General features: G+C 59.5%; 48 protein-coding genes and 1 pseudogene (2 of these 49 cut by a window edge). 29 read left to right on the forward strand and 20 right to left on the reverse strand.

Translation table 11 applies throughout. The features are described from left to right. Window positions 1-99: the start of a LysR substrate-binding domain-containing protein gene (locus KGB03_RS12740; RefSeq protein WP_008150030.1), read on the reverse strand. The gene continues 819 nt to the left of window position 1, outside the view; the window shows 99 of its 918 coding nt (coding positions 1-99); its start codon is at window positions 97-99; its stop codon lies beyond the left edge, outside the window. 180 nt (window positions 100-279) lie between these two features. On the opposite strand from KGB03_RS12740, the gene aspA reads away from it, so the two are divergent. The 7 genes from aspA to KGB03_RS12775 all read left to right on the forward strand — a co-directional run bounded on the left by aspA (window position 280) and on the right by KGB03_RS12775 (window position 13,177). Next, window positions 280-1,704: an aspartate ammonia-lyase gene (gene aspA / locus KGB03_RS12745; protein ID WP_111448231.1), complete on the forward strand. Its 1,425-nt coding sequence runs from the start codon at window positions 280-282 to the stop codon at window positions 1,702-1,704. A 524-nt stretch (window positions 1,705-2,228) separates the two neighbouring features. Then, complete coding sequence (locus tag KGB03_RS12750) at window positions 2,229-3,680, forward strand: alanine/glycine:cation symporter family protein (protein ID WP_223527208.1); 1,452 nt, start codon at window positions 2,229-2,231, stop codon at window positions 3,678-3,680. A gap of 131 nt (window positions 3,681-3,811) precedes the next feature. Beyond that, the gene (locus tag KGB03_RS12755; protein WP_111448229.1) at window positions 3,812-4,816 is read left to right on the forward strand and encodes an asparaginase; all 1,005 of its coding nucleotides are present in this window, start codon (window positions 3,812-3,814) and stop codon (window positions 4,814-4,816) included. A gap of 175 nt (window positions 4,817-4,991) precedes the next feature. Then, window positions 4,992-5,984, forward strand: coding sequence for an AraC family transcriptional regulator (locus KGB03_RS12760; RefSeq protein WP_223527209.1), 993 nt, complete (start codon window positions 4,992-4,994; stop codon window positions 5,982-5,984). A 262-nt stretch (window positions 5,985-6,246) separates the two neighbouring features. Continuing rightward, window positions 6,247-7,278, forward strand: a complete 1,032-nt coding sequence (locus KGB03_RS12765) for a histone deacetylase family protein (protein WP_111448227.1) — start codon at window positions 6,247-6,249, stop codon at window positions 7,276-7,278. Between the two features lie 12 nt (window positions 7,279-7,290). After that, window positions 7,291-8,391: a polyamine ABC transporter substrate-binding protein gene (locus tag KGB03_RS12770; RefSeq protein WP_111448226.1), complete on the forward strand. Its 1,101-nt coding sequence runs from the start codon at window positions 7,291-7,293 to the stop codon at window positions 8,389-8,391. Between the two features lie 160 nt (window positions 8,392-8,551). Continuing rightward, on the forward strand, window positions 8,552-13,177 hold the full coding sequence (locus KGB03_RS12775) for a dermonecrotic toxin domain-containing protein (protein WP_223527210.1): 4,626 nt from the start codon (window positions 8,552-8,554) through the stop codon (window positions 13,175-13,177). Window positions 13,178-13,299: 122 nt separating this feature from the next. Here KGB03_RS12775 and KGB03_RS12780 read toward each other — a convergent pair whose 3' ends face one another. Then, a complete protein-coding gene (locus KGB03_RS12780; protein ID WP_218536553.1) occupies window positions 13,300-14,850 on the reverse strand; it encodes a PLP-dependent aminotransferase family protein in 1,551 nt (516 codons plus the stop codon). Between the two features lie 90 nt (window positions 14,851-14,940). On the opposite strand from KGB03_RS12780, the gene KGB03_RS12785 reads away from it, so the two are divergent. Genes KGB03_RS12785 through KGB03_RS12795 form a run of 3 tightly spaced genes read left to right on the forward strand, consistent with a single transcriptional unit; the run spans window position 14,941 to window position 16,709 of the window. Further along, the gene (locus tag KGB03_RS12785; protein WP_223527211.1) at window positions 14,941-15,564 is read left to right on the forward strand and encodes an FMN-binding negative transcriptional regulator; all 624 of its coding nucleotides are present in this window, start codon (window positions 14,941-14,943) and stop codon (window positions 15,562-15,564) included. A 9-nt stretch (window positions 15,565-15,573) separates the two neighbouring features. Further along, entirely contained in the window at window positions 15,574-16,020 is a 447-nt protein-coding gene (locus KGB03_RS12790) for a GNAT family N-acetyltransferase (protein WP_223527212.1), read from the forward strand. 17 nt (window positions 16,021-16,037) lie between these two features. Continuing rightward, window positions 16,038-16,709, forward strand: a complete 672-nt coding sequence (locus KGB03_RS12795) for a GNAT family N-acetyltransferase (RefSeq protein ID WP_223527213.1) — start codon at window positions 16,038-16,040, stop codon at window positions 16,707-16,709. A 117-nt stretch (window positions 16,710-16,826) separates the two neighbouring features. Here the strand turns inward: KGB03_RS12795 and KGB03_RS12800 are convergent, their stop codons facing one another. Then, window positions 16,827-17,726 carry a homocysteine S-methyltransferase family protein gene (locus KGB03_RS12800; RefSeq protein WP_223527214.1) on the reverse strand — a complete coding sequence of 300 codons (900 nt, stop codon included), beginning with the start codon at window positions 17,724-17,726 and terminating at the stop codon, window positions 16,827-16,829. Between the two features lie 112 nt (window positions 17,727-17,838). On the opposite strand from KGB03_RS12800, the gene KGB03_RS12805 reads away from it, so the two are divergent. The 3 genes from KGB03_RS12805 to KGB03_RS12815 all read left to right on the forward strand — a co-directional run bounded on the left by KGB03_RS12805 (window position 17,839) and on the right by KGB03_RS12815 (window position 21,968). Next, entirely contained in the window at window positions 17,839-18,660 is an 822-nt protein-coding gene (locus tag KGB03_RS12805; RefSeq protein ID WP_192408818.1) for an ABC transporter substrate-binding protein, read from the forward strand. Next, on the forward strand, window positions 18,657-19,493 hold the full coding sequence (locus KGB03_RS12810; RefSeq protein WP_111448219.1) for an amino acid ABC transporter permease: 837 nt from the start codon (window positions 18,657-18,659) through the stop codon (window positions 19,491-19,493). Before KGB03_RS12805 ends, KGB03_RS12810 begins: the two co-directional genes overlap by 4 nt. 222 nt (window positions 19,494-19,715) lie before the next feature. Continuing rightward, on the forward strand, window positions 19,716-21,968 hold the full coding sequence (locus KGB03_RS12815; protein ID WP_223527215.1) for an autotransporter domain-containing protein: 2,253 nt from the start codon (window positions 19,716-19,718) through the stop codon (window positions 21,966-21,968). Between the two features lie 77 nt (window positions 21,969-22,045). Here the strand turns inward: KGB03_RS12815 and oadA are convergent, their stop codons facing one another. Both oadA and KGB03_RS12825 read right to left on the reverse strand, forming a co-directional pair. Then, entirely contained in the window at window positions 22,046-23,854 is a 1,809-nt protein-coding gene (gene oadA / locus KGB03_RS12820; protein ID WP_192408814.1) for a sodium-extruding oxaloacetate decarboxylase subunit alpha, read from the reverse strand. An 11-nt stretch (window positions 23,855-23,865) separates the two neighbouring features. Continuing rightward, window positions 23,866-25,281 (reverse strand): acetyl-CoA carboxylase biotin carboxylase subunit, encoded by a 1,416-nt coding sequence (locus KGB03_RS12825; RefSeq protein ID WP_223527216.1) that lies wholly within the window; start codon window positions 25,279-25,281, stop codon window positions 23,866-23,868. A gap of 190 nt (window positions 25,282-25,471) precedes the next feature. On the opposite strand from KGB03_RS12825, the gene KGB03_RS12830 reads away from it, so the two are divergent. After that, window positions 25,472-26,434 (forward strand): LysR family transcriptional regulator, encoded by a 963-nt coding sequence (locus KGB03_RS12830; RefSeq protein ID WP_008007793.1) that lies wholly within the window; start codon window positions 25,472-25,474, stop codon window positions 26,432-26,434. Here KGB03_RS12830 and KGB03_RS12835 read toward each other — a convergent pair. The 3 genes from KGB03_RS12835 to KGB03_RS12845 form a co-directional block, all read right to left on the reverse strand. Continuing rightward, window positions 26,376-26,585 (reverse strand): PA3496 family putative envelope integrity protein, encoded by a 210-nt coding sequence (locus KGB03_RS12835; RefSeq protein WP_008156646.1) that lies wholly within the window; start codon window positions 26,583-26,585, stop codon window positions 26,376-26,378. The genes KGB03_RS12830 and KGB03_RS12835 overlap by 59 nt on opposite strands. Before the next feature lie 240 nt (window positions 26,586-26,825). Next, window positions 26,826-27,692 carry a transcriptional regulator HexR gene (hexR, locus tag KGB03_RS12840; RefSeq protein ID WP_008156648.1) on the reverse strand — a complete coding sequence of 289 codons (867 nt, stop codon included), beginning with the start codon at window positions 27,690-27,692 and terminating at the stop codon, window positions 26,826-26,828. 135 nt (window positions 27,693-27,827) lie between these two features. Continuing rightward, window positions 27,828-30,701, reverse strand: a complete 2,874-nt coding sequence (locus KGB03_RS12845) for an EAL domain-containing protein (RefSeq protein WP_223527217.1) — start codon at window positions 30,699-30,701, stop codon at window positions 27,828-27,830. A gap of 257 nt (window positions 30,702-30,958) precedes the next feature. Between KGB03_RS12845 and uvrD the strand changes: the two genes are divergently transcribed. From uvrD to KGB03_RS12860, 3 genes are all read left to right on the forward strand, one after another. Further along, complete coding sequence (uvrD, locus tag KGB03_RS12850; protein WP_056738578.1) at window positions 30,959-33,142, forward strand: DNA helicase II; 2,184 nt, start codon at window positions 30,959-30,961, stop codon at window positions 33,140-33,142. A 306-nt stretch (window positions 33,143-33,448) separates the two neighbouring features. Further along, window positions 33,449-34,321, forward strand: coding sequence for a Tim44 domain-containing protein (locus tag KGB03_RS12855; RefSeq protein ID WP_111448213.1), 873 nt, complete (start codon window positions 33,449-33,451; stop codon window positions 34,319-34,321). Window positions 34,322-34,457: 136 nt separating this feature from the next. After that, window positions 34,458-34,865 (forward strand): SMI1/KNR4 family protein, encoded by a 408-nt coding sequence (locus KGB03_RS12860; protein WP_008156656.1) that lies wholly within the window; start codon window positions 34,458-34,460, stop codon window positions 34,863-34,865. Between the two features lie 21 nt (window positions 34,866-34,886). On the opposite strand, the gene KGB03_RS12865 is transcribed toward KGB03_RS12860, so the two are convergent. Further along, the gene (locus tag KGB03_RS12865) at window positions 34,887-36,650 is read right to left on the reverse strand and encodes a cation:proton antiporter (RefSeq protein WP_223527218.1); all 1,764 of its coding nucleotides are present in this window, start codon (window positions 36,648-36,650) and stop codon (window positions 34,887-34,889) included. A 250-nt stretch (window positions 36,651-36,900) separates the two neighbouring features. Between KGB03_RS12865 and KGB03_RS12870 the strand changes: the two genes are divergently transcribed. Beyond that, window positions 36,901-37,383: an acyl-CoA thioesterase gene (locus KGB03_RS12870; protein ID WP_074872148.1), complete on the forward strand. Its 483-nt coding sequence runs from the start codon at window positions 36,901-36,903 to the stop codon at window positions 37,381-37,383. 103 nt (window positions 37,384-37,486) lie between these two features. Here KGB03_RS12870 and pdxY read toward each other — a convergent pair whose 3' ends face one another. After that, the gene (gene pdxY / locus KGB03_RS12875; RefSeq protein WP_008156662.1) at window positions 37,487-38,359 is read right to left on the reverse strand and encodes a pyridoxal kinase PdxY; all 873 of its coding nucleotides are present in this window, start codon (window positions 38,357-38,359) and stop codon (window positions 37,487-37,489) included. Between the two features lie 120 nt (window positions 38,360-38,479). On the opposite strand from pdxY, the gene KGB03_RS12880 reads away from it, so the two are divergent. Next, window positions 38,480-38,893 (forward strand): DUF3301 domain-containing protein, encoded by a 414-nt coding sequence (locus KGB03_RS12880; protein ID WP_223527265.1) that lies wholly within the window; start codon window positions 38,480-38,482, stop codon window positions 38,891-38,893. Window position 38,894: 1 nt separating this feature from the next. Here the strand turns inward: KGB03_RS12880 and KGB03_RS12885 are convergent, their stop codons facing one another. After that, on the reverse strand, window positions 38,895-39,866 hold the full coding sequence (locus KGB03_RS12885; RefSeq protein ID WP_223527219.1) for a CobW family GTP-binding protein: 972 nt from the start codon (window positions 39,864-39,866) through the stop codon (window positions 38,895-38,897). Between the two features lie 26 nt (window positions 39,867-39,892). On the opposite strand from KGB03_RS12885, the gene KGB03_RS12890 reads away from it, so the two are divergent. Continuing rightward, window positions 39,893-40,249 (forward strand): hypothetical protein, encoded by a 357-nt coding sequence (locus KGB03_RS12890; protein WP_008156668.1) that lies wholly within the window; start codon window positions 39,893-39,895, stop codon window positions 40,247-40,249. 4 nt (window positions 40,250-40,253) lie between these two features. On the opposite strand, the gene KGB03_RS12895 is transcribed toward KGB03_RS12890, so the two are convergent. Both KGB03_RS12895 and zigA read right to left on the reverse strand, forming a co-directional pair. After that, window positions 40,254-40,904, reverse strand: a complete 651-nt coding sequence (locus tag KGB03_RS12895; RefSeq protein WP_223527220.1) for a DUF1826 domain-containing protein — start codon at window positions 40,902-40,904, stop codon at window positions 40,254-40,256. Beyond that, window positions 40,904-42,112, reverse strand: a complete 1,209-nt coding sequence (gene zigA / locus KGB03_RS12900; RefSeq protein ID WP_223527221.1) for a zinc metallochaperone GTPase ZigA — start codon at window positions 42,110-42,112, stop codon at window positions 40,904-40,906. The genes KGB03_RS12895 and zigA overlap by 1 nt, the downstream gene beginning before the upstream one ends. 143 nt (window positions 42,113-42,255) lie before the next feature. Here zigA and KGB03_RS12905 point away from each other — a divergent pair, with 143 nt between their 5' ends. Then, a complete protein-coding gene (locus KGB03_RS12905; protein WP_218536541.1) occupies window positions 42,256-42,633 on the forward strand; it encodes a glutamine synthetase in 378 nt (125 codons plus the stop codon). Here the strand turns inward: KGB03_RS12905 and KGB03_RS12910 are convergent. Continuing rightward, a pseudogene (locus KGB03_RS12910) lies at window positions 42,630-43,256 on the reverse strand (N-acetylmuramoyl-L-alanine amidase). The gene KGB03_RS12905 and the pseudogene KGB03_RS12910 overlap by 4 nt on opposite strands. Before the next feature lie 86 nt (window positions 43,257-43,342). On the opposite strand from KGB03_RS12910, the gene folE2 reads away from it, so the two are divergent. Genes folE2 through KGB03_RS12945 form a run of 7 tightly spaced genes read left to right on the forward strand, consistent with a single transcriptional unit; the run spans window position 43,343 to window position 49,453 of the window. Continuing rightward, a complete protein-coding gene (gene folE2, locus KGB03_RS12915; RefSeq protein WP_223527222.1) occupies window positions 43,343-44,239 on the forward strand; it encodes a GTP cyclohydrolase FolE2 in 897 nt (298 codons plus the stop codon). Next, complete coding sequence (locus tag KGB03_RS12920) at window positions 44,236-44,904, forward strand: metal ABC transporter ATP-binding protein (RefSeq protein WP_218536539.1); 669 nt, start codon at window positions 44,236-44,238, stop codon at window positions 44,902-44,904. The genes folE2 and KGB03_RS12920 overlap by 4 nt, the downstream gene beginning before the upstream one ends. Further along, complete coding sequence (locus KGB03_RS12925) at window positions 44,904-45,770, forward strand: metal ABC transporter permease (protein WP_218536538.1); 867 nt, start codon at window positions 44,904-44,906, stop codon at window positions 45,768-45,770. The genes KGB03_RS12920 and KGB03_RS12925 overlap by 1 nt, the downstream gene beginning before the upstream one ends. 11 nt (window positions 45,771-45,781) lie before the next feature. Next, window positions 45,782-46,657 carry a metal ABC transporter substrate-binding protein gene (locus tag KGB03_RS12930; protein WP_218536537.1) on the forward strand — a complete coding sequence of 292 codons (876 nt, stop codon included), beginning with the start codon at window positions 45,782-45,784 and terminating at the stop codon, window positions 46,655-46,657. Continuing rightward, complete coding sequence (locus tag KGB03_RS12935) at window positions 46,654-47,214, forward strand: DapH/DapD/GlmU-related protein (RefSeq protein WP_046044954.1); 561 nt, start codon at window positions 46,654-46,656, stop codon at window positions 47,212-47,214. Before KGB03_RS12930 ends, KGB03_RS12935 begins: the two co-directional genes overlap by 4 nt. Window positions 47,215-47,216: 2 nt before the next feature. Continuing rightward, window positions 47,217-48,554 (forward strand): dihydroorotase, encoded by a 1,338-nt coding sequence (locus KGB03_RS12940; protein WP_223527223.1) that lies wholly within the window; start codon window positions 47,217-47,219, stop codon window positions 48,552-48,554. Between the two features lie 17 nt (window positions 48,555-48,571). Then, window positions 48,572-49,453: a His/Gly/Thr/Pro-type tRNA ligase C-terminal domain-containing protein gene (locus KGB03_RS12945; RefSeq protein WP_218536535.1), complete on the forward strand. Its 882-nt coding sequence runs from the start codon at window positions 48,572-48,574 to the stop codon at window positions 49,451-49,453. Window positions 49,454-49,476: 23 nt separating this feature from the next. Here the strand turns inward: KGB03_RS12945 and KGB03_RS12950 are convergent, their stop codons facing one another. Then, complete coding sequence (locus KGB03_RS12950) at window positions 49,477-49,998, reverse strand: DUF3617 domain-containing protein (protein WP_008156692.1); 522 nt, start codon at window positions 49,996-49,998, stop codon at window positions 49,477-49,479. 131 nt (window positions 49,999-50,129) lie between these two features. Here KGB03_RS12950 and cls point away from each other — a divergent pair, with 131 nt between their 5' ends. Beyond that, complete coding sequence (cls, locus tag KGB03_RS12955) at window positions 50,130-51,569, forward strand: cardiolipin synthase (protein WP_223527224.1); 1,440 nt, start codon at window positions 50,130-50,132, stop codon at window positions 51,567-51,569. Here the strand turns inward: cls and cfaB are convergent. The 5 genes from cfaB to hflK (KGB03_RS12980) all read right to left on the reverse strand — a co-directional run. Further along, complete coding sequence (gene cfaB, locus KGB03_RS12960) at window positions 51,566-52,753, reverse strand: C17 cyclopropane fatty acid synthase CfaB (RefSeq protein ID WP_218536534.1); 1,188 nt, start codon at window positions 52,751-52,753, stop codon at window positions 51,566-51,568. The genes cls and cfaB overlap by 4 nt on opposite strands. Window positions 52,754-52,979: 226 nt before the next feature. Next, entirely contained in the window at window positions 52,980-54,890 is a 1,911-nt protein-coding gene (locus KGB03_RS12965) for a cation-translocating P-type ATPase (RefSeq protein WP_223527225.1), read from the reverse strand. Next, window positions 54,887-55,945, reverse strand: coding sequence for a protease modulator HflK (gene hflK, locus KGB03_RS12970; protein WP_008156700.1), 1,059 nt, complete (start codon window positions 55,943-55,945; stop codon window positions 54,887-54,889). The genes KGB03_RS12965 and hflK (KGB03_RS12970) overlap by 4 nt, the downstream gene beginning before the upstream one ends. Then, on the reverse strand, window positions 55,942-56,976 hold the full coding sequence (hflC, locus tag KGB03_RS12975; protein ID WP_008156702.1) for a protease modulator HflC: 1,035 nt from the start codon (window positions 56,974-56,976) through the stop codon (window positions 55,942-55,944). The genes hflK (KGB03_RS12970) and hflC overlap by 4 nt, the downstream gene beginning before the upstream one ends. Continuing rightward, a protein-coding gene (gene hflK / locus KGB03_RS12980) for a protease modulator HflK (protein ID WP_223527266.1) crosses the window boundary here: on the reverse strand, window positions 56,973-57,671 show its 3' end. Its footprint extends 1,260 nt past the window's final position; the window shows 699 of its 1,959 coding nt (coding positions 1,261-1,959); its start codon lies beyond the right edge, outside the window — the gene reads right to left on this strand; its stop codon occupies window positions 56,973-56,975. Before hflK (KGB03_RS12980) ends, hflC begins: the two co-directional genes overlap by 4 nt.

Raw genomic sequence — 57,671 nt, forward strand, 5'->3', positions numbered from 1 at the left:
TGCCGGCTGAGTCACGAAGCGCCGTTCGGCAGCCTGGGAGAAACTGCGGGTGGCGGCCAGGGCACTAAAGTCCTCAAGCCACTTACTTTCAAGGTTCATCACGGCCTCCCGGACACGCACCAATTTAGGTCACACGCTCGCCGCAGACACGGCGTCACATGGGCATTATGCCGAATGTGCATAGGCTAGTGTTTAACAGCATTGGCCCAAAATTCTCCACAAGCCTAGCATTTGCAGTGTTCCGGCACAGACCGGGTCCATATCGAGATGATTTCTATCATGTCCTCCGCTGCATCTTTCCGCACAGAAAAAGACCTGCTTGGCGTACTCGAAGTACCTGCTCAAGCGTATTACGGCATCCAGACCCTGCGAGCGGTGAACAACTTCCGTCTCTCCGGCGTTCCGATTTCGCATTATCCGAAGCTGGTTGTCGGCCTGGCGATGGTTAAACAAGCCGCCGCTGACGCCAACCGCGAGCTGGGTCACCTGAGCGAAGCCAAGCACGCTGCCATCAGCGAAGCCTGTGCACGTTTGATCCGCGGCGATTTCCACGAAGAGTTCGTCGTGGACATGATTCAAGGCGGCGCTGGCACTTCAACCAACATGAATGCCAACGAAGTCATCGCCAACATCGCGCTGGAGGCCATGGGTCACCAGAAGGGCGAATACCAATATCTGCACCCGAACAACGACGTGAACATGGCGCAGTCGACCAACGACGCCTACCCGACCGCGATCCGTCTGGGCCTGCTGCTGGGTCACGACGCGCTGCTGGCCAGCCTCGACAGCCTGATCCAGGCGTTCGCCGCCAAGGGCCAAGAGTTCGCTCACGTCCTGAAAATGGGCCGTACCCAACTGCAAGACGCTGTGCCGATGACCCTCGGCCAGGAATTCCGCGCATTCGCCACCACACTGGGCGAAGACCTGGCCCGTCTGAAGACGCTGGCCCCGGAATTGCTGACCGAAGTGAACCTGGGCGGCACCGCGATCGGTACCGGCATCAACGCCGACCCGCGTTACCAGCACCTGGCCGTTCAGCGCCTGGCCCTGATCAGCGGTCAACCGCTGGTCCCGGCTGCCGACCTGATCGAAGCCACCTCCGACATGGGTGCCTTCGTGCTGTTCTCCGGCATGCTCAAGCGCACTGCGGTGAAGCTGTCGAAGATCTGCAACGACCTGCGCCTGCTGTCCAGCGGCCCACGCACCGGCATCAACGAAATCAACCTGCCAGCGCGTCAGCCAGGCAGCTCGATCATGCCAGGCAAGGTCAACCCGGTTATCCCGGAAGCGGTTAACCAGGTAGCGTTCCAGATCATCGGCAACGACCTGGCGCTGACCATCGCAGCCGAAGGCGGCCAACTGCAACTGAACGTGATGGAACCGCTGATCGCGTTCAAGATCTTCGACTCGATCCGCCTGCTGCAACGCGCCATGGACATGCTGCGCGAGCACTGCATCGTCGGCATCACTGCCAACGAAGAGCGCTGCCGCGAACTGGTCGAGCACTCGATCGGTCTGGTCACCGCGCTGAACCCGTACATCGGCTATGAAAACGCCACCCGCATCGCCCGTATCGCCCTCGAAAGCGGCCGCGGCGTGCTGGAACTGGTGCGCGAAGAAGGCTTGCTCGACGACGAAATGCTCGCCGACATCCTGCGCCCGGAAAACATGATTGCTCCGCGTCTGGTTCCGCTTAAGGCTTGATCAAACGCTGCACACGCTCACCAGGTCGAGGGACTAGACACCTCTCACCTTTTGAGGGCTTGGGGATTTATTCCCCAAGCCCTTTTTTTTAACTATTTGGCAGCAAGACAGAATGTCTGGAAGCTGAAAAATGTGGGAGCGGGCTTGCTCGCGAAGGCAGTGTGTCAGTCACCAGAAATGGTGGATGCAAGACCGCATTCGCGAGCAAGCCCGCTCCCACATGAAACAGCTTTCACATAAGCCCGACGCCGGTAACGTCGGGTGTTTCAAAGCTTCGTTTCGTCGCTTGCACCACAATCGTGCAGACGGACGGCACGCTCATCGGTATAGTGCCGCCCCTCTTCGCGTGAGCGGTCGTCGGTAACGAGGCCCAAACCCATGCGAAACCCGAACTAATAACAAACCCGCAATATGAAATCGGGACGAACCTTCGCCTCACCTGTTTTGCCGCGTGCAATCCGGTGTAACGCGATATTTCTGACCGCACAGCATTTGCCTACACAAAAAACAGCGAGGAATAATCCATGCTCGAAGTCATTAACGACTTCCTCTCAGGGAAAGTACTGATCGTGCTCATTGTCGGGCTCGGTAGCTACTTCACGATCCGCTCGCGTTTCGTTCAATTGCGTCACTTCTTCCACATGTTCGCCGTGTTCCGCGACAGCCTCAAAAGCAGCGCCGGGCAACTCAGTTCGTTCCAGGCGTTGATGCTCAGCCTCGCCGGCCGCGTCGGTGCGGGTAACATCGCCGGTGTCGGTATCGCCGTGACCCTGGGTGGTCCAGGTGCGGTGTTCTGGATGTGGGTGACCGCGCTGGTCGGCATGTCCAGCAGCTTCTTCGAATGCTCCCTCGGCCAGCTCTACAAGCGCTGCGATTCCGACGGCACCTACCGTGGCGGCCCGTCCTATTACATCCAGCACGGCCTGCAGAAACGCTGGCTGGGCATGATCATGGCGTTCCTGCTGCTGATCACCTTCGGCTTCGCTTTCAACGGTCTGCAATCCCACGCCGTGACCCACTCGCTGAACAACGCGTTCGGCCTCGACACCACTTACACCGGTCTGGCCCTGGCGGTGTTGCTGGGTCTGGTGTTCATCGGTGGGATCAAGCGCATCGCCAAGGTCGCTGACCTGCTGGTGCCGGTGAAAACCCTGGTGTACATCGGCGTGACCATCTACGTGATCGTGCTGCAATTCGATCACGTGCCGGCGATGCTGATGACCATCGTCAAAAGCGCGTTCGGTCTGGATCAAGCCTTCGGCGGCCTGATCGGCAGCGCCATCGTCATGGGCGTGAAGCGTGGCGTGTTCGCCAACGAAGCAGGCCTGGGCAGTGCGCCAAACGTGGCTGCTGTCGCATCGGTCGAGCACCCGGTGGCACAGGGTGTGGTTCAGGCGTTCAGCGTGTTCCTCGACACCTTCGTGATCTGCACCTGCACCGCGTTGCTGATCCTGCTCTCGGGCTTCTACACCCCAGGCTTCGAAGGCGATGGCATTGCCCTGACCCAGAACTCCCTGGCCGCCGTGGTCGGTGACTGGGGCCGGAGTTTCATCTCCGTGGCCCTGTCGTTGTTCGTGTTCACCTCGATCCTCTACAACTACTACCTGGGCGAGAGCAACCTGCGTTTCCTGATCGGTGAAAACCGCAAAGCGCTGATCGGCTACCGCGCGCTGGTATTGGTGCTGATCTTCTGGGGCGCTATCGAAAACCTCGGCACGGTGTTCGCCTTCGCGGACATCACCATGACCCTGCTGGCATTCGTGAACCTGATCGCGCTGTTCCTGCTGTTCAAAGTCGGCATGCGCATCCTGCGTGACTACGATGACCAGCGCGCGGCCGGCATCAAGACGCCCGTGTTCGATTCGAGCAAATTCCCGGATCTGGACCTGGACTTGAAAGCGTGGCCAGCCAATCCGCCAGTGGCCGCCACCAAGGCTGAAGCCGAGCCGCAAGGCGTACCCGCAGCGCAACGCTGATCGGTAAACGACGGGTGCACAACCTGTGGGAGCCAGCCTGCTGGCGATGACGGACTGTCAGATGACACATTAGTGTCTAACATACCGCTATCGCGAGCAGGCTCGCTCCCACCTGCCAGGAGATTTCCCCCATGACTCCCAATTCCTATCCTGCCGCCCAGCACGTCATGGTGCTCTACACCGGTGGCACCATCGGTATGCAAGCCAGCGCCCACGGCCTGGCCCCGGCGTCCGGTTTCGAAGCCCGGATGCGCGAGTATCTGCACAGCCAGCCTGACCTTGTCGTACCGCAGTGGCGCTTTCGTGAGATGTCGCCGCTGATCGACAGCGCCAACATGACCCCTGATTACTGGCAGCAACTGCGTGAAGCGGTCGTCGACGCCGTCGATGTCCAGGGCTGCGACAGCGTGTTGATCCTGCATGGCACCGACACCCTCGCCTACAGCGCGGCGGCCATGAGTTTTCAATTGCTCGGCCTGCACGCCCGCGTGGTGTTCACCGGTTCCATGCTGCCGGCCGGCGTGACCGACAGCGATGCCTGGGAAAACCTCAGTGGCGCGCTGGTTGCTTTGGGTCAGGGCCTGGCGCCGGGCGTTCATCTGTACTTCCATGGCGAGCTGCTGGACCCGACCCGTTGCGCGAAGGTGCGCAGTTTCGGTCGTCATCCGTTCAAGCGACTTGAGCGTCAGGGTGGCGGTGAAAAGGCTTCTTCGATACCGGCATCGCTGACCTACAACCAGCCCAGGCAATTGGCGAAAGTCGCTGTGCTGCCGCTGTTCCCCGGCATCGGCGCCGAGATACTGGACGGCCTGCTCGACAGCGGCATTCAAGGCCTGGTGCTGGAATGCTACGGCAGCGGTACCGGGCCGAGCGACAATCCAGAGTTCCTCGCCAGCCTGGAACGGGCGCGGGACAAAGGGGTTGTCGTTGTAGCCGTCACCCAATGCCATGAAGGTGGCGTCGAGCTGGATGTTTACGAGGCAGGCAGTCGTTTGCGCGGTGTCGGCGTGCTTTCGGGTGGCGGCATGACTCGCGAAGCCGCGTTCGGCAAGTTGCATGGCTTGTTGGGTGCCGGGCTCGACACCGCTGAAGTGCGGCGCCTTGTTGAACTCGACCTGTGCGGCGAACTGAGCTGAATTGAGCTGACACAATACAAAACCCTGTGGGAGCGGGCTTGCTCGCGAAGACGGCAGCATATCCTGCATCAATGTGACTGACAGGACGCTTTCGCGAGCAAGCCCGCTCCCACAGGATCGTCGTTGGGCATGTAACTTGCTCGCCTCCAGCTACTTAACGGCTGGAACACACCCCATGCTGCACTCCCACCTCACCACCCTCAACGCTGTCTCTCTGGTGCTCAACACCTTCAAGGCCGAGGGCTTGTCCAGCGAAGCGCTGCTGGCCGGTAGCGGCATCAGCACGGCGGATCTGAGCCGGGCGGACACGCGTATCACCACCAATCAGGAGATGCAGGTCTGCGCCAACGCCGTCGCGCTCAAGCGTGACATCGGCCTGGAATTGGGTCGGCGAATGCATGTGTCGTCCTACGGCATGCTCGGGTACGCCTTACTCACCAGCGCCACTTTAGGTGACGCCTTGCGGCTGGCACTGCACTACCCGGCGCTATTGGGAACACTGTTCGAGTTGAGCCTGGAAGAAGATAACGAGCGCATCTGGCTCACCGCTGGCGACTATCGGGAAAACCCTGCGCTGGCGCCATTCAATGTCGAGTTTTGCCTGGTGTCGATGAAGGTCACTTGCGAAGACCTGCTCGGCCAACCGTTGCCGCTGCTGGGCGCCCGCTTCGAATACCCGGCGCCGGACTATCAGGCACGCTACACCGAACGTTTCGATTGCCCCTTGCAGTTCGACGCTGCGTCCAACGCCTTTGCCTTCGACAAAGCCTGGCTGGAGCACCCCCTGCCTCTGGCCGACGCCGTCACCCATCAGGCCATGGCCGAACGCTGCCGCAAACAAAACACCGAGTTCACGGGTCGTCAGGTTTGGCTGGGCCGCATCCGCCAACTCCTCGCAGCACAATTGAGCGCAGCGCCGGGCCTGGATGGGCTGGCTGAACAGTTGAACTGCTCGGCACGCACCTTGCGCCGACATCTCAAGGACTTGGGGTGCAGCTATCAAGAGCTGCTCGATGAACTGCGGTTCGAGCAGGCCAAACGCATGCTCTGCGAGGACCAACTACCGATCTATCAAATCGCCGAGGCATTGGGGTTCAGCGAAACCGCGAGTTTCCGCCATGCGTTCGTGCGCTGGAGCGGCGTGGCGCCGAGTCAGTTCAGGCCCTGACCACCCTTGTGGCGAGGGAGCTTGCTCCCGCTGGTCTGCGCAGCAGACCCAAACCAACCACCGCATTCCTCCCTTCAGAGAGCATTTGCCGGGTTGCGACTGCTGCGCAGCCGAGCGGGAGCAAGCTCCCTCGCCACAGAGGGGCGAATTCCGGTCAATTCTTTTGGCCATATCGATCCCCTTTTGGCCTTTCCTGCCGTTCTCTCAAACGCCGCGCGCCGCAAGACTGTGTTCAACCGAATCAGCCTGCGGAGAACAAGAAATGCTGACGATCTACTCGGACGATCACCACCTGCACCACGGCCGTTGCGAATTGATGGACGGGCAACTGATGCCCTGCTTCGAAATGCCTTCGCGAGCCGACCATGTTCTGCAGCGCGTGCAGTGCCGCGACCTCGGTCCGGTCGAAGCGCCGCAGGATTTCGGCCTCGACCCGATCGCGCGCGTCCACAGCCGCGACTACCTCGACTTCTTCAAAGGTGCCTGGGCGCGCTGGACCGAATTCGGTACCGACGGCGACTTGCTGCCCTACACCTGGCCGGCCCGCACCCTGCGCCGGATCATCCCCACCAGCCTGCACGGCCAACTCGGTTATTACAGCTTCGACGGCGGCGCGCCGATTACCGCCGGCACCTGGCAAGCGGCGTACAGCGCGGCGCAAGTCGCGTTGACCGCTCAAGCCGTCATTCAACGCGGCGCCCGCAGTGCCTTCGCCCTGTGTCGCCCACCAGGACATCACGCCGCCAGCGATTTGATGGGCGGTTATTGCTACCTCAACAATGCCGCCATCGCTGCACAGGCGTTCCTCGATCAGGGCCATAAAAAGGTCGCGATCCTCGACGTCGATTACCACCACGGCAATGGCACTCAATCGATTTTCTATGAGCGCAGCGACGTGCTGTTCACCTCGATCCATGGTCATCCCGAAGCCGAGTTCCCGTTCTTCCTCGGCTATGAAGATGAACGGGGTGAAGGGGCCGGCGAAGGCTTCAACTTCAACTACCCTTTGCCCGCCGGGAGCGGTTGGGACAGTTGGAGTGCCGCGCTGGAACAAGCCTGCAAAGAGATCGAAAAGTACGGCGCCGATATCGTCGTCGTTTCCCTGGGCGTCGATACGTTCAAGGACGATCCGATCTCCCAGTTCAAGCTCGACAGCCCGGATTACCTGGCCATGGGCGCACGCATCGCGGGCCTCGGCAAGCCAACGCTGTTCGTGATGGAAGGCGGCTACGCGGTAGAAGAAATCGGCATCAACGCCGTGAACGTTCTCGAAGGTTTTGAAAGCGCCCAATGAGGAATTAGAACAATGATCAGTCTCAAGCGTTTTATCGCTCCCGCTCTGTGCGCCACCGTGCTCAGTGGCGCCGTTCATGCTGAAGAGCGAACGTTGCGCGTCTACAACTGGTTCGACTACATCACCCCCAAAGCGCTGGAAGACTTCAAGGCCCAGAACACCCAGACCAAACTGGTCTACGACATCTTCGACACCAACGAAGCGCTAGAGGCCAAGCTGCTGACCGGCAACTCCGGTTATGACGTGGTGGTGCCGTCCAACGTGTTCCTTGCCAAGCAGATCGAGGCCGGCGTTTTCCAGCCACTGGATCGCAGCAAACTGCCGAACTGGAACCACCTCGATCCCAAGCTGATGAAGCTGATCGAAGCCAACGATCCGGGCAACAAATTTGCCGTGCCGTACATGTACGGGACCATCCTGATCGGCTTCAACCCGGACAAGATCAAGGCTGCGCTGGGTGACAACGCACCGGTGGACAGCTGGGACCTGATCTTCAAGGAAGAGAACATCAGCAAGCTCAAGCAGTGCGGCGTGGCCTTGCTCGACTCGCCGTCGGAGATCCTGCCACTGGCCCTGCAACACCTCGGCCTGGACCCCAACAGCAAGAAGCCGGCGGACTACGACAAGGCTGAAGCGTTGTTGATGAAGATCCGTCCGTACGTCACCTACTTCCATTCCTCGAAGTACATGGCCGACATCGCCAACGGTGACATCTGCGTCGCGGTCGGTTATTCCGGCAGCTTCTCCCAGGCCGCCAACCGCGCCAAGGAAGCCAAGAACGGCGTGATCGTCGACATGCGCCTGCCCAAAGAAGGCGCGCCGATCTGGTTCGACATGCTCTCCATCCCCAAAGGCGCGAAGAACCCGGAAGACGCCTACACCTTCATCAACTACTTGTTGCAGCCGCAGGTGATTGCGCCGGTCAGCGACTTCGTCGGCTACCCGAACCCGAACAAGGACGCCACCGAAATGGTCGACCCAGCGATCCGCAACAACCCGAACCTGTACCCGACCGAAACGGCGATGAGCACGCTGTACACCCTGCAACCGCTGCCCCGTGACGCCGAACGGGCGCGGACCCGGGCCTGGACCAAGATCAAGTCGGGGACCTGAACAACCCATCGTTTACGCACCATTGAAGACCTGCCCCGTGCGGGTCTTTTTTTTACCTGACGATATTTAAGTACCGCCCGACCGATCCCCCACCCCGCTACTTTCTGAACCTGACCGACGCGTTGGCGCACACGTCCCAGCCACTCAGAAAGGAATGCACATGTCTTCTACCGAAACGAATGCTGTCGAAGCCGATGCGGCATCCAGCAATCCAAGTGATCTGCTCACCCAACTGGTCACTGGCCCCTCTATCAGGGAGGTGGCCACTCGTATTCTTCGAGACGACCTGAAAAAGCTGTACCCACAATTGGACATTAACCCCGCAATGGCGATGGTCGTCACACCGACCTGGAAAATCATCGCCGGGACTGTCCACCCCGGATCATTGAGATTCGAGTCATTGACGGACACGCTGCTGCGGCACTCCGGCTCAGGCGAGTCGGTGACCTATCTCGACGGTGAACATTTCCTGAGCCTGAATCCCGGAGCGACTACGCCTATCCACCTTCCGGTCAAGATCGATGCGATAGGACGCCTGATCAATAAGCTGTCCCCCCTCCTGTTGGTGGCTTATCAGGAACAACAACTCGAGTACTGGGACCGACCCACCCATGGCACGACCCTGCGTTGGCAGGAGTTGTCGCAGTCATTGCGCCAGGTCTGGAATGTAAAAAAAGTTGAGGGTTGGGATGTGCACCAGCTGGCCATTGCGAGCAATGTCTTCAACTATCCCGATGCAAAGTTGCGTACCCCCCATGACACCTACAAGATTCGGGTCTGCCTGATCGACCTCGACCGGCTCGATGGCGCAGTGTCCAGCCACCTCAATCGTACGGATCTGACCGTCGTGATCGGCACCGTCGGGACACGCACGATCGTTCTGACCCACTCCATCGCAACGGGCTTTCTGGCGTATGAATCGTTGGAAAAGCTGGGCGAGGTCTTGCCGAAGTATGTTGAAAAGCTGCCCCCCGAGGCCACGCTTCAATGGCGCCTGTTCGAACCCTCCGGGAATTTTTTTGATCATCAGGCCATCGCACTGATTGCGCTCCAGGCTGATGCTATTGCCAGCCTGGAGATTGCAAAACGGACCAACAGGCCGGCGATCAACACCCTCACCCATCCCGCAGCAGAGGTGAGCGGCAGGACTCAAACCGAGCAGGATTCGCACTTCGAAAAGGTGCAGCGGCTGATCCCCGAATGGCTGAAAAACGCTTCGCCATTCGATCTGGGTTGCTACAGCCGACACCTGTTCGATCTGGCGCTGCTGCAACTGCGTAACAGCGGAAAATCCTTCGACGACGATATTGCTCCGATCAAGACATTCGCGCTGGATGCACTTCGGGCCCACATGCTCAAAAGCCACAGCGACGTTGCCACCATGAAGCTCGAGAACGTCGAGATCGTTATTGTCAGTCAAGTGGTGTGGGGGACATTCACGGCTCCCGGCATGAGCGAGACCAAACGCCTGGACCTTGCCGAACTGGCACTTGAGAACCTCATCGCCCTTCCGCTGGGCAACCAGTCGGTGCAGTACAAAGACGGCACAGCGGTGCCGACCTGGATGACGGCCGACTATGTCAAGACGGCCATCAGCGCTGTCGATATCGGTGCGACCTACCCCGCGTGGGTCAAGAGCAAGCTACTGGATGACCCGCTGGAATCGCTGCGGCGTCAACGCCTCTACGCCAGTAACCTGCGTATTCAGCTGGCGCTGCAAGCATTGCAAAGCAAAATCCTGGGCGAACATGGCATCGACGAAAAGGGCTATCGCTACGTCGTGGCGGCAATGAATGTGCTGAACGCCGACCGGTGGGTCGACGGACAAGAGATCGTCATCCGCCCGCTGGCGTTCATCCCCAGCCAGCGGAATGACAAAACCCCTGATGAAGTCACCAACATGTTTGTGATCGGGCCACGGGACATGGACAAGGGGCCCTGCATTCTCTATCGCCCACTGCTTGAGCAACCGCTGACGCAGTACCCCACGGCCGCCAACCTGCTGTATGCGATCAAACACTCCAAGGAGCTGCGGGCATCAACCCTGGCATGGTTGCCGGACAACGTTCGGTTCAACTATTCGCAGTATGTCTTCCCGGGGGAATTGCCTTCGGTCTGGACGTTGTCACAACTGCTGGTCGACTCAAGCATTGCCCGGCAGATGAGCGGGCCGGTGTCGTTCGGGCAGAAAGTGATCGAACACGACCGCCTGATGAAACTGTTCAAGGCCAACGCCAACGCGCTGATCATGAAGAGCGAGCGGGATTCGGTGTCCAATGCCGAAAGCCGCTGGGCCAGTTTCAAACAACACGCCTGGATGATATTCAGCGCCGTGTTGCCGTTTCTCGGTCGAACCGCCGGAACGGCTGCGTGGATCTGGCAGATTCTGGACGATCTGCAAGAAGGCATCGAGGCCCGGGAAAACCAGGATACGACGGCACAATGGTCCGCCCTGACCGACTTGTTCCTGACCCTGGGCATGGTGCTGGCTCACCACGCGACCGCCCGACGCCAACCCGAACGGGACCGTGTATCGCAGACCGAAAAGCCCGTTATTGCCGGCACGCAGAAAAGTCCTCCGGCCCAGACCCCGGCCAGCATACAACTGCCTGATATTGCTGACGATTATCTGCCGGCTGAACACCAGTCCTCGCTTCACCCAACAACCGTACTCAATAACAACAGCGCAGGGCTTGGGCCAACCCTGGACCGATACAAAATCCCCAAACCGCAAGGACTCGGAGCGGCCAGTACCGAAGGCTTGTACAAACACCTCTATGCACATCAGTCCAAATACTATGCCCCGGTTGGCGAACGATGGTTCGAAGTCTTCATGAACGACGATGAAATCGTTCAGATCATCGATACCCGCAAGCAACCTTCCATCACCGGCCCCTTGTTGATCAACAATTCCAAAGGCGAATGGGTGATCGATATCAGGCTGCGACTGCGGGGTGGCGGCAAGAAAAGCAGGCTCAAGGCATTGCAAAAGGCCAACGCAAGCAAGACCGCCGAGATCAAGACTCATCTGGCCGTTTTCGATGCGCAGATGGCGGCCAAACGAAAAAGTATTACCGACGCCTACAAAGCCATGAAAGAGGCTCCCGCAGAAACAGTCGATGCCGCTCGACAAACATTTCTCGAAAAACTTGAGGAACGCACCGTCGAATATGAAACGACGATCGAGAAAGTCAAATCGCTCAGTCTGGTCGAAGAAGTGCCCAACTATCGCGTCGCGATGATCGAAATGCTGGGAACTCAACTGTTTTTCAACCAAACCTGGATCGACGAGAAATACCCGGCATTCGTCGATGCCCTGAAGCTGACCACGGAACATCTCGATGCCGAAGAAAAAAGCGGCTCTCCTCCTCCCACCGGGACGTTTGAAACCATGTCAGACCTGACCGAAGGGATTATTCAGAAGGTCGAGTTCGCTCAGTTGCGCTTCCAGGAGTTGAGGCGACTGGGCAAAAACGCTGAGCAATTGCTCCTCGATTACCAAAAATCACTGCCTAAATTCAACCTCCCGGACCTCAAGTCCCTACAAGTCACCCTTGCCCGCGAGCTGTGCCTCAAATCTGGCGAAACGCCCGAACGGTCTGCAGCCAAAGCTTCCATCGAGCAGATTGTCGAAGATGCCGATCTGACGGTGAATAGTGCAATGGAGTTGATGGGTGATGAGCAGCTGCTGAACACGGGTGACCGGATCGAGGCCTTGAACAGTCTGGTCGACCAGTTCGCCGCCATCGAACAGCGCCTCAAGAGCTTCACAGCGACCTACCAGGAGCAGATCGTGCAAAAGCAATTTGTGCGACTGCAGGGCCGTATCGAGGAGTTCAATCAACAGACCGTAAGGCATCTGGCGGACTTGCTGCGCGAGCAGCGACTCCTGGAGCCTGTGCCCGGCCCGTCACGCACCTCATCGGCATCAAACAAGAGGGTCATCACGACGCGCTTCAAAGGCACCCTGATCGGACATACCCGGAAAAACGCGCCGGGAAAAATGGTCCTCGTGGACGTCACAGCCCCGGTGACCGGCAAGGTGATCGCCACTTTCCACGAAAAGACCCCTGGGGTCTGGGTCGAACGGCTGACGAAGAAACCGCAGGCTCCCAAAGGGCGCCTGCCTGACCCGGGGGCACGCATAACGGCAGGACAATCGCTGCTGGATTCTCTGCCCGCCTTTATGCAACGTGCCGAAGCTGACTCAAAACAGTCCTGGCAGCTCCCGGTGGAAATAGAGGAAGCGTTCCACCAGCAGGCCTCTCGCCTTGAAGAAGCCGCCAAGGCGATCAACGCAGCGCTCATCCAAAGCAATGCCACGCTGGATCATACGAACGAGGCACAACCGGTATTGACGCAACTGGCCACACAAACCACCCGACTCTATGCCGAAGGCCATCGCCTGCGGCTTGAAATGACCAAACGACAACCGCCTACCGCCGCCCGCGTCGAGTGGTTACACAGCAAAGGCGAAGTCGACATCGTGCACGTGGGAGACCGACGTCGACTCAAAGGGCAGCGCCGGGACTATCTGCAGGAATACGAAGTGCGGGAAGCCACCACCGCCCGCGTGCTTTGGTACGCCCACTTTCACTACGCCCAGCTCAAGGACGAGGTCCAGGCCTATACCGCCGCTCATTTGAAAACCCGCGAGCAACGGCTGCTTGGCAGTGTCGATATAGGGGCAAGCACCAGCAACCAGGAAGCGATCGAGATCTATCGCAGCAGGATCAGCCCTCAGCTGGCCCGATCGCTGTTCCTTCCCAAGGTGAGCACTTCCTGACGCACCCTCCACCGACCAGCTCTCCCGTTCATCTCGCTGTCAGCGTCCAAGACATTGCACAGCGAGATGAAAAGACGATCCTGCAGCCGACTACGTACTGCGTCGAATCACCAGTGCGCCCTTTACCGGCGCCAGGTACTGCGCAAACGCGCAAGCGCTGATTCGATGGCCGCTTCCGGCACCGCCGCAAAACCGAGCACCAGCCCCGCTCGCTGATCCGCCGGGGTGCTCGAATCCGGCAACCAGTAGCTGCTCAGGCCATTGATCTCGACATCGACGCTGGCGGCGGCTTCAATCAGTTCGCGCTCGCGGGCCTGAGTGTCGACCGCCACCGTCAAGTGCAGCCCTGCCGCCACACTCGGCAGGCTGCCAACCCCGGGAATGTCCGAGGGCCAGTTGGCCAGAAGCGTGTTGCGGCGACTCAACGCAGCGCGACGCATGCGGCGGATGTGCCGTTGGAAATGCCCGGCCGCCATGAACTCGGCCATGACGGCCTGGGTGCTCACCTCGGAATGCCGAACATCGACCGCGCGACGCTGGGCGAAAGCGTCCACCAATGCCGGTGGCAGCACCAGATAACCCAGGCGCAATGCCGGGAAAGCCACTTTGCCGAACGTGCCGACGTAGAGCACCCGCCCGTGACGATCCAGCGCAGCCAGCGGTGCCAGTGGCGCGCCGCTGTAACGGTACTCGCCATCGTAATCATCCTCGACGATCCAACCCTCGGTTCGCTCGGCCCAGGCCAACAACTCCAGCCGCCGCGCCAGACTCATCACCACCCCGGTCGGGTATTGATGCGACGGCGTGACATAGGCCAATCGACAATCGTCGAGCCCGTTCAATTCGGTGCAGTCGATGCCCTCGCTGTCCACCGCCACCCCGTGCAATCGCGCACCGGCCACGGCGAATGCATGACCTGCCGCCCGATATCCTGGATTCTCGATCGCGACGCCATCGCCTGGCTCAACCAGCAGCTGTGCACAAAGGCTAATCCCCTGCTGTGCGCCACTGGTGATCACTATTTGCTCAGCCGTGCACTGCATCCCCCGGGAGCTGCGCAAATACGCGGCAATCAGGCCGCGCAAACGGGCGTCGCCTGCCGGATCGCCATAACACAACTGCTGCAAATCCGGTTTACGCCAGAAAGCCGCATTCAGCTTGGCCCAAACCTCGAAAGGAAACAGGTCGAACGCCGGAACACCGACCCGAAACGCACGGGGCGGACCACTCGGCGGCAAGGCCAAATGGTTCTTTTCCACGCGTCCGAGTGCACCGCTGTGGATAACTTTGCTGGATGAAACCACAGGTAAATCCAGCCAATTTGTGGATAAGGCTGTGGGTAACCCTGTTGACAACCCTGTGGATACTTTTGTGGATAGTTTTTTCACCGGCAACACGGATTGAGGCAATTGCGCGACATATGTCCCGTCACCCACACGTCCTTCAATAAAGCCCTCGGCGTAGAGCTGATCGTAGGCCCGAACCACGCTGTTTCGGGAAATCGACAACGCCGCCGCCAGATCGCGACTGGCCGGTAATCGCGTACCGCTGGCCAGCCGACCGTCGAGTACTCGCACCCGCAAGGCTTGATAGAGCTGACGACTCAAACCCTGACGGCGATCGAGTTCGATACCCGCCGGGTTGAATGACAAGGACAGTGGCTCGCGGGTCATGGCAATGGACCTATGAAATTGGTCGTTAATGGCTCTTACAACAGACCAATAGCCTGCCTAGGATGCAGGCATTCGCCAAGGAAAATCTCCATGTACACGCCAAGCAGCTTTGCCATCGATGATTTGCATGAACTGCACAAGCAGATACTCGGCACCCGCCTCGCGGTGTTGGTCACACACGGGGAACAAGGTCTGCAAGCCAGCCATTTGCCGCTGCTGTTGAGTTCAGACCAGGGCCCGAATGGCACGCTTTACGGACACTTTGCCAAGGCCAATCCGCAATGGAAGGAACTGCAGAACGGCGCCGAAGCCCTGGTGATTTTTGCCGGTGCCGACGCTTACGTCAGCCCGGGGTTTTACCCGAGCAAAGCCGAGCATGGCAAAGTCGTGCCGACCTGGAATTACGTCGCCGTGCATGCGTACGGCACGGCCGAAGTATTCACCGATGCCGATCGCCTGCGCACGCTGGTCAGTGCGCTGACTGATCGTCATGAAGCGGGTCGCGCCAGTCCATGGAAGGTCGCCGATGCGCCCGCCGACTACATTGACGGAATGCTCAAGGCCATCGTCGGTTTTGCCTTGCCGATCCAGCGCCTGGAAGGCAAACGCAAGTTCAGCCAGAACCGCAACGCTGCAGACATCACCGGTGTGCGCGAGGGGCTTGCCGCCAGCCCCGATGTGCACGACCAGGCCCTCGCCCACTTGATGCGTTAAGGAACGAACATGAGTCAGATCGACATCCGCCAGGTCACCGCCGACGACCACGCCGCCTGGTTGCCCTTGTGGCAAGCGTACCTGCGTTTCTACAACACCGAACTGCCTGAGGCCGTCACCCAAAGCACCTGGCAACGCCTGCTCGACCCGAGCGAACCGACCCATGCCGCGCTGGCCTGGGCCAATGGCAAAGCGGTGGGCATGGTGCACTTCATCTACCATCGTTCGAACTGGAGCATCGAAAACTCCTGCTACCTGCAAGACCTGTTGGTAACGCCTGAAACCCGCGGCACTGGCGTCGGCCGGCAGTTGATCGAATTCGTTTACGCCACAGCCAAAGAGGACGGTTGCTGCAAGGTCCACTGGCTGACCCACGAAACCAACGCCACCGCGATCCAGCTCTACGAGCGCATCGCCGAACGCCCCGGTTTCATCCAGTTTCGCAAAGCCCTGTAAGGTTCAAGGAGAACAGCATGTCGACTTCACTCGCCGACTGGAAAGGCGTTCCGGCGCCATCCGTCCAAACCATTGAAGGGCGTTTCATCCGCCTGGAAAAACTCGATCCGGCGCGTCATGCCGACGGATTGTGGAAGGCCCTGCAAGGCCCGGGTTCCGACCCGAAACTCTGGGACTATTTGCCTTACGGGCCGTTCCCGGAACGCAGTGCGTTCAACGATTGGCTGAACAATCACGCGGCCAATAGCGATCCATATTTTTTCAGTGTGATCGACCGTGCCAGCGGCGATGTGCAAGGCCTCCTCAGTTTGATGTCGATTGTTCCTTCGCAAGGCCGAATCGAGATCGGCCATGTCACTTTCGGTGCGCCGATGCAGCGCTCGCCGAAAAGCACCGAGGCGGTTTATTTGCTCGCCAGGGAATCCTTTGCGCTGGGTTATCGCCGTCTGGAGTGGAAGTGCAACAACGGCAACGCCCGCTCCAAATACGCGGCCGAGCGGCTGGGGTTCAGCTTTGAAGGGGTGTTCCGCCAGCACATGGTGGTCAAGGGACAGAATCGGGATACGGCGTGGTATTCGATTCTGGACTCGGAATGGCCAGCAATCGGGGCGGGGTTTGAGCGCTGGCTGTCCGATGAGAACCAGACGGATTCGGGGCAGGTGAAAACCCTGGCCGAGTGCCGCGGGTAATCTTCGGCGACCTGACCGACGCCTTCGCGGGCAAGCCCGCTCCCACAGGGTTTGGGGTCGCTCACACTGTGTGATTAGCCCGATCCAATGTGGGAGCGGGCTTGCTCGCGAATGGCTTCACGCCAATTTCTGGGCAAGTACCGCAATATGCTCCGGCCCAATCCCGCAGCAACCACCTAAATGACTGGCGCCGCGTTCTTTCCAATCAGCCGCCCACTGCAAATAACCCGGCGGATCGAGATCTTCGCGCAGCGGGTCCAGACCGTCGTTGGCCGTGGCCTCTTTCGGTTGCGGCGGGAAGGCATTGGCGTACGCGCCGATGTGAATTTTCACCCCCAGACGTTCGAAGGTTTCCCGCGCGGCATCAATCGCAGCACCGATCACTTCCGGCTGGCTGCAGTTGAACAGCAACGTCTCGACGCCCAGCTCCGCCGCCACGGTGGCGGCTTCAGCCACCGACTCACCCGAACGCAGGCGCGGCACTTCATCCGTGTCTTCATCCTTCAGGGTAAACGACAGCCAGAACGGCTTGCCGTCCGTTGGCAGACCGGCGTGGATCGCTCGCGCTTCAATGATCGAGCTCTGGGTTTCCGCCAGCCACAGATCGACATGAGGCGCCAACCCCTTCACCAGCGGCGCCAACAATTCAGTCGCCCGAGCAGCGTCGAAAAGGTCCGGACGATAGGACCCAAACAGCGGCGGCAATGAGCCGGCCACGCGCACCGCTTTACCCGAAGCCTCTACAGCGCGCCGCGCCAGCTCACCGGCCAACGCCGCGAGCGCCTGCCCTTCTGCTGCAAAACGCGCTTCGCCAATGTGAAACGGCACCACTGCGTAACTGTTGCTGGTGATCACGTTCGCACCGCTTTCGATATAAGCCGTGTGCACCGCCTCTACCGCTTGCGGCGCTTCGCTCAAGGCCAGCGCCGACCACTCGGGCTGTCTGAACGGCGCGCCTCGACGCTGCAACTCACGACCCATGCCGCCATCCAGAATTACCGTGCTTGCTGTGCCCATATGCTTTTCACTCATAAGCTTATGAAAATAACTCACTATCAGAGTCGTTCTTATAACTATTTAATACGCACCATCCGGTTAATAACAACCTCTTTTTTATCAGGGATCGACTGTGAAATTCCAACCACTCCTGGCCCTGGGCCTGACGATTCTGGCTGCCTCCACCCAAGCCTTTGGCGGCGCCACGCTGGATCGCGTCGAAAAAAACAAAGAGCTCGTGGGCGTGTTGATGGAAAGCTATCCACCCTTCTCGTTCCTCAATGATCAGAACCAGCTCGATGGATTCGACGTCGACGTGGCCAAGGCCGTGGCAGACAAACTGGGCGTCAGACTGCGCCTCGAAACCCCGTCCTGGGACGTGATCGCCGCTGGCCGCTGGAGTGGGCGCTACGACATCTGCATCTGCTCCATGACCCCGAGCAAGGCCCGCGCCGAGGTCTTCGACTTCCCGGTCGAGTACTACGCCTCGCCTGCGGTGATCGTGGTCAACGCCAAGGACGACAGCATCCACGGCGCCAAGGACTTGAGTGGCAAGAAAGTCGGCCTCACCAGTGCCTCCAGCTACGAAAGCTACCTGAACAAAAACCTGGTAATCGAAGGCGCCGAAGACACTCAATTGCAGTACCCGTTCGAGGACGTGCAGATCGCGCCGTATGACACTGACAACGTGGCATTCCAGGACCTCGGCCTGGGCGCCGGCGTTCGACTGGACGCGATCCTCACCAACCTTGTCACCGCCCAACCGCGCCTGACCGAGGACAAACGCTTCAAGCTCGCCGGCAAGCCGCTGTACTCGGAACCAAACTCGGTGGCCATTGAAAAAGGCGACGCCCAGTGGGACGCCAAAGTGCGTGACGTCTTCGCTCAGCTGAAACAGGACGGCACCCTGAGCAAGCTGTCGCAAAAATGGATCGGCGCCGACATCAGCAAATGACTTCTTTCCCAAAACCTCCCCAGCCGCCGCAACCGGTGGCTGAGTCGCGGCTGCAACGGATCTTCGGTTTTCGCACGCGGCTGTACCTGACCTGGGCAGCGATGCTCGGGTTGTTCGCCAGCTTCTTCCTGAGCTTCGACCTGAAGTTCTCGATCATCCTCGACAAACTGCCGAACCTGATCGGCCTGCACCTGGCGCCTAACGGCTTCCTGCAGGGCGCGGCGCTGACTTTGTTTCTATGCCTGTGCTCGATCGTGACTTCCTCGCTGCTGGGCTTCATCACCGCCCTGGCGCGGCTGTCGAAAAGTGCCGTGGCCTTCGGAATTGCGAGCTTCTATGCCTCGTTCTTTCGTGGCACACCACTACTGATCCAGATCCTGCTGATCTACCTCGGCCTGCCACAACTCGGCATCGTCCCGGGCGCCATTGCCGCCGGCATCATCGCCCTGTCGCTGAACTACGGCGCCTACCTGAGCGAAATCTTCCGCGCCGGCATCCTCGGTGTCCCCCACGGCCAACGCGAAGCGTCCCTGGCCCTGGGCATGCGCGAAACCGTGATCTTCTGGCGCGTCACCCTGCCCCAGGCCATGCGCACCATCATCCCGCCGACCACCAACCAATTCATCTCGATGCTCAAAGACTCCTCGCTGATCTCGGTAATGGGGGTTTGGGAAGTGATGTTTTTGGCGCAATCGTATGGGCGCTCGAGCTATCGCTACATCGAGATGCTGACAACAGCGGCGGTGATTTATTGGCTGATGTCGATTGGGCTGGAGCTGATTCAGGCGCGGATGGAGCGGCATTATGGGAAGGCGTATTTGAGCCGTAGTTAGCGAAAGGCAGATGAGTTTCCGAGTTTGCGATAGCCGACCATGTCTCGATTTGTTGTAAGAAAAAGCATCAGCCCGAACGGGTAAAAACCACCTTCCTCAGGAGGCCGGCAATTTTCTACACAACCTTCTGACAACCCCCGCAAGCCTGCGGGAAGCAGCTGACATCGGTACCTATAGCCTGCCTCTTAGAGTTTGGCCTCCCTTCAAACGAGGCCGTACTCGATGTCCGTTCAACACAAATACCGACCGAAACACCTGGCGCTGGCCGTTGCGCTTGCAGTGGGTTGCATAGAAGTCTCCATGGCGCAGCAACCGGAGCCTCAAGTCAATTCCGACGCGCCGGCCACCAAACCTCGTAAAAAAACCGCCAAGCCCAATGAGCGCTTCGATGATCTTTTCGCGATCAAGGCGTTCATCGCCCCCCGTGAAAACACTGCCCGAGCCACAAACGGGTCGGGGGAAGAGCAGGCCGTTCGGCCTGTAACAACCGAACCGCTTGCCAGCGTTGCAGTCGATTTCGATGATGCCTTCTATGAGTCTCTTGTCTTTCCCGAGCCCACCGCTTCCGAAGTAGCATCCGCTCCTGCGGAGGTAGACCCGTTCGTTGAGTTCCAGAACGACTACACCACTACACACACGCTCATTTCAAAGCCACTCCAAACCATCGACGGTGTCTCGCTGGAATTGGGCGACGCGAATGACCTTCTGGTCATCAACAAAGGCGCTCGATGGGAGGGCACACTCGATGGCGGCAACGGAGTCAACGGTCTGCTCCTTAACTCCGCAGACGGTGGCACAGTAGGAGACACAACCAATTTTGCTGCCCTGCGGGTCACGAAAGGCGCATGGACATTAAACGGCAGCAACGACTTCCATAAAGGCGCCGAAGTAAGGGAAGACGCTACGCTATTTAACCTTGGCGCTATAGAAGGCACTGTGTACGTCGATAACGGAGGCACCTACGGCGGCTACGGTAAAGTAGGCGGCTTGCACGTGGACGGTCAGTTACTGGTCAGTGAAAATTTGGGGGCTCCTTCCATCAGAGGGGACCTTACACTTAGCGAAAGCGCCACACTCGCCTATGAAGTAACGGATAACGCTGATACTTCACAGACGATTTTCGTCGAGGGAGTCGCCAGGCTTGGCGGCGCGTCTTTACTGGTTACCGCTCTGCCAGGCGACTACGCACAAACCACTAATCACACTTTACTTTCCGCAGATCGGGTCGAAGGAACATTCGGTCGAGTCAGCAGCACCCTTGCGTTCATGACGGCTACCCCGGACTACGGCGACGAAAAGGCCGTCCGCCTGACCTACGCTCGCAACGAAGTGCCTATCGAAAATCTCGCGACCAACGAAAACGGTCGGGAACTCGCCCGCAGTATTGAAGAGCCAAAATCCAGTCCGACGGCGCAGACACCTCCCAATACCGCGAACGCCGCTGTCACAGCCCTGCTCGCCTCCACCACCGAAACAGCCTCCCAGGCCATCGACCAACTGGACGGCGGCCAAAACGCCAACCTTGCAAAAGCGACCCTGAACAGTGACAGCCCAATCAGCGCCAGCATGCTCTCGGCCATGCGTCAGCTGGACAGCGCCAGTCGCTATAGCAATTCCAGTAGGCGCAATGCACCACGCCTGGCCGCCGGCAGCGAAGACAATGGCCGAGTCTGGCTTCAAGCATTGGGTCACGGTGGGACGCTGGATCGCGACTACGACGCTCTGAAATACACAACCCACGGTCTGCTACTGGGAGCGGATTGGGGCATCGATGAGGAATGGCGCATCGGTGTAATGAGCGGCAAATCCGAAACGCGTCTGGATAGCCGTGGACTCGACGGCGATCTCGACAGCTGGCATTTGGGAGCTTATGCCCTGCGTCAAAACGGACCAATGTCCCTGCGCCTAGGCGCGACCTATAGCAACCACGACGGCAGCACTAAACGCCGGGTTGCCTTCAAAGGTTTCAGCGACCGCCCCGAAGGCCGTTACGATGCCAACACCCAGCAGGCCTTTGCGGAATTGGGTTACAACCTGGGCCAGGCAAACGTCAGCATCGAACCGTTTGCCAGCCTGGGCTACCAACGCTATCAGCGCGACACTTACACGGAAAAAGGTGGCGCAGCGGCACTGAAGGTACAGGGTCAAACGCAGAACAACTTGAACAGCACGTTCGGCCTGCGGCTGGCAAAGCTCAACACGCTGGATAACGGCATGCAACTGACGCCGCGGTTCAGTGCCGGCTGGAAACACACTTACGGGGACGTCTACAGCGATACCCGCCAACGATTGGTGACGGGCGGAAAAAACTTCACCGTTTCCGGCGCGTCGCTGGATCGTGACAGTCTGCTGGTCGATGCAGGGCTGGACCTTGGATTGTCAGCAAAACACACCTTGGGCGTCGGCCTCACTGGCGAGGTCGGCACCGACAGCCGAAACCACGGCGTCACGGGTCAGTGGCGAATGAGTTTCTGACAGCCGCGAATCCGGGGCGAAAAAAAGGGGAGCACATGCCCCCCCGAGGTTTAAAGCGGTATATCGAGGCTGTTAACTCAGCCTTCGATCTCGATCAGGATTTCGCCCGGGTTCACCCGGTCGCCCTTGGCCACGTGGATGGCGGTGACTTTGCCGGCGATGGCCGATTGGACTTCGGTTTCCATCTTCATCGCTTCGGTGATCAGCACGGCCTGGCCGGCTTTCACGGTGTCGCCTTCCTTGACCAGCACGTCGACGATGTTGCCCGGCATGGTGGTGCTGACGTGGCCCGGTGCAGTGGCTTGCTTGCGCTTGCTGCTGCCGCCGCTGACGAATTCGTTGAGCGGTTCGAACACCACTTCTTCCGGCATCCCGTCGATAGACAGGTAGAAGTGACGCTTGCCTTCAGCCTTGACGCCGACACCGGTGATGTCGACGCGGTAGGTTTCGCCGTGGACATCGATGACGAACTCGGTCGGCACACCTTCGCCACCGGCCGAGGTCACACCGCCTGCTTCAGGAATCGGCAGCAGCACTTCTGGAGTCAGGGTGCCGGCGGCGCGTTCTTCTAGGAACTTGCGACCGATGTCCGGGAACATGGCGTAGGTCAGCACGTCTTCTTCAGACTTGGCCACCGCGCCGATTTCGCCACGCAGCTTGGTCATTTCCGGCTTGAGCAGATCGGCCGGACGCACGTCGATCACTTCTTCGCTGCCGATGGCCTGGCGACGCAGTTTTTCGTTCACGGTGCCCGGCGCCTTGCCGTAGCCGCCTTGCAAGTAAAGCTTCACTTCGTTGGTGATGGTCTTGTAGCGCTCGCCGGCCAGCACGTTGAAGAACGCCTGGGTGCCGACGATCTGCGAGGTCGGGGTCACCAGCGGCGGGAAGCCGAGGTCTTCACGAACGCGCGGGATTTCGGCCAGCACTTCATTCATGCGGTTCAGGGCGCCCTGCTCTTTCAACTGGTTGGCCAGGTTGGAAATCATCCCGCCCGGTACCTGGTTGACTTGAACGCGGGTGTCGACGGCGGTGAACTCGCTTTCGAACTGGTGGTATTTCTTGCGCACGGCGTAGAAGTACAGACCGATCTCTTGCAGCAGCTCCAGATTCAGTCCGGTGTCGAACTCGCTGCCTTTAAGGGCGGCAACCATCGACTCGGTGCCCGGGTGGCTGGTGCCCCAGGCGAAGCTGGAGATCGCGGTATCGATGTGGTCCGCACCGTTTTCGATAGCCTTGAGTTGGCACATCGCGGCCAAACCAGCGGTGTCGTGCGAGTGAATGAACACGGGCAGCGATTGCTCGGATTTCAATGCCTTGACCAGTTCGCCGGTAGCGTACGGAGTCAGCAGGCCAGCCATGTCCTTGATCGCCACCGAGTCGCAACCCATGGCTTCCATTTGCTTGGCTTGCGCCACGAACGCCTCGATGGTGTGTACCGGGCTGGTGGTGTAAGCGATGGTGCCTTGAGCGTGTTTGCCAGCGGCTTTCACCGCTTCGATGGCGACTCGCAGGTTACGTACGTCGTTCATCGCATCGAAGATGCGGAACACGTCGATACCATTGACCGCAGCCTTGGCGACGAAGGCTTTGACCACGTCGTCGCTGTAGTGGCGGTAGCCCAGCAGGTTCTGGCCACGCAGAAGCATTTGCAGGCGAGTGTTAGGCAAGGCCGCGCGCAGTTGGCGCAGACGCTCCCACGGGTCTTCCTTGAGGAAGCGTACGCAGGCGTCGAAGGTCGCGCCGCCCCAGACTTCCAGCGACCAGTAGCCGACTTTGTCGAGCTTGTCGCAGATCGGCAGCATGTCTTCAGTGCGCATGCGGGTCGCGAGCAGCGATTGGTGAGCGTCGCGCAGGATTGTGTCGGTAACGTAGATTTTCTTGCTCATTGTTCTTTTCCTCACAGGCCTGCGTGGGCGGCGATGGCGGCGGCGATGGCCAGGGCCAGCTCTTCGGGTTTGCGCTTGATCGAGTAGTTGGTCAGTTCAGGGTGGCTTTCAACGAAGCTGGTGTTGAACTGGCCGCTACGGAATTCCGGGTTACGCAGGATTTCCTGGTAGTACGCGGCGGTGGTCTTGACCCCTTGCAGACGCATGTCGTCGAGGGCGCGCAAGCCACGGTCCATCGCCTCTTCCCAGGTCAGCGCCCACACCACCAGTTTCAGGCACATGGAGTCGTAGAACGGCGGAATGGTGTAACCGGTGTAGATCGCCGTGTCGGTGCGCACGCCGGGGCCACCGGGGGCGTAGTACCGGGTGATCTTGCCGAAACTCGGCAGGAAGTTGTTCTTCGGGTCTTCGGCGTTGATCCGGAATTGCAGCGCGAAACCGCGGTGCTGGATGTCTTCCTGTTTCACCGAAAGCGGTAGGCCAGAGGCGATGCGAATCTGCTCGCGAACGATGTCGATGCCGGTGATTTCTTCGGTGATGGTGTGTTCCACCTGCACCCGGGTATTCATCTCCATGAAGTACACCTCGCCCTCGGCGAGCAGGAACTCCACGGTGCCGGCGTTCTCATAACCCACGGCCTTGGCTGCGCGCACCGACAGGTCGCCGATGTAGGCGCGCTGTTCCGGGGTCAGTTGCGGGCTCGGGGCGATCTCGATGAGCTTCTGGTTGCGACGCTGGATCGAGCAGTCACGCTCGAACAGGTGCACCACGTTGCCAAAGCTGTCGCCGAGGATCTGCGCTTCGATGTGTTTCGGATTGACGATGCATTTTTCCAGGAACACTTCCGCCGAACCAAAGGCCTTGGTGGCTTCGGAAATGACTCGCGGGAAGGCTTGTTCAAGTTCTTCTCGGCTGTCGCAGCGACGGATACCACGGCCACCGCCACCGGAAGTTGCCTTGAGCATCACCGGATAACCGATGCGGTCGCCTTCGAGCAACGCTTCCGCGATATCCGCGACGTTGCCTTCGGTCCCCGGGGTGACGGGTACGCCAGCCTTGATCATGCTGCGACGGGCTTCAGTCTTATCGCCCATGCGACAAATCACTTCAGCCGATGGACCGATGAACTTGATGCCGCGCTCGGCGCAGATATCTGCCAGTTCAGCGTTTTCCGAGAGGAAGCCGTAGCCGGGGTGCAGCGCATCGCAACCGGTTTCTACCGCCAGATTCACCAGCTTGCGCGCATTCAGGTAGCCGGCCAGTGGCTCGGCACCGATGCTGTGGGCCTCGTCCGCACGCTTCACATGCAACGCATGGCGGTCGGCGTCGGAATAGATCGCGACCGAGCGAATGCCCATCTCGGCGCAGGCACGTACGATTCGTACGGCAATCTCACCACGGTTGGCGATCAGGATCTTTTTTATCACTTGGAGGTTCCCTTGAGCCGGTGGTACCCACGACCTGCTAGACCAGGTCGACGCGTGACCAAATGTTTCAATTCAGTCGCAGGCCCACACTAGCCCCCACAAGGGATTAACAAAAATGATTAATTATTGGGTCAGGCATAAGTAAAGACTTATAGTTGACTCATCAGCCTGCGGCGAGAGTGCCAATAAAATGCGTAAGTCCTTGATGCGTATGACATTGCGTCAATTACAGATCTTCAATGAGGTCTGTGATTTGAGGTCCTACAGCCGCGCAGCCGATGAAATGTCTCTCACACAACCTGCCGTGAGCCTACAGATTCGTCAACTTGAAGAGCTGATCGGTCAACCTTTGTTCGATTACGTCGGCAAAAAGCTCTACATGACCGAGGCTGCCGAAGCCCTTCAACGCGCCAGCCGGGACATTTTCGGGCGGCTGGAAAACCTCGACATGCAGCTTTCTGACATGCAGGGATCGTTGCAAGGTCAGCTGAAACTGGCGGTGGAATCCAGCGCCAAGTATTTCGTGCCGCATCTGTTTGCCGCGTTCAAGCGCCAACATCCAGAAGTGAACCTGCAACTGACGGTGGTCAATCGCGGGCAGGTCATTCGACGACTGTCGGACAACCGCGACGACCTGGTGATCATGTCCATGGTGCCGCAGGACATGGGGCTGGAGTTCTTGCCATTCCTCAACAACCCGATCGTTGCCGTGGCGCCACCGGATCATCCGCTGTGCCACATGGGCCCGCTGCGTTTGCAGGATCTTGAACCCTACACGTTGCTGATGCGCGAATCCGGCTCCGGGACGCGGCTGGCTTGCGAAGAATATTTCAAAGAGAAGCGCGTGCACTTCAACCAGACCCAGGAAGTCTCGTCAGCCGAAGCACAGCGTGAATGTGTGCTGGCGGGTCTGGGCGTGGCGCTGTTGACGCGTCATGCCCTGAACCTTGAGTTGGCGACCGGCGGATTGATCGAGTTGCCGGTCGAAGAGCTGCCGTTGTACCGCAGCTGGTGCCTGGTGCAAGCCAAGGCGAAACGGCTGTCACCGGTGGCGCACGCGTTCCTTGCGTTTATTCGCAGCGAGCGGGTGCAGATCAGCGCGCTGGTTGAGCGTTTCGACGGGAAGTTGCCGGTGCCGCCTGCCAGTAGTTGAGCTCCAGCTCAGGGAAATCACCAATCTCGGCCAGCAGTTGGCGACGTTCGCAGCGATCTTCGATAGCGCGGCGAAATTCCATGCGGCGCTGGTCTTCCTGCTGACGACGGGTTCTGACGGCGCTGTTGCGTTCTTCGTAGGGCTGGGCCATTTCGAGTCTCCCAAGGCGATGACGGGAGTTTCAAGATAGGCGCGAGGGATGACGGTTTGGCGGCGGGTGGGTTACAGGGATGTGAACATTGGCGAAGGGCTTGGCGAGTTTGAGGACGCCTTCGCGAGCAAGCCCGCTCCCACATTTGACCGAGTTATTCAGGCGGACGCGGTCAAATGTGGGAGCGGGCTTGCTCGCGAATGAAGGTCGGAACGACCTTCCGGCGATCTCAGATCAGAATTAATCGTCCAGCGCTTTTACCGATTTGGGTGACAGCCGCAAGCTGCGCAGGCTGCGCTTGACGCTCTTGAGGTGGTTGACCAGGCTCGGCCCGCGCGCCATGGCCACGCCCATCGCCAACACATCGATCACCACCAGGTGGGCAATGCGCGAGGTCAGCGGCGTATAGATCTCGGTGTCTTCGTGCACATCGATCGCCAGGTTGACGGTCGACAGCTCGGCGAGCGGTGTCTGGCTCGGGCACAAGGTAATCAGCGAAGCGCCGCTTTCGCGCACCAGATTGGCGGTGATCAACAAATCTTTGGAACGCCCGGACTGGGAAATACAGATCGCCACGTCGGTCGGCTTCAACGTGACCGCCGACATCGCCTGCATGTGCGGGTCGGAATACGCCGCCGCCGTCAGCAACAAGCGGAAGAACTTGTGCTGGGCATCGGCCGCCACTGCACCCGACGCGCCAAAGCCATAAAACTCGACCCGCTGGGCCTGCGACATGAGCGACACGGCACGCTGCAACTCCACCGGATCAAGCTTCTCGCGAACCTCCATCAGCGTGTGCAGGGTGGTGTCGAAGATTTTCAGGCTGTAGTCAGCGACCGAGTCGTCTTCATGAATCGCGAATTGTCCGAAGCTCGCACCGGCAGCCAGGCTCTGTGCCAGTTTCAGCTTCAAGTCCTGGAAACCGGAGCAACCGATGGCGCGACAGAACCGCACGATGGTCGGTTCGCTAATGCCCACGTTGTGGGCCAGGTCGGCCATGGAGCTGTGCATCACCGCCGCAGGATCAAGCAGCACGTGGTCGGCGACCTTGAGCTCCGACTTGCGTAAGAGGTGGCGTGACTGGGCGATGTGTTGCAGCAGATTCAAAGGGCTGGACTCTTTGTTATTGGCAGGTGCCGGGGATGTAGCACGCTTGTAGTTATACTACATGAATCGGCTTTTTGCCTGCTCAATGCGTAACTCGATGTCCCCATTTCACGCCACATGCGCTCCATGTAGCCCTTACAAGTGTTTCTCGTCCGCACGCAACAGTGCCGCCAGGCCATCGGCCTCGACAGGACGGCTAATCAAATAGCCCTGCACTTCATCGCAGTGCTCGGCTTTCAAAAACTCCAACTGCTCTGTCCGCTCCACCCCTTCAGCCACCACTTTCAGTGACAAGCCGTGCGCCATGGCAATGATCGCCCGGGTGATCGCCGCATCCTCGCTACCCTCCCCCAGACCGCGGATAAATGCCTGATCGATCTTCACGTAATCCACAGGGATGCGCTTGAGGTAGCTCAGGGACGAATACCCGGTGCCGAAGTCATCAATCGCCAACTTGACCCCCAAATCACGCAATTGCTGGAAGGTCGCGATGATGTGCTCGACGCTGTCCAGCAACTGACTTTCGGTGAGCTCCAGCTCGAGGTAGTGCGGCGCCAGACCGGTTTCTTCCAGCACCTGACGCACCAGGCTGACCAGTTTGCCCTGACGCAATTGATGCACCGACAGATTGACCGACACCCGAATCGGCGCAAGCCCCTGACGCTGCCACTCACAGGCTTGCCAGCAAGCCTGACGCAACACGAACTCGCCGATCGGGCCGATCAAACCGGTTTCCTCGGCCAGGCCGATGAAGTCCCCTGGCGGCACACGGCCCATGGTCGGGTGATCCCAGCGCACCAGCGCTTCGGCGGCATTCAACCGACCCGTGGCGAGGCACAGTTTCGGTTGATAAAACACCATCAACTGCTTCTCTTCGATCGCCTTACGCAGTTGATTTTCCAGCTGCAAGCGCTCCAGCGTGCTGGCTTGCAGGCTGTCGGTGTAGAACTGGAAGTTATTTCCGCCCAAGTGCTTGGCGTGCTGCATGGCCATATTGGACTGATGGACCAGCGCGGAAATTTCTCGCGCGTTGTCCGGCAACAGACTGATGCCCATGGACGCGCTGACCACCAGTTCATGGCCCTCGACAGTGATCGGCAAGCGCAACTTGGTCGACAGTCGGGTCGCCACCCGCGCCAGGCTCGACAGGTTGCCGTAGGCATTGAACAACACGGCAAATTCATCACCGGACAAGCGAGCGATGGTGTCTGCTTCCGGCAATGCGTTGACCAGCCGCCGAGCCATCTTCTGCAAGAGTTGGTCGGCTATTTCATGGCCAAGGCTGTCATTGAGCAGCTTGAAACGATCCAGATTGATGTGCAGCAACGCCAGACTGCGATAGCCGCCCTGGCGCACCCGCTGATGGGCCTCGCTTAGCCGTTCCCGGAACAGTGAACGGTTAGCCAGACCCGTCAATTCGTCGTAATGCGCCAGGTAACGCATGCGTTCTTCAGATTCGCGCCGGGCCGATAGATCGGCGAAGAAGCCCACGATATGGCTCACATTTCCCCGAGCATCACGCACCGCGTTCAGTTGCAACCATTGCGGATACAGCTCGCCATTCTTGCGGGTTTCTACCAGCTCGCCCTGCCAACTGCCGTGCTGCTCCAGCGCCTGATGAATCGCAGCGTAGTGCCGGCGGGCATCGCGGCTGCACGGCAACTCGACCACGTTGCGTCCAATCATGTCTTCAATGTCATAGCCGGTGACTCGGCTGAAGGCCTGATTGACCGCGATCAACGCGTAATTCGGATCGAAAATCACGATGCCTTCGCTGGCGGCTTCGAACACCGTTGCGGCCAGTTGCCGTTGCTCTTCCAGCGCTTTGCTGACGCTGATGTCGCGACGGGTGCCGACCATACGGATCACCCGGCCATTTTCGCTGCGCTCAACCGCTCGACCACGGTCTTCGATCCAAACCCAATGGCCATCGCCGTGGCGCACACGGTACTCAATCTGGTAGTCCTCGCTGCGGCCCTTCAAATGCTCGACCAGTGCGCGCTTGAGCGACGGCAAGTCATCGGGGTGCAGGCGCGGCTTGAGGTGGCGAAGCATGGCCGTCACGAATTCCGGCTCCAGGCCGAACAGCTCCTGAAGATGGGTGTGATGGACTTCGTCGGTTTGCAGGTTCCAGTCCCACAGACCGAGCTCACTGGCCTTCAACGCCAGCGCCAGACGCGCTTCACTCTTGCTCAGGGCCTGATTGGCAGCGTCCAGCTCCAGGCTGCGCTGGGCAACTCGGCTTTCCAGCTCGATCTGAATTTGCCGCAACTCGTCTTCGGCACGACGGCGCTGGTCGATTTCCTTGGCCAGCTTTTGATTGAGCTGATCGCTGCTGTTTTGAGCCTGCTGCAAGTGCTCGATCAGTGCCTGATTCTGGAAGCGCCGCAACAGCCCGCTATCGATGAGCCGATTGACCTGCCAGGCGACCACACTCAACGCGCCCAACAAAATCAGACCGAACCAGCCCCATCCCTGATCTTGTTCATCGCCGCCCCATAACAGATAGCCGATGGCCGGCAACAGACAGGGCAAGGTAAAGGACAGGAACGCCGGCAGGCTGACCGCATAGGCAACACTGGCCGAAAGCGCTGCAGCGCCGATCAGGCCGAACACCCAGGCTTGTTGCATGAAGTTATCGGCGGGTACCAGCGCAATGCCAGCGCCGGCCAGGGTCAGGCCGGTCATGGCCGAACCCAGCAAAAACATCCGGCGCCAGATCGGATGGGCCTGACGGTTGGGTATCGCCGAATCGAAGGCCGCGACTTGAATCACCCGCAACGCCACCAGCGACAACAGCCACACCAGCCAGACGCTGACCAGGAAGTAACGCTGCGGGCTCCAAAGCAAGCCAGCGCAAACCAGACCGTTGATCAACATGAATAACGTGGGCAGCAACGAGCCCTGATAAAGCAGACGCGTGCGTTCGACCGCCATTTCCATGGCGTACTGTTTGCGGATAACCCGGGGCTCCACAACGGGGCCCGACAGGTCGGTGCTGAGGGTCATAGGCAATGTTCTTGTTCTTATAATGATGAGCATGCGCCCGAAACGTCGACGGAGCATACACAAGCAAATGCCCGGACCAAACTGCCCCAGATCATAAATAGACCAAAGTATCGACTGCCTGGCCCCGTGTAAAAGCAGCCAAGCGAGCCCCGCCAACGCTTGCAGCCAGTGACTGACCGGTCGTCCTGCACCTATCTTTCATCGGCTAAAACAATGCAGGGTTTGCCCGGTGTGACGCCGCCCCCTAGAATGCCCCGATGCGCGATGATCTCTCCCTTCTGCTGAACTCCCTCAACGATGCCCAACGCCAGGCCGTAGCTGCCCGCGTGGGTCGTCAGTTGGTCCTGGCCGGTGCTGGTTCCGGTAAAACCCGAGTGCTGGTGCACCGTATCGCCTGGTTGATCCAGGTCGAAAACGCCTCGCCCCACTCCATCCTGTCGGTGACCTTCACCAATAAGGCCGCTGCCGAGATGCGTCATCGCATCGAGCAGCTGATGGGTATCAACCCGGCCGGCATGTGGGTCGGCACCTTCCACGGCCTGGCGCACCGCTTATTGCGGGCGCACTGGCAGGAAGCCGGCCTGAGCCAGACGTTCCAGATTCTCGACAGCGACGACCAGCAACGACTGGTCAAGCGGGTGATCCGCGAGCTGGGCCTGGACGAGCAACGCTGGCCGGCCCGTCAGGCCCAATGGTTCATCAACGGGCAGAAAGACGAAGGTCTGCGTCCGCAACACATTCAAGCCAGCGGCGATCTGTTCCTGGCGACCATGCGCAGCATTTATGAAGCCTATGAGGCTGCGTGCCTGCGCGCTGGCGTGATCGACTTCTCCGAATTGCTGCTGCGCGCCCTCGACTTGTGGCGCGATCATCCGGGCCTGCTGGCGCATTATCAGAAGCGCTTCCGGCACATTCTGGTGGACGAGTTCCAGGACACCAACGCCGTGCAGTACGCCTGGTTGCGACTGCTGGCCAAGGGTGGCGACAGTCTGATGGTGGTTGGCGACGACGATCAGTCGATCTATGGCTGGCGCGGCGCGAAAATCGAAAACATTTATCAGTATTCCGACGATTTTCCAGATGCCGAAACCATTCGTCTGGAGCAGAACTACCGCTCCACCGCCGGCATCCTTAAAGCAGCCAACGCCCTGATCGCCAACAACACGGGACGCATGGGCAAAGAGCTGTGGACCGACGGCGGCGAAGGCGAAGCGATCAACCTGTACGCCGCGTTCAACGAACACGATGAAGCACGCTACGTGGTGGAAACCATCGAAAGCGCGCTGAAAACCGGCTTGGCTCGCAGCGATATCGCGATTCTGTACCGCTCCAACGCCCAATCACGCGTTTTGGAAGAAGCCTTGCTGCGTGAGCGCATTCCGTACCGCATCTATGGCGGTCAGCGCTTCTTCGAACGGGCAGAAATCAAAAACGCCATGGCCTACCTGCGCTTGCTGGAAGGTCGCGGCAACGATGCAGCGCTGGAGCGGGTGATCAACGTTCCGGCCCGGGGCATCGGAGAGAAAACCGTTGAAGCGATCCGCGACCATGCCCGTCACAGCGATGTGTCGATGTGGGAAGCCATGCGCCTGCTGGTGGCTAACAAAGGCCTGACCGGCCGTGCGGCCGGCGCGCTGGGCGCATTCATCGAGCTGATAGAGAACCTCGCCGCCAAGTGCATGGAAATGCCGCTGCATCTGATGACCCAGACCGTCATCGAGCAGTCCGGGCTGATCGCCTATCACGAAGCGGAAAAAGGCGAGAAAGGCCAGGCCCGGGTAGAAAACCTTGAGGAACTGGTCAGCGCCGCGCGCAACTTCGAAAACGCTGAAGAAGATGAAGACCTGACGCCATTGGCGGCGTTCCTCGGTCACGCGTCCCTGGAGGCCGGGGATACTCAGGCCGACGAGCACGAAGACAGCATTCAGTTGATGACGCTGCACAGCGCCAAGGGTCTGGAATTCCCTTACGTGTTCCTGGTGGGCATGGAAGAAGGCCTGTTCCCCCACAAGATGAGCCTTGAAGAACCGGGTCGTCTTGAAGAGGAGCGCCGTTTGGCCTACGTCGGTATCACCCGGGCCATGCAGAACCTGGTGATGACCTACGCTGAAACCCGACGCCTGTACGGCAGCGAGACGTACAACAAGGTGTCGCGTTTCGTACGTGAAGTGCCGAAAGGCCTGATTCAGGAAGTTCGGCTGTCCAACAGCGTCAGCCGTCCGTTCGGCGGTGGCCAGCAGCAGAGCTCCAGCAGCCTGTTTGGCGGTAGCGAGATCCCGGATACCGGGTTCAGCCTCGGCCAGGCCGTACGGCATTCGGTGTTTGGCGACGGCGTGATCCTGAACTTCGAAGGTGCCGGGGCCCAGGCTCGGGTGCAGGTGAACTTCAGCGAAGGCAGCAAGTGGCTGATGTTGGGTTACGCGAAGCTGGAAGCGATTTAAAGCCCACCGCAGGGCTTTTCTGTGGGAGCGGGCTTGCTCGCGAAGGCAGCGCCGCGGTGTATCAGAAACACCGTGTCATCGTTCTTCGCGAGCAAGCCCGCTCCCACAGGTTGATCTGATGAAATCACCAAATTTCCTACAGAACTAATCCACTCGTCCTACAGACCAAAACTAACAGGCCTTATTGCGCTGACCGAAGCTGAACGCAACCTGTCAGGCAAAAGCCCGAAACACTCTGCCGCTAGCCAGTAACCCTTCAGCTGTGCAACATGGCGCGCGTGCCATCCACAAATGGGAATTCCCTTTATGAAACGTTTTCTTAGCATCGCCATGGCGTTGTGCATCGGCCTGACGATGAGCCTCGACGCCAACGCCAAGCGCTTTGGTGGCGGTAAGAGTTCCGGCGCTGCGCCGACTCACCAGACCAGCCAAATGGCGCCTTCTTCTGCCGCAGGTGGTGCTGCCGCCACTGCGGGCGCGGCCGGTGCCGCTGGCGCTGCCGCCAAAGCCGGCGGTGCTTCGCGCTGGCTCGGCCCTCTGGCCGGCATCGCGGCCGGTGGCCTGCTGGCCTCCATGTTCATGGGCGGCGGCTTCCAGGGCATGCAGATCTTCGACATCCTGATCATGGCCGTCATCGCCTTCCTGATCTTCCGTTTCATCGCCGCTCGTCGTCGCAAGCAGCAGGAGCACATGGCTCCAGCTGGCGCACCGATGCAGCGTGAAGTGTTCGAGCAGAAGCCAACGGCCATGGGTTCGGTCTTCGGCGGCTCGGCAGCACCGGTTGCCGCTCGTCCGGTGATCAACGCACCGGCCTGGTTCAATGAAAAGAACTTCATTGAAGCGGCCCGCAACCACTTCCAGTCCCTGCAGCAGCACTGGGACGCCAACGAAATGGACAAGATCGCCGAGTTCGTGACCCCGCAACTGCTGGAGTTCCTCAAGCGCGAACGTGCCGATCTGGGTGACGGTTTCCAGTCCACCTACATTGATAACCTCAATGTTCAACTGGACGGCGTGGATGACCGTGCCGACAAGACCATCGCCACCCTGACCTTCACCGGTGTGTCGAAGACCTCGCGTTTCGACCAGGGCGAAGTGTTCAGCGAAAGCTGGAACATGGAGCGTCCGCAGGGCGAGAACCAGCCTTGGCTGGTCGCCGGTATCCGCCAGAACGGCTGATCCCTCCTGCGTTAAGCATGCTGTAACGAAAACCCCGGCCTTGCCGGGGTTTTTCTATTTCACGGTTACATCTATAGCGAGCTACTGTATAAACCGCCCCAACTAAACCGCGCCATCAAGCAAGAGGATCCCGGACGTGGAAGAAATCATCGAACAACTGCGTGAAGCCAACGAACCGGTACCGGTCCCCTTGGAGTTGCCCGACGAAGATCAATTGGTGGAAATCGAAGAACAGCTGTTCATCGACATTCCGTTTGTCTTCAGAGAGTTTTTGCTGACCGTCAGCGACGTCGTCTACGGCAGCCTGGAGCCGGTGACCGTCACCGACCCGCAATCCCACACCTACCTGCCAGACGTTGCCGCCAACGCCTGGGATGCGGGTGTTGATCGCAGCATGATTCCTATCTGCCAGGACGGTGACAACTACTACCTGGTCGAAGAAGACGGCACCGTGGTGCTGTGGTTGGCCGAAGAAGAGCTGATCGCCGAAGAAACCTGGGAATCGGTATGGCACTGGGCGCGGGACGTCTGGCTGGAAAGCTGAGACGCCTGACGCGCTACAGGGTTAATGCCCGGACGAGTCCTTGTGATTGTCCAGTGTTTCGAGCAACGCCACCTGCATCCGCGTGTGCACGCGGATGAACCAGCGCCAGAGCAGCGCCGCTACAGCGGCCGCGACGACAACGATCAGCACCAGCAACTTGTTGGTCGGCAGAATACTGGCCGACAAGGCTGCCAGCAGCAGAAAAATCACCAGCAGCGAGAGGATCGGGATCACTTCGGCGATCACCCGACGCACTCGCTGCGTGTGGCGGCCGGCCATCTCCGGCTTCACGCCCATCTCCGCCAACAGCATCGAAAGCGCCTTGAGCTTGCGATAGGCGGCGATCAGGAACGGCAGCGACAACAGCAACGCCCCGCCCCAAATCAACGCTTTCTGCCAGCTCGGGTCGCTGATCCAGTCTTGCAGGTAAACGGACATGCGCTCGGCGAAAAAAGCACCCGAGAAGAAGATCGCAATCACCAGCGCCAGATTGACCCCCACCTGCAACAGAATCCGCCGAATCATCGACGCCAGTAGCGCGCCCTCGCCCTGAGGCTGGATGCTACGCAGCCATTCGCCGTACATCCCCAATACCCGGCCCAGTCGCTTCGGCATCACCGCGGCAAGCTTGATCGACAGCGGATCAGCCGCGCGAATCAGGTAGGGCGTCAGCAACGTGGTGATCACCGAGACGGCAACCGCGACCGGGTAGAGGAAGTTGCTGGTGACCTGCAACGTCATGCCCAGCGCGGCGATGATGAAAGAAAATTCGCCAATCTGCGAAAGCCCCATTCCGACTCGAAGTGAGGTGCGTCCATCATTACCAGCGATAAAGGCACCAAGGCCGCAAGAAAACATCTTGCCCAGCACCACGGCCACGGTAATCACTGCAATCGGCCACGCGTACTGCAGCAGAATCATCGGATCGAGCATCAGCCCAATGGCGACAAAAAAGATCGCACTGAACAGGTCGCGAACCGGTTCGATCAAGCGCTCGATTTTCAGCAATTGCCGGGATTCAGCCATGATCGCGCCAATCAGGAAGGCACCGAGCACCATGCTGTATTCAAGTTTGACCACCAGCAAACAGAAGCCGAAACACAGGCCTAACACCGTAATCAGCAGCATTTCATTGCTTTCGAACTTCGCCACGTAAGCCAGCAATCGCGGCACCAGCAGGATGCCGATGACCAGTGCGACAATCATGAACAGCGAGAGCTTGCCGACCGTTGAAAACACTTCGCCGGAACTGACCGTGCCGCTGACTGCGATGCTCGACAGCAAGGCGATGATGCCGATGCCAAGGATGTCTTCAACGATCAGCACGCCGAAAATCAGCTGCGCGAAGCGCTCGTTCTTCATCTTCAGGTCGTTGAGCGCCTTGACGATGATGGTGGTCGAGGAAATCGCCAGGATCGCGCCAAGAAACAGCGAGTCCATGGTGTTCCATTCGAACCAGCGACCGATCTCGTAGCCGATCCAGATCATCAGCACGATTTCCAGGAACGCCGCAATGAACGCTGTGGCGCCGACCTTGAACAGCTTGCGCAGGCTGAACTCCAGGCCCAGGCAGAACATCAGGAAAATCACCCCGAGTTCGGCGAGGGTTTTGATGGTGTCTTCATCGTGGATCAGGCTGAACGGCGGGGTGTGCGGGCCGATGATGAAGCCGGCGACGATGTAGCCGAGCACCACCGGTTGTTTGAAGCGATGAAACAGCACGGTCACCACACCCGCGATCAACATGATCACTGCCAGATCCTGAATGAAACTGATGGCGTGCATGGTGTGGGGTTCCTGTTCGAGCAAGGTGAAAAATCCACTTTCCGCGTGGGAATTACCCTTGAGAAGGGGCTTTTGAAGGGTAACACCGCGACTTCTGGCAGAAAGGCGGTGCAATATATGGAAACAGATCGATCCAGGCGTGACGGCAGCCACCCGCCCGGCGTCCCGATAACTGTTGGTTTGAAAAGCTGACAAGGCCCCCGCAGAGGTGCCGCCCTTCCGAAATTCTGCCTTGAACCGTGAGAACGCTATGGAACCCGGAAACGCACAACTGTCGATGACGGTATTGATGACCCCCGACATGGCCAACTTCTCTGGCAATGTCCACGGCGGTACCTTGCTCAAATACCTCGACGAAGTGGCCTACGCGTGCGCCAGCCGTTATGCCGGCCGCTACGTGGTGACCCTGTCGGTGGATCAGGTGATTTTCCGCGAGCCGATTCATGTCGGCGAACTGGTGACCTTTCTGGCCTCGGTCAATTACACCGGCAACACCTCCATGGAGGTGGGCATCAAGGTAGTGACCGAGAACATCCGCGAGCGCTCGGTGCGCCACACCAACAGCTGCTTCTTCACCATGGTCGCAGTGGATGACGACCGCAAACCGGCTGCTGTCCCGCCACTGCAACCGCAGAACAGCGAAGACAAACGCCGCTTCATGCAGGCCCAGCAACGTCGGCAGATTCGTCAGGAACTGGAAAAGCGCTATCAGGACATCAAGGGTGACGCCTGAGCTGTTGAGTCAGTTTGATGTGGTTCGTTAGATAGTCTTCGCGAGCAAGTGGGAGCGGCGGTGCGGCGATCCGACTTGCTCGCGAATGGGTTCAACGCGGACCTCAGAGACTGATCGCTGCCGCCTCGAACCGCACCCGCGGATGGGCGATCCGGTCCTGAGCCCGTACCAGTTCTAGCTCATAGCTGGAGCAAGCCTGGGTTTCCAGCAGCACTTCATGTACCGCCGACGCGGCGAATTCGAAAGCCGCCACCAGGCTATCGCCCAACAGTACGCGAGCCAGAAACAGTCCGGAGGTCAGGTCGCCGACGCCCACCGGCTGACGCGGAAACGCCAGCAGCGGACGGCGCAAGTGCCAGCTGTCTTCGGCGGTCACCAGCAACATCTCGAAAACGTCCGCCGGTTTACCCGGATAGTCCAGATGCTTGACCAGCACAGCCTTCGGACCACGCGCCAGCAGCGCTCGCGCCATGGCCAGGCAATCGAACAACGATTGCGGCTTGCGCCCCGAAAAGCTGTCCAGCTCCAGCTGGTTCGGACACATGAAGTCCGCCACCGCAGCCGCCTCCTCCAGCAGGAAATCGCTGACTTCCGCGGGCACGCTGCAACCCTTTTCAGGATGGCCCATCACCGGGTCACACAGATACAGTGCCTTGGGATTCATCGACTTGATCCGCGCCACCCCCGTCAGGATCGCCCGGCCCTGAGCAGCACTGCCCAGATAGCCAGACAGCACGGCGTCGCAGTTGCCCAGTTCGCCAATCGCCGCGATGCCTTCGACCAGGTCGGGAATCTGATGCGGCGCCAGCACCTCACCGGCCCATTGGCCGTACTGGGTGTGGTTGGAGAACTGCACGGTATTGAGCGGCCAGACATTCACCCCGACCCGCTGCATCGGGAAAACCGCGGCGCTGTTGCCAGCGTGGCCGAACACCACGTGGGACTGGATGGCGAGCAGATGGGGCGTACGTTTCATGCGGTGGGTTTTCCGTCAAACGATTGAAATTCAAGCCGCGCAGTATGCGACTAAACACAGCCTGTACGACAGACCGGCGACGCAGTTAAGCTGACACTATCTTGTTGGAGCAATGTGTTGATGCTGACCCTTGGAAATATCTTCGTCCTGATGCTGCTTGCCACCGGTGGCGCGTGGTTATGGCACAACCATGGCTTGCGCGAGCGCGCGCTGGAACGGGTCAAGCAGCATTGCGCCAAGCTCGGAATCGAGCTGCTGGACGGCAATGTGGCCTTGAAGAAGATCGCATTCATTAAAGACGCAAACGGCCGGCGGCGCCTCGCCCGTGTGTATAACTTCGAATTCACCGTGACCGGTGAAAGCCGTCACAACGGCACCATCACCCAGTTTGGTGCCCACAGTGCGCAGATTGAGCTGGAGCCCTACCCGATGCCGTTCGACGACACACCTGCGGTGACCGATGTCGTGAAACCGCGCGCCGAGGTGATCGAGATGAGTCAGTGGCGGCAAGAACACACTAAATGGCGCCCGTGATTTAAATCGGGCTCGACCGGCAGTCGGCTAGATCTCTTTGTAATGAATCAACTTCCTGCGGCTCACTGAAAATCAGCTCGATGCGCGAATCATGCCGCCATTCGCTGGGCTGCCAGTCCAGCACCGAGTTTTCCAGTGCATTCACCGAAACCCAACCGTCGACGCTGTGGATAACCAGTTTCGCCCGCCGCCAGGCAAGGCATTCAAGCCAACGACCAACGAGCGTCGCATCGAAAGTCTGACTCGGATGCCAGCGCCACCCAACGCTCCAGCCGCCCTCCTGCTCCTGACTCAAGCAAATTGGCAGCGCAGGGTCGGTCCAGATGGCCGGCTGCTGTGCCAATCCTTTGGGTGCAACGAAGTTATCCACACCCGCTACAGCCTGAACCCCAAGCCCTGGTAACTCACTCAATGGCAGCGCAGCTTGCTGCGTCCAGTACAACGGACGCGTCGGCAACTGTGCAGCGATTCGCTGGCGATCAGCATCGTCGATATTTTCGGATTTGTTCATCAGCAACAACCCGGCGCTGTTCAGCGCTTCCTGTTGCGCCACCGGCAGCGGTTTGCCGGCAGCAAGTGCCTGGGCGTCCAGCACCAGTACGCAGGGTTGAACAGCCAACACGCCTTGCCACGGCGCCTCACTCAATTGCCTGAACAATTGCGCCGGATGCCCCAGCCCGGAGGGCTCGATAAACAGCCGATCCGGCCGCGCCTTGCGTAGCAAACGCCCGAGGCCGATCTGAAACGGCGCACCATTGACGCAACACAAACAGCCCCCGGCCACTTCGCCCAGTGCGATACCATCGGCGTCCTGGGTCAGCAATGCAGCGTCGAGGCCGATCTGACCGAACTCGTTGATTAGCACTGCCCAACGCTCATTCGCCGGCCGCTGCGCCAGCAGGTGCTTGATCAGGCTGGTCTTGCCGGCACCCAAAGGGCCAGCAATGATGTGAGTGGGAATGTTCTGCAACATGGTCGAAAGTTTCTGAGGAGGTAAGGATGCGGTTGATGGGATTGTCGTTGCTCCTGGCGCTCACTTCAGGTGAGGCGCTGGCTCAAGCCTGCGTGGTACATAGCACGGCTGCGCGACTCGACGTGAAAGTCTGCCAGCAGAACCGCAACATCCCGGAAAAACTGTTCGCCGATGGGTTCTGCCAGCCGAACCTTCCTGGCCAGAAAGTCGAGGTGCAGTACGTCGATCAATGCCCCACCGGCGCGTTCGGCGTGTGCAGCAACGCCCAAGTCGCCAATATGCCTTACCGGCAGGATATTCACTATTACGGCGTAGCCACGGATGCGGCGTATTTGAAACCGTTTTGTGAAGCCCAGAGCCAGGGAACCTGGCTCAAGCCGTGAGCCGCTAGCTGAGCCAGTCGAGCGTCAGGATCAGCCGCCGCTCACCGGGCGCAAGCTGTGGCGACCGATGAATCAGGCCAAAGCCTTCGTTGCCATGCCATTTCTCGCCTTTGAGCAACGCGACTTCGCCGCAGGCGATCTGCTGGATCAGCGCATTGTCCTGGGGTTCGACTTCGGCTTTACCCAGTTGTCGGCGATCCATCGCACCTTCCTTCAGCCACTGGCTGCCGATCCCGCAATACGTGCTGATCAGCCGCACCGGCACGTGATCGACGTGGAAACGCGGGCACATGGCCTTGTCGAGGACCCGCAGGCGCAGGCCGACACGCTTGGCGCCCAGCAAACAGGCGAAAGCACTGACCAGCCAGGAGACGTCGGCGATGAAACCTTCGTAACCTTCGAGATCGCTGAAACCTGAGGCCAATCCGCGAAGATTGGGTTCGGTGTCATCGCTGGGCAGTTCCAGGACCAGAGACTCGGCCAACGGCTCGTTCAGGGACAGCAGCAAACGCCCGAAATCAGCGATGTGCGCCGGCAGTTGGCGCTGCCAAACGGCGAGGTTTACACCGTCATCCAGTACTCGGGTCAGCGCTCGCGGCGTCTCACCTTGAACCTGACAAATGATCGGCCGCAGTTTCAGACTGGGTGCCAACATCAGGCTGCCACCTCTTCATGCCACGGGCCAAATGGATCTGGCAGCAATCGCCAGGCCTCGGCGCCTAACGCCATTTCATCGTCGGTCAGCAGGCAATTGTCGAGTTCATGGGTGAGTTGCGAGAAGTCGATGTTCTGGCCGATGAACACCAGTTCCTGGCGGCAATCGCCAGTGGTTGCGGTCCAGTTTTCCATGATCCCGGCGGTGCTTTCTTCGTCCTGCGGCCACTGGGTTTTCGGCACGAAACGCCACCAGCGCCCGGCGAAACCATGGCGCATCAATCCGCCGGCCTGGGACCAGCTACCGGCGTCCATGTGCTTGCTGGCCAGCCAGAAGAAGCCCTTGGAGCGCAGCAGTTTGCCGTTCACCCACGGGCGGTCGATGAAGCTGAAAAAACGCTGCGGATGAAACGGTCGGCGTGCTCGATAAGCTGTCGAGGCGATGCCGTATTCCTCGGTTTCGGGCACGTGTTCGCCACGCAATTCCTGTAGCCAGCCCGGCGCCTGAGCGGCCTTTTCGAAGTCGAAACGACCGGTATTGAGGATTTTCTTGAGCGGCACTTCGCCCATCACCATCGGAATGATTTCGGCCTGGGCATTGAGCCGTTCGAGGATCGCGACCAGCTCCTGGCGTTCGCGGCTGCTGATCAAGTCGATCTTACTGATCAGAATCACGTCGGCGAATTCGATCTGCTCGATCAACAGGTCGGTGATCGAGCGTTCGTCCTCTTCACCCAAGGTTTCGCCACGGGAAGCGAGGCTTTCGGCGGCCTGATAGTCGAGCAGGAAGTTCATGCCATCGACCACGGTGACCATGGTGTCGAGCCGGGCGATGTCGGCCAGGCTCTGCCCTTCTTCATCGCGGAAGGTAAAGGTTTCCGCCACGGGCAGTGGCTCTGAAATGCCGGTGGATTCGATCAATAAATAATCAAAACGCCCCTCCTTGGCGAGTTTGCTCACCTCTTCCAACAAGTCTTCGCGCAAGGTGCAGCAGATACAGCCGTTGCTCATTTCCACGAGTTTTTCTTCGGCACGATTCAGGGTGACATCGCGCTGGACTTCACTGCCATCGATGTTGATTTCGCTCATATCATTGACGATCACGGCGACGCGCAGGTTGTCGCGATTACGCAGCACGTAGTTGAGCAGCGTACTTTTGCCAGCGCCGAGAAAGCCCGACAGGACGGTTACGGGGAGACGATTGGGCATCAGGTATTCCTCACAGAGATGCCCGGTCGCAATGTCGGGCTTAACTTGATGTTATAGTATAACAACACAATCAAGCCACTCTCCTCTTGCCCAAGATGACAAAGGGCACGATGCTCAAGCCCGTTCGGTCCGTGAGAAATCCTATGCGTGTCGCCCTGAGAATAACGCTGATGAGCGTTTCGCTGCTGGTCGCTGTCGGCGCCTGGGCGCAAAGCCCGAGCCTGGCCAAATGCACCCGAAGCGCCAATCTGCTGGCCTGCGTGGATGGCGACGGCAACGCCTACAACGTCAACACCGCCGGAAGCACGATCTATCTGCGGGGTTTCGAAGCGGCCGGCAAACGCCACTGGGCGCAGACCAACAGTCGCTACGGACAACTCACGTTTTTCACTGGGATCGCATCCGATGGCGAGGCCTGGGTCGGCTACAACCGTCGCGTCGGCTGGACCACGATCAATCGATTTTCCAGTTCCGGTGGTAGCAGCGGCAAGTTCACCTGTAGCCGAATTGCAGGGTGTTAGGCCTGGGATTTTTTCTGCTCTTGCTGCCAAGGGATGTAACTGTTTACCGGCGGATTTTTCTGGAAATAGCGCTGTAACCCTTCAAACAAGCCATCGGCTACGGCCTGACCAGTCGCTGACTGTCGCGAGCGTTGGAGATGAAGCCGGTTTCCACCAGGATCGACGGCACGTCCTGCGACTTGAGCACCGCAATTCCCGCTTGTTCCACACGCTTCTGATGCAGCGTGGTGGTGCCTGCCAGACTGCCGAGCACCGTGCTACGCAACTGCAAACTGGCGGCGATGGTCGCGTTCATCGACATGTCGAGAATGCCCCCCGCGAGCATCGGGTCCTTATCCTTGAGATTGAGCAGGCTGGTAGTGCCCAACAGGTCTGCCCCATTCTCACGTTGCGCCATGAAACGCGCCGTCGCGGTTGGCGCCACTCAGATCGATGATCAGCCGTTCGGGAGCGCTCAGGGAAAACGTCTTGTATTGCACCCACCCGCTCAGATCGAACACCCATCGCAACTTGTCATCCGAACGCCAGAGCCGCGCATTGCGAATCTGAGTGGCCGAGACGCCAAACGGTAAAGCGAAGGCCGCGCTGGCCAGGATCAGGTTCAACAAGTGACGTCTGAGCATGAAGAAAGCCTGTTCATGAAAAAGGCATGGTTGATTTTAATGTAATAACATAACATGCAGAATCGACTCCCACGACGGACCTGCTCATGAATGCGCTGACTCTGCCGGATATTGCCGCGCAGGCCTCTCGCCAAGCCCTGCCACTCGACTGGGTGGGCATGTGCGGCGTTGCTCTTCCTGTTTTGTTCGATGGCCAACGATTGGGTGCAAAGGCCGACGCGGGCGTTAGCCTCGATGATGGCGAGGCGCGCGGGATTCATATGTCGCGTCTGTACTTGGCACTGGAAATGCTCGAGCAAGAAAACCTGACACCCGACTTGTTGCGGCGAGTTTTGCAAAGTTTTCTCGATACTCATGAAGGACTGTCCACCAGCGCGCACTTAAAAATCCACACCGATTTACTGCTCAAAAGACCGGCACTGGTCAGTCCATTGGCCGGCTGGAAAACCTATCCAGTGAGCATCGAAGCACGTTTGAAAAACGCGATGTTCCACGTGGAACTAAAAATCGACGTGCCTTATTCCTCGACTTGTCCGTGTTCCGCCGCGCTTTCCCGGCAGCTGATTCAACAACAATTCGTCGATGACTTCGCCAACAAGCCGCTGCAACACGCCGATGTGTTGACTTGGCTCGGCTCCACAAAAGGCATCGTCGCAACGCCTCACAGCCAACGGAGCACTGCGCAATTACGGCTTCGACTGCACGACTATCTGGATGATTTGCCGCTGATCGCGATCATCAACGACGCCGAAGCGGCCCTCGGCACCGCCGTACAAACCGCCGTAAAACGCGCCGACGAACAAGCCTTCGCGCTGGCCAACGGTCAGAACCTGATGTTCTGCGAAGACGCCGCGCGACGTTTGAACCTGGCCCTGAAACGCTCCCCCGGCATCAACGCCTTCCACATACGAGTCGTCCACGCGGAAAGCCTCCACGCACACGATGCGGTCGCCGAAAGCCGCTGGAATTGGGAGGCCGCATGATTCATTGCCAAGCCTTGCGTTGGGGTGCACCCGGCCAGCCACTGACTCCCGACGTGGATTTCGAACTGGCCAAAGGAAGTCTGACCGCCGTCATCGGTGCCAATGGCTCGGGCAAAAGCAGCCTGCTGAAAGTTATCGCGGGGTTGCAAAAACCGCTGATGGGCAAAGTCATCCTGGATGTTCCACGCAAGGGCAGCCTCTCGTTCCTGCCCCAGCAACAACACCTGGATCGCCAATTCCCCATTAGCCTGCAAGAGTTAGTGGCCGCCGGTTTCTGGGGTAGCACGCAGTCTCCCGAAACACGCAGACAACGCCTCAAAGCCGTGCTGGAAAACTGGTGTCTGAGCGGACTGGAACAGCGCCCGTTGATGGCCTTATCCGGCGGCGAATTACAGCGTGCCCTACTCGCCCGTTTGAGCCTCGCCGACGCACCATTGCTATTGCTCGACGAACCCCACGCCGCCCTCGACGAACTCGGTCAGGCACTCCTCTGGAAACACATTCACGCCTGGCATGCCGAAGGCCGAACCCAGCTGATCGTGTGCCATGACCTGGCCGCCGTTCGCCAACACATTCCTCAAACGTTGCTGATCAAAAGTACCGGCTGCGTCCTCGGATCGAGCGTCGATCTGATCCACAAACAACCCCATACGCGGGTGGCCTGATGCTCGCCGCCGCTCATCTTTGGCAACCGTTCCACGAGTTCGTGTTCATGCACCGAGCGCTGCTGGGTGGATTGGTTCTGGCATGCAGCACCGCACCGTTGGGCGTGTTTTTGATCCTGCGACGCATGAGCCTGATCGGCGACGCGGTGGCTCACGGCATTCTGCCGGGGGCCGCATTGGGCTTCTGGTTCGCCGGATTGAGTCTGCCGGCGCTGACCGTCGGCGGCCTCGGTGCCGGTCTCGGCATGGCCGGACTCGCCGCCTGGATCACCCGTCGCACCGGCCTGCGAGAAGACGCCAGCCTCGCCGCGATTTACCCGATTTCCCTTGCCTGCGGTGTGCTGATCCTCGGCATCGCCGGCAAACGTCTGGACCTGTTACACCTGTTGTTTGGTTCGGCGCTGGCCGTCGATGGCCCGACGTTGACCGGCATGGTGTGGGTCTCGGCATTCAGTCTGATTGCCATGGCCTTCATCTACAAACCGCTGTTGCTGGACACCCTCGACCCCCTCTTTTTGCAAACCGTCAGCCGACTCGGTCCCCTGGCTCACGGCGTATTTCTGACCCTGGTGGTGCTGAATCTGGTGATCGGTTTTCAAGCCATCGGTGCGCTGATGGTGGTCGGTTTGATGATGTTGCCCGCCGCCGCTTCGCGCTTCTGGAGTCGTCGCTTGCCCGTGTTGATGACCATCGCCGCCCTGCTCGGCTGCCTCTCGGTGTGGCTCGGACTGTTGCTGTCGTTCTACTACTCGCTGCCCAGTGGCCCGGCGATCGTGCTGGTGGCTGGCGGTTTGTATCTGCTGTCCGTGGTGTTCGGACCGGTGCACGGTTTGCTGCGCCGCCCGCCTTTGCTCACATCCCAATGAGGTGTTACCCGATGCGCGCTTTACTCGTGCTGTTCAGTTTGCTGCTGTCGATGTCGCTGTCTGCTGCGGAAAAACTTCAGGTAATCACCAGTTTCAGCATCCTCGCCGACATGACCCATCAAGTTGGCGGCGACCATATCCAGATCACCAACATGGTCGGCCCGGACGCCGATGCTCACACGTACGAGCCGACCCCGGACGACGCCAAGGCGTTGCTCAAAGCCAAACTCATCATCAAAAACGGCTTGGGTTTCGAGCCATGGCTGGACCGCCTGGTAACCAGCACCGAGACCAAAGCGCCAGTGATCAGCGCGAGCCACGGCGTCATCCCGCGCTCCCTGAATGAAGATGGCGAGAGCGTTCCTGACCCGCACGCTTGGCACAATCTGGCGAACGCTGAGCTGTACATCAGCAACATCACCAAGGCGCTGATCGCCACCGACCCGACGAACAAAGCCGACTACGAACGCAACAGTCAGGCCTACCTGAAACAGATCTATGCGTTGCTTGCCGAAGCCAAGGCAAAACTCGGTTCGCTGCCACCGGGCAATCGCAAAATCGTGACGTCCCATGACGCCTTCGGTTACCTCGGTCAGGCTTACGGCATCGACTTCATGGCCCCTCAAGGACTGTCCACTGAACGCGAACCGTCAGCCGCCGAAGTCGCTGCATTGATCACCCAGATTCGCCAGGCCAAGGTCAAAGCGGTGTTCATGGAAAACATCAAGGATGCACGTCTGCTCAAGCAGATTGCCGATGAAAGCGGCGCGCACATCGGTGGCACGTTGTACTCCGATGCCCTTGCGGCTAACGGGCCGGCCAGCACCTTTGTCGGGTTGTTCGAGTACAACCTCAACACCCTGTACAACGCGTTGAGCAAGCCATGATCCGGAAGAATCCTTCCGGTGATTTGCCGGTGATCGCGGAGTCTGCCTACGTGGATAAAACCGCCATCATCTGCGGCAAAGTGGTGATCGGCGAGAACGTCTTCGTCGGTCCCTACGCGGTGATTCGGGCCGACGAAGTGGATGCCTCGGGCGAGATGGAGCCGATCACCATCGGCGCCAACTCGAACATCCAGGATGGCGTGGTGATCCACTCCAAGTCCGGGGCGGCAGTGACCATCGGCGAGTTCAGTTCCATCGCCCACCGCTCGATCGTTCATGGTCCGTGCAAGGTTGGCGATCGGGTGTTCATCGGGTTCAACAGCGTGCTGTTCAACTGCGTCGTCGGTGACGGCTGCGTGGTGCGCCACAACTCGGTAGTCGACGGTCGCGACCTGCCTGAAGACTTCTATGTGCCCTCCACCACCCGCATCGGCCCGAAGACTGATCTGTCGCAGTTCCCACCGGTGAGCGTCAGCGCCTCGGAGTTTTCCGAAGACGTGGCGCGCACCAACGTCGACCTGGTGCGCGGCTACAAAGCCCTGCAGAACGAGTTCTGACCATGAGCAGCGTGCTGATTCGCAATGCCCGGCTGGTGAATGAAGGCCGTGAGTTTGATGGTGATCTGTTGGTGAGCAACGGGAGAATCGTGAAGATCGCCAGCAGCATCCACGGTGAAAATGCCGACGTGGAAATCGATGCACAAGGGCAGTGGCTGCTGCCCGGAATGATCGACGACCAAGTGCACTTCCGCGATCCAGGCTCGCCAGACAAAGGCAGCGTCTACACCGAATCCCGGGCGGCGGTGGCCGGTGGCATCACCAGCTTCATGGACATGCCCAACACTAATCCGGCGACCCTGACCCTCAGCGCACTGGCCGACAAAAAGCGCCGAGCGGCAACTGACTCCGTCGCCAATTACGGCTTTCATTTCGGCGTGAGCAACGACAATCTCGACACTGTCGCCGCGCTGAATCCCTGCGAAGTTGCTGGAGTCAAAGTGTTCATGGGCGCTTCAACCGGCAACATGCTGGTGGATGACCCGAGGATTCTCGAGCGGCTATTCGCCGAGGTGCCGACCCTTTTGTTGGCCCACTGCGAACACACACCCAGCATCAACGCCAACGCAGCGAACCTGCGTGAGTTGTTCGGCGAGCACCTTCCAGCGGCGGCTCACCCGCTGATCCGCAACGCCGAGGCCTGCTTTCGCTCCTCCTCAATGGCTGTGGAACTGGCCAGGCGTCACCGCACCCGACTGCATGTTCTGCACCTGACCACCGCCCGCGAACTGGCGTTGTTCGAAGACAAGCCACTCGCCCAGAAACGCATCACCGCCGAAGTCTGCCTGCACCACTTGCTGTTCGATGACCGGGATTACCCGAGCCTCGGCAACCTGATCAAGTGCAACCCGGCGATCAAAACCCAGGCGGACCGCGATGCCTTGCGCGAAGCATTGCTGAGCGATCGGCTCGACGTGATCGGCAGCGATCATGCGCCTCACACTTGGGCTGAAAAACAGCGGCCGTATAGCCAAGCGCCATCCGGCTTGCCGTTGGTACAGCACGCCCTGCCCGCGTTGCTGGAACTGGTCGCAGATGAAGTGTTGCCGATCACTACGCTCGTCGCAAAAACCAGTCACCGGGTCGCTGATCTGTTCGCCATTCCCGACCGCGGTTATTTGCGCGAAGGTTATTGGGCTGACCTCGTTATGATCAAACCCGAACCCGGCGGCGTCGCCGTTTCCCAGCAGCCGATCCTGTCTCAATGCGGCTGGACACCTTTTGCCCGTCAGCGTTTTCGCCACAGCGTCAGCACCACCATCGTGTCGGGGCAAATTGCCTGGCACCGCAAACGTCTTAATGACGACTGTCAGGGTTTACCACTACGATTTATGCGCTAGCACTCGGGAGCACCGACATGATTCACATCACCCTGAGCGATGGTTCATTGCGTGAATACGACCAGCCACTGTCGGTGTACGAGCTCGCCGCGAGTATCGGACCCGGACTGGCAAAAGCGGCGGTGGCCGGCCGAGTGGACGGCATCCTGGTGGACTGTGAGTTCATGATCGAAGCCGATGCCCGGGTCAGCATCGTCACGCCTCAAGAGCCCGATGGACTGGAGATCCTGCGACGCTCCTGTGTACTGATGCTGGCCATGGCCGTTAAACAACTCCATCCACAGGTGCAATTGCACTCAGGAACGGCGCTGGGCGACGGGTTCTTTCATGAGTTTTCTGCCGAGCAACCCTTAACGCAGACAGACTTGCCACTGATCGAAGCCCGCATGCAGACGCTGGCGGCGACCAATCACTCGATTCGCCGTCAAGGAAAGACGCCGCTGTACCGCCTGGGGAACGTCGAATCTACAACCGCCGGCCCGCATGTCCCCGCGACCAGAGTGCTGCAAGCGTTCACCCTCGATCACGTCAGCAGTACGTTGCCGCAACGGATTTACGGTACGTGCTGGTCCTGCCAACAAGAGCTTGATAACTGGCGGACGCCGCCACACGTCATGATCGTCAGCATGGACCAACGTCAGGCGGATTACGCGCAGTCGGTCACCGAGGCATTGCGCAGAAGTGGCGTGCGCGCCCGTGCGGATCTGCGTCACGAGAAAGTCCGCCAAAAAATTCGCGAGCACAGTCAGCATGTGCCGTATCTGCTGGTGATCGGGGAGAAAGAAAAAGAAGGCGGGTTTGTCAGTGTGCGCAGCCGCACTGGGGAGGATTTCGGCAGGATGAGCGTTGAGACGGTGTGTGAGTGGTTGAATCAGGCCCGCTCCCACACGGACGTGTAGGGCGCGGGCCTGCTGACGAGTTTTTAAGCTCTCGGTTTGACGGTCCCGCAATCCTGCCCCAACCACACAGCGCGGCTTTCGAGGCTACCCTTCTGCTGAATACCGGTAGCATTGAACGTGCCGTTAACCTTGGTGGTGAACTCACGATCACTGAGGAAAGTGGCGACCCCGGCGCCCTGCGCTTTCGGACAGCTGAAGCGGAATTTCCACTGATTCCCGGTACGGTCGGTGATTTCCTGCTTGCAGCCCGACTGTGGATCGGTCAGCGGAATATTGTCTGTCTTCACCTGCTCAGGCGTCAGACAAGCCCGAATCCCTTTGCCGCCCATGGTGATGCCCTGCTTTTCGAGCTGCGCTCGCTGTTGAGGGGTCATCTGGCTCTGTATCTGGCCAAGGATCAGCTGCAAATCCGGGAGATTCTGGTCATCGACCTTCATGTTGCTTGTGGTCATTTCCCACAAACCGGGCTGCAACATCTGCGCCTGAGCGGCCACAGGAAGTGACAAACCAATAGCCATGGCCAAACCCAGCAGACGAACGTTCATCGAGTAACTCCTGATCATTAGTGGCCGTTAGACGTCAGCCAGTGGCTTCGGTTCATGGGCCAATTAAATAGCGACATTCTGCACGGAACATGGTCTGTTAAGCATTGAATCTTCAGGAGCAAGGCTGCCCCATGGATTACTTTGGACCGCATATTTTCGGCTACATGATTGCACTGCTTCACACGCTGGGCCTGATCGCAGCCATCCACGCCGTGCTCACCGTCCGGACCGCCCAGGGATCGATCGCCTGGGCCCTGTCGTTGCTGTTTATTCCCTACCTCACGCTCATCCCCTACCTGGTCTTCGGTAGCAGCACCTTCGATGGTTACATCAACGCTCGGCGCCAGGCCAACGAAGAAATGCGCAAGGCGATCTCCGAGCTCAACTGGCGCCCTTGGGTAGAAGAGGCGCTGACCGCTCGCGCCTCCAATGCTTACGCGTCCTTGAGGGCCATGCCTAAACTGGGGCGCATGCCGTGCCTGGCGAACAACGAAGTGCGTTTGCTGATCGACGGCCAAGCCACCTTCAACGCCATATTTGAAGCCATCAGCAACGCGAAGGAAGCGGTGCTGATTCAGTTTTTCATCATCCACCACGATCGCCTCGGTCAACGCCTGCAAACCTTGCTGCTGAAGAAAGCCGCCGAAGGCGTGGCGGTTTATTTATTGTACGACCGCATCGGTAGCCACTCCCTGCCTCACAGTTACGTGCAGCCACTGCGCGATGCCGGCGTCGAGGTCAAAGCCTTTGCCACCCGCAGCGGCTGGCTCAACCGCTTCCAGGTCAACTTCCGCAACCACCGCAAGATTGTGGTGGTCGATGGTGTGCTGGGTTTCGTCGGTGGGCACAACGTCGGCGACGAGTACATGGGCGAGAAACCACCCCTCGCCCCGTGGCGCGATACCCATGTGCAAGTACGCGGACCGGTGGTGGCCTGCATGCAGGAATCTTTCGCTGAAGACTGGTTTTGGGCCGCCCGCTCATTGCCGCCGCTGATCCTGCCGGACGTTTACCCGGACGACGGCGTGCTCTGCCAATTGCTGGCGAGCGGCCCGGCAGATTCCTACGAAACCTGCTCGTTGTTCTTCGTCGAAGCCATCCATGCGGCAACCGAACGGGTGTGGATCACCAGTCCTTATTTCATCCCTGACGAAGCGGTATTCGCAGCGTTGCGGCTGGCGGTACTGCGCGGTGTTGATGTGCGATTGCTCCTGCCTTCACGGCCCGATCACCGCATCGTCTACGCAGCGTCCAGCCTGTACGCCTTCGAAGCGGTACGCGCCGGCGTGCGGGTGTTCCGCTACGAGCCGGGGTTTCTGCATCAGAAAGTGGTGTTGATCGACAGCGAAATCAGCGCCATTGGCAGCGCCAATCTGGACAACCGCTCGTTCCGGCTGAATTTTGAAGTGATGTTGTTGACGGTCGACAGCGCGTTTGCCGCCGAAGTAGAACAGATGCTCAACGATGACTTTGCACAGGCTCACGAGATCGCCAAAGAAGAAAGCCGGGAGACCCGCCGCCTGCAACAGGTCGGCATGCGGGTCGCCCGGCTTATTTCACCGATACTTTAAGGGTTGTAGATATCGTCGCGCGTCCATGGCAGTTCATGGCTGCCATCGGGGTGAGCTTTCACCGCGAGAATCTGGTGCAGATTGATCCAGCCCTTGGCGAACGCGTAAGCGCACCCCGCCAGGTACAGCCGCCAGATCCGTAAGGCCTGCTCTGGCACCAGCCTGGAAGCCGCTTCCAGATTGTCTTCCAGGCGTTCACTCCAATGGTCCAGCGTACGCGCGTAGTGCAGGCGCAGGCTCTCGACGTCGACAATCTCCAGCCCTGCTTCGCTGATCTCGGCAGAGATCATCGACAGGTGCGGCAGCTCGCCATTGGGGAACACATATTTCTCGATGAATTCGCCGGCACCGCGCCCCACCGGACGGCCGTCGGTGTGTTTGGCGGTGATCCCGTGGTTCATCACCAGGCCACCCTCCTTCACCGCACCGAACAAGGTCTTGCAGTACTCGGCCAGATTGGCGTGGCCGACGTGTTCGAACATACCGACACTGACCACTTTGTCGAAGCGACCGTCCTGCGGCAGGTCACGGTAGTCGAGCAGTTGCAGTTCGACCAGATCGTCCAGGCCTTCGGCGGTCACCCGTTCACGGGCAAGTTCCAGTTGCGCTTTACTGAGTGTGATCCCGAACACCTTCGCGCCAAACTCCCGGGCCGCATAGCGTGCCAGTCCGCCCCAACCGCAACCGACATCCAGCAGGTATTCCCCTGGTTGCAGCCGCAGCTTGCGGCACAGGTGGCGGAATTTGGCTTGCTGGGCTTGCTCCAGCGTTTCGCTACCGGTCTCGAAATAGGCGCAGGAATACGCCATGTCACTGTCGAGCCACAGCTGATAAAACGCGTTGGAAAGGTCGTAGTGGTAGGAAATCGCCTTGGCGTCGGTTTCCTTGTCGTGAACGGTGCGCATCGGCTGACTGTCGTCGTCCTCGCTCACCAACGCCTGGCTCCATTCATCGCAGACGCGGATCACGTCGCTGATGGAGCCTTCCAGCTCAAGTTTACCTTCGACAAACGCCGCTCCGAGCGCGTCCAGGCTTGGGTGAGTGAACTGGGTAACCATTTGTGGGTCCTTGACCACAATAGTGACGCTGGGCGTCGGCCCCAGGTTGAATTCATGGCCGTCCCAGAGTCGCAGGCGTAGCGGCAACTGCAGATTCTGTAAGGCCGGAGGAAGGTGCGCGAGCATGGATAGTCCCTCTAGTTTCAGACGTCTGATGTGAGGGTAGACCATCCTTGAAAAATAGCTGGCTATCGAATTGATCGCCCTTTTCTATGATTCGTAACGCTCGAACCCACCGTCGCGAATTCACAAAAGTGATTGCCCTCACGTAGATGACTACGAATTCGTCATACAGTTCTGAAAACTTGAAATCGACCGCGATCGCGCTGTTTAGAGCATTTACCCGACGTACTCAATCCTCATCCTCAAGCTTGAGCAATGGTTCCTGAAAACGCAGTAAACGCCCGGCGTTTCCCAACACCAGCAACGTGCTGAAGTTGTGCAACAGTGCAGCAATCATCGCGCCCGCAGCGCCAAGCCAACCGAAGGCGGCGAAGGCTACAATCGCCAGCGTCCAGCCCAGACCGATGATCACGTTAACCTGCAACGTGTGCCGGCATTGGCGACTCAAGCGCACACACGTACCGAGTCGACGCAGGTCGCTGCCAATCAAGACGATGTCGGACGAAGCCAGCGCGATATCCGCCCCGCCCGCGCCCATGGCCACGCCGACCACACCGGCCTTGAGCGCCAGCGAATCGTTGATCCCGTCTCCCACGACCATCGGCCGGAAGCCACTGCCGATTTCCTTTAGCACGCGATTGAGTTTGTCCTCAGGCAACGCTTGAGCTTCAACGTCGCTGATCCCGACATCTCGCGCCAATGTGTGTGCGACGCTTTGCCGATCACCTGTCAGCAGCAACTGCCGGCCCAATCCCAATTCACGTAGCTCGCTCAAGGCAAATCGAGCCTCGGGTTTGACGCTGTCGGCCAGCAACAGCCAAGCGAGGAATTCACCGTTGAGCGCCAGCCCGGCAATCGGGCCATCGTGGTCGGGGACACTTGAAGTGGCGATACCCAACTGCGCGAACAACTCCGGACGACCGAGCGCCGCCTCGCCCTGCTCCGTCATCGCCACCACGCCCAGCCCCTGACGCTCGTGGATGTCGCAGAGCTGCAGAAAATGTTCCTGGGTGACCAACCCGGCGAGCGCGCGACTGACTGGATGACTGCTGGCAGAACCGAGGCTGGCAGCGAGTTTAAGGACGTGGCTGCGATCTTCGAGCGGGCTGTCGATGGATTGCAAACGCAAGGTGCCAAAGGTCAGGGTTCCGGTCTTGTCGACCACCAGCGAAGTCAGGTCTGCCAACTCTTCGAGGAACGCGGAGCTGCGAATCAGAATCCCGTGACGAGCGGCCACGGCCACCCCGGCAATCGCCGTGGCCGGCGCGGACAACACCAGCGCGCAAGGACAGGCCGCCACCAACACCGCGAGCATGGCCTGGGCATCGTTAGTGATGAACCAAGTCACGGCGGCCAGCAGCAACACCAGCACCATGTAGCTGCCGGCGTAGCGTTCCAGTAACCGCGTGATCGGCGGTTTGGAACGCTCGGCGCTTTGCATCAGCGCAATGACTTTGCCGAGGGTCGACTCATTGCCGGTGCGGGTCACCTCGATGCGCAGCAGACCATCGAGGTTGATCGCGCCGCCAAAAACTTGCATGCCGATGCCCGCCTCCATCGGCACCGATTCGCCAGTTATCGAAGCCGTGTCCAGGCTCGCCTGACCGGACAACACCCGACCATCCGCCGGCACTCGATCACCCGCGCGCACCTCGACGAGATCACCGGCCTTGAGTGTGCCGTTATCGACTTCGACGATAGCGCCGTCGGCCTGAACTTTGCGCGCGTGGCTGCGCGTCAGTTTGCCGAGGGCGCGAATCGCCTCCTGGGAACCGATCACGCTGCGCTCTTCCAGCACGTGACCGAAGATCATGATGATCGGCAGCAACGCCGCGGTCAGCAGATCACCCGTAGCCCACGCCCCGAGCATGGCCAGGGCAATCAATTGATCGGTGATCCCGTGCAGGCTCGGATAACGCAGGCTGTACCAGGCTGAACGCATCACGGGCACGGCCACCAATAACGAAGCAAACCCTAGCAGCAATTGACTGACGCCCGTCTGCTCCGGCGACAACCAGCGCCAGGTCAGGCCGAGCGCGAGCAGGCCCAATGCGAGCATGGCCAGGGTCAATTGGCGGGCGGCGCTGCGTTGTTCAGCCGAGGACAACATGCTCGGTGCGGCGGCGGTTTGGGTGGTCATTGTGCAGCTCCCTGAATGATCAGGCGGGAATCGTCTTTCGGATTGACCGTGGTCACCGAACCGGCCTGACCGAGAATCTTCGGCATCCGCTCACGGTAGATGCGCAGCAGCATTTGCGGGTCGGTGCCCTGTTGCTGCGCCTTGGCCAGGCTCAACACCGTGGCCGTGTCAGCCGAGGCTTTGGCCAGCCGTTCGCTCGCTTGGGCGTGAGCGACTTGCAGCGTGCGATCGGCTTGTTCGTTGGCCGTCTGAGTCAGTTTCTCGGCTTCAGTACGAGCGTTGGCCACGGCTTTGTCGGCTTGTTGACTGGCGGTCAGAACAGCGTTGAAGGCGTTGACCGCTGGCCCGGGCAGACTCGATTGCACGTCGACTCGCGTCACCTCTATTCCTAATCCCTGTCCGGTCGCGGTCAGGTCAGCCAGGCGCTGATTGATGGCTTGCACCAGATCACCGCGCAACCGTTCGCGGCGTTCAGCAGCCTGACTATCGGCGCCGATCAGCTCCGGTCGAGCGACCAGAATAGTGTCCAGATCTCGTGCGGCAGTGAGGGTCACCGCACTGCGAGTCACCAATCGATCCAATGCCGGCAACACATGTTCGCCTTGAAGGACGAAGGCATAGGGCTCGGTGACTTTGTAGAAAACCCGCACATCCAGTTGCACCACGCCCGCGTCACCGGTGAGCAAATAACCGGAGCCGGCGAGTGCATCGCTGATCGGTGTGGCGAAACTCGCCGCTCGATCTGCCTGCAACGCCGCATCGGTGCGCAGCAGATTTTCCACTCGTCGCTCAATCACCCGATCCGCCGCAGGCAACAAAATCACCTGCTCAAACGGGCGGGGCCAAGCCAATAACAGGCCAGCATTCTGGATACGATCCAGCGCGCCAAAGTGCAACACCACCGCGCGATTTTGCGGATCGATCTGTCGCACATTGGAGAATGCCCACACCAAAGCGGCTAGCACTGTCACGGCGTATAGGGCCAAAAAAGCCAATCGCCCCGCCTGAATCCAGGGGCTGCTTAACTCGTTTGTTCCACGTGGAACTAATTTCATGGCTGCGACCCGGCCTTGTTATCGAGGGTCGGCGGACCGTCAACCAACACCCGGAACGGCGCGGCGTCGGTGCGCAGAATCAGCTTTGTGCCGGGCGTGACGATGGTGCCTAGTGTGTCGAGGGAGCGCAGCAGGTTGTAGAGCTGTGGCGATCCGGCGTAGGCGCGACCGTAAATTTGCGCGGCTTCGACGCGCGATTGAGCTTCGATATCGGCAGCTTTCACGGTCGCATCGGCTTGTACGATTCGTGCATCACGCTCGGCGGCAGAACGGATTTGCGCCGCTTCGCGCTTACCGATGGCCGTGCGTTCGGTGGCGATTGTTTCACGCTCGGCACGCATGCGATCGACCGTAGCGGTGAGGGTTACCGATGGCAAGGTCAGACGCTCGATGCCGACTTGCAGCACCCGCACGCCGTAAGTGGTGAGCAGCTGCTGATCGATTTGCTGACGCAGTTGCGCTTCAAAATCAGCGATGTGTACTTGGTTGGCGTCGGTGTTCACCAGGTTAGCCAAGTCAAAACTGCTGGCCGTGGTTTCAAGAGCAGAGCCAACAAACGTACGAATCTGCCGTGCGGCTTCGTCCGGCTGATTCTGTACGGCACGCATGAAGCGTTGCACGTTGTCCGGATCGCCCTGAACCTGCCAGGCCACGTAAGCCTGAACGATGATCCGCAAACCATCCCGCGTACCCACATCCTGTAAACCACTCGAAGTCGTGCGCAGTCGCAGATCGACAGGAATCGCCGCTTCAAAAGGAGCAGGCCAACGCCAGCCAAGACCTGGTTCCAGCAATACCCGCGAAGGATTACCGAAACGCGTGATCACCGTGGCCTCCCCGGAACGCACCTGTACCAGGCTGGCCGCCGCGATGGCGAACGCTACCAGCAACGCTGCCCAGCCCATTCGCCGCCATGGGAACGGGCCCGCTTCCTGGGGATCACCATGGTGGTGATGGCCGTGGTGATGCCCGCCATGGCCGTGATCGTGGCCAGTGTGGTCATCGTGATCGTGAGTGTGCGACTGGCTCAATTGGCAGCTCCTGGCTGAGCGGTTTTACGCGCCGGCGCAGGGTCAGCCGGCAGCGTGAATGTACGGAGATCGATGGTCGGCGCATTACTGCTGCCGCCCAGACGATGATCGAGCACCAGCAACCTGGCATTGGCCAAGCCCTGAGACAGTTGGCTGAAGTACTGCTCCAGCACGAAGGCCTGGCCGACACTGGCGTAGGCCTTTTGCTCGGCGCTGAACATCAAGTCAGCCGCTTGGGCGGTGGCGTTGATTTCACGAGCGCTGGCCGTCGCTTGATCGCGAGCGATGCTGGCCTGCAATTGCGCCTGGTTGGTGGCTTCCGCCGCCGCCCCACGCTCGCGGGAAATCAATGCCTGGGCGCCAATCTGCGCAGCCTGGACGCCGTGATAAGCATTGGCGGCACCGGCCGGCGGATGAATCGCCTCGACCACGGTGGCGAGAATTTCCACGCCGCTGTCGAGTTTCTGCAGGTCAGCCTGTACCGCCCGACCAATCTCTTCGGCGAGCCCTACCCTGTCTTTACCGAGCAAACCGTCGAGGGTGCGCGAGGCGAAATCGTGGACCAGAATCCGGCTGGCGGTGCTGCGGATCAGTGTCGGGACATCCGCGCTGTTATAAGTCGCGGCCAACGCCGCTTGATCGCTCAGACCGATGCGATAGACGAAACGCACGTCCATGTTGACGATCTGGAAGCT

Origin of the sequence: Pseudomonas sp. BF-B-26, assembly GCF_019956495.1 — a bacterium.
Lineage (GTDB): Bacteria > Pseudomonadota > Gammaproteobacteria > Pseudomonadales > Pseudomonadaceae > Aquipseudomonas.

Excerpts from the sequence above, each read along its gene's own strand:
- KGB03_RS12835 (WP_008156646.1), bottom strand. The coding sequence starts at position 26,585 with ATGGCCCAGCCCTACGAAGAACGCAACAGCGCCGTCAGAACCCGTCGT.
- KGB03_RS12920 (WP_218536539.1), top strand. The coding sequence starts at position 44,236 with ATGATTCATTGCCAAGCCTTGCGTTGGGGTGCACCCGGCCAGCCACTG.
- KGB03_RS12925 (WP_218536538.1), top strand. The coding sequence starts at position 44,904 with ATGCTCGCCGCCGCTCATCTTTGGCAACCGTTCCACGAGTTCGTGTTC.
- aspA (WP_111448231.1), top strand. The coding sequence starts at position 280 with ATGTCCTCCGCTGCATCTTTCCGCACAGAAAAAGACCTGCTTGGCGTA.
- KGB03_RS12880 (WP_223527265.1), top strand. The coding sequence starts at position 38,480 with ATGCTGACCCTTGGAAATATCTTCGTCCTGATGCTGCTTGCCACCGGT.
- KGB03_RS12765 (WP_111448227.1), top strand. The coding sequence starts at position 6,247 with ATGCTGACGATCTACTCGGACGATCACCACCTGCACCACGGCCGTTGC.
- KGB03_RS12945 (WP_218536535.1), top strand. The coding sequence starts at position 48,572 with ATGATTCACATCACCCTGAGCGATGGTTCATTGCGTGAATACGACCAG.
- KGB03_RS12965 (WP_223527225.1), bottom strand. The coding sequence starts at position 54,890 with ATGACCACCCAAACCGCCGCCGCACCGAGCATGTTGTCCTCGGCTGAA.
- KGB03_RS12755 (WP_111448229.1), top strand. The coding sequence starts at position 3,812 with ATGACTCCCAATTCCTATCCTGCCGCCCAGCACGTCATGGTGCTCTAC.
- uvrD (WP_056738578.1), top strand. The coding sequence starts at position 30,959 with ATGCGCGATGATCTCTCCCTTCTGCTGAACTCCCTCAACGATGCCCAA.
- KGB03_RS12930 (WP_218536537.1), top strand. The coding sequence starts at position 45,782 with ATGCGCGCTTTACTCGTGCTGTTCAGTTTGCTGCTGTCGATGTCGCTG.
- KGB03_RS12780 (WP_218536553.1), bottom strand. The coding sequence starts at position 14,850 with ATGACCCGCGAGCCACTGTCCTTGTCATTCAACCCGGCGGGTATCGAA.
- KGB03_RS12885 (WP_223527219.1), bottom strand. The coding sequence starts at position 39,866 with ATGTTGCAGAACATTCCCACTCACATCATTGCTGGCCCTTTGGGTGCC.
- hflK (WP_008156700.1), bottom strand. The coding sequence starts at position 55,945 with ATGAAATTAGTTCCACGTGGAACAAACGAGTTAAGCAGCCCCTGGATT.
- KGB03_RS12750 (WP_223527208.1), top strand. The coding sequence starts at position 2,229 with ATGCTCGAAGTCATTAACGACTTCCTCTCAGGGAAAGTACTGATCGTG.
- KGB03_RS12785 (WP_223527211.1), top strand. The coding sequence starts at position 14,941 with ATGTACACGCCAAGCAGCTTTGCCATCGATGATTTGCATGAACTGCAC.
- KGB03_RS12855 (WP_111448213.1), top strand. The coding sequence starts at position 33,449 with ATGAAACGTTTTCTTAGCATCGCCATGGCGTTGTGCATCGGCCTGACG.
- KGB03_RS12760 (WP_223527209.1), top strand. The coding sequence starts at position 4,992 with ATGCTGCACTCCCACCTCACCACCCTCAACGCTGTCTCTCTGGTGCTC.
- KGB03_RS12810 (WP_111448219.1), top strand. The coding sequence starts at position 18,657 with ATGACTTCTTTCCCAAAACCTCCCCAGCCGCCGCAACCGGTGGCTGAG.
- KGB03_RS12950 (WP_008156692.1), bottom strand. The coding sequence starts at position 49,998 with ATGAACGTTCGTCTGCTGGGTTTGGCCATGGCTATTGGTTTGTCACTT.
- KGB03_RS12815 (WP_223527215.1), top strand. The coding sequence starts at position 19,716 with ATGTCCGTTCAACACAAATACCGACCGAAACACCTGGCGCTGGCCGTT.
- pdxY (WP_008156662.1), bottom strand. The coding sequence starts at position 38,359 with ATGAAACGTACGCCCCATCTGCTCGCCATCCAGTCCCACGTGGTGTTC.
- zigA (WP_223527221.1), bottom strand. The coding sequence starts at position 42,112 with ATGCCCAATCGTCTCCCCGTAACCGTCCTGTCGGGCTTTCTCGGCGCT.
- KGB03_RS12775 (WP_223527210.1), top strand. The coding sequence starts at position 8,552 with ATGTCTTCTACCGAAACGAATGCTGTCGAAGCCGATGCGGCATCCAGC.
- KGB03_RS12865 (WP_223527218.1), bottom strand. The coding sequence starts at position 36,650 with ATGCACGCCATCAGTTTCATTCAGGATCTGGCAGTGATCATGTTGATC.
- oadA (WP_192408814.1), bottom strand. The coding sequence starts at position 23,854 with ATGAGCAAGAAAATCTACGTTACCGACACAATCCTGCGCGACGCTCAC.
- KGB03_RS12795 (WP_223527213.1), top strand. The coding sequence starts at position 16,038 with ATGTCGACTTCACTCGCCGACTGGAAAGGCGTTCCGGCGCCATCCGTC.
- KGB03_RS12790 (WP_223527212.1), top strand. The coding sequence starts at position 15,574 with ATGAGTCAGATCGACATCCGCCAGGTCACCGCCGACGACCACGCCGCC.
- KGB03_RS12905 (WP_218536541.1), top strand. The coding sequence starts at position 42,256 with ATGCGTGTCGCCCTGAGAATAACGCTGATGAGCGTTTCGCTGCTGGTC.
- KGB03_RS12830 (WP_008007793.1), top strand. The coding sequence starts at position 25,472 with ATGCGTAAGTCCTTGATGCGTATGACATTGCGTCAATTACAGATCTTC.
- cls (WP_223527224.1), top strand. The coding sequence starts at position 50,130 with ATGGATTACTTTGGACCGCATATTTTCGGCTACATGATTGCACTGCTT.
- KGB03_RS12845 (WP_223527217.1), bottom strand. The coding sequence starts at position 30,701 with ATGACCCTCAGCACCGACCTGTCGGGCCCCGTTGTGGAGCCCCGGGTT.
- folE2 (WP_223527222.1), top strand. The coding sequence starts at position 43,343 with ATGAATGCGCTGACTCTGCCGGATATTGCCGCGCAGGCCTCTCGCCAA.
- KGB03_RS12770 (WP_111448226.1), top strand. The coding sequence starts at position 7,291 with ATGATCAGTCTCAAGCGTTTTATCGCTCCCGCTCTGTGCGCCACCGTG.
- KGB03_RS12940 (WP_223527223.1), top strand. The coding sequence starts at position 47,217 with ATGAGCAGCGTGCTGATTCGCAATGCCCGGCTGGTGAATGAAGGCCGT.
- KGB03_RS12870 (WP_074872148.1), top strand. The coding sequence starts at position 36,901 with ATGGAACCCGGAAACGCACAACTGTCGATGACGGTATTGATGACCCCC.
- KGB03_RS12890 (WP_008156668.1), top strand. The coding sequence starts at position 39,893 with ATGCGGTTGATGGGATTGTCGTTGCTCCTGGCGCTCACTTCAGGTGAG.
- KGB03_RS12800 (WP_223527214.1), bottom strand. The coding sequence starts at position 17,726 with ATGGGCACAGCAAGCACGGTAATTCTGGATGGCGGCATGGGTCGTGAG.
- KGB03_RS12935 (WP_046044954.1), top strand. The coding sequence starts at position 46,654 with ATGATCCGGAAGAATCCTTCCGGTGATTTGCCGGTGATCGCGGAGTCT.
- cfaB (WP_218536534.1), bottom strand. The coding sequence starts at position 52,753 with ATGCTCGCGCACCTTCCTCCGGCCTTACAGAATCTGCAGTTGCCGCTA.
- KGB03_RS12895 (WP_223527220.1), bottom strand. The coding sequence starts at position 40,904 with ATGTTGGCACCCAGTCTGAAACTGCGGCCGATCATTTGTCAGGTTCAA.